Source organism: Streptomyces sp. NPDC107528, assembly GCF_055639295.1.
This window is the reverse complement of record NZ_JBVKAV010000006.1, coordinates 265,618-323,288: the sequence shown is the minus strand read 5'-3', so window position 1 is coordinate 323,288 and position 57,671 is coordinate 265,618. Positions and strand designations below refer to the sequence as shown.

At 70.4% G+C, this 57,671-nt stretch carries 44 protein-coding genes, 1 tRNA gene and 1 pseudogene (1 of these 46 running past the window's edge); 9 read left to right on the top strand and 37 right to left on the bottom strand.

The genetic code is table 11. The features are described 5' to 3' along the window. The 3 genes from ACZ7L5_RS21240 to ACZ7L5_RS21230 all read right to left on the bottom strand — a co-directional run. Window positions 1–726, bottom strand: partial view of a tetratricopeptide repeat protein gene (locus ACZ7L5_RS21240; RefSeq protein ID WP_471518328.1) — the 5' end (the start) only. It extends 1,206 nt beyond the left edge of the window; 726 of the gene's 1,932 nt are visible here — the first part of the coding sequence; it begins with the start codon at window positions 724–726; its stop codon lies off the left edge, out of view. A 238-nt stretch (window positions 727–964) separates the two neighbouring features. Then, window positions 965–1,038, bottom strand: a tRNA-Met gene (locus ACZ7L5_RS21235). Window positions 1,039–1,095: 57 nt separating this feature from the next. Then, window positions 1,096–4,056, bottom strand: coding sequence for a UPF0182 family membrane protein (locus tag ACZ7L5_RS21230; RefSeq protein ID WP_471518476.1), 2,961 nt, complete (start codon window positions 4,054–4,056; stop codon window positions 1,096–1,098). Window positions 4,057–4,220: 164 nt separating this feature from the next. Between ACZ7L5_RS21230 and ACZ7L5_RS21225 the strand changes: the two genes are divergently transcribed. Further along, complete coding sequence (locus ACZ7L5_RS21225) at window positions 4,221–4,763, top strand: PPA1309 family protein (RefSeq protein WP_363035282.1); 543 nt, start codon at window positions 4,221–4,223, stop codon at window positions 4,761–4,763. Between the two features lie 59 nt (window positions 4,764–4,822). Here ACZ7L5_RS21225 and ACZ7L5_RS21220 read toward each other — a convergent pair whose 3' ends face one another. The 16 genes from ACZ7L5_RS21220 to ACZ7L5_RS21145 all read right to left on the bottom strand — a co-directional run bounded on the left by ACZ7L5_RS21220 (window position 4,823) and on the right by ACZ7L5_RS21145 (window position 22,091). Then, a complete protein-coding gene (locus ACZ7L5_RS21220) occupies window positions 4,823–6,097 on the bottom strand; it encodes a valine--pyruvate transaminase (protein ID WP_471518327.1) in 1,275 nt (424 codons plus the stop codon). A gap of 89 nt (window positions 6,098–6,186) precedes the next feature. Then, the gene (locus tag ACZ7L5_RS21215; protein WP_471518326.1) at window positions 6,187–8,355 is read right to left on the bottom strand and encodes a S66 peptidase family protein; all 2,169 of its coding nucleotides are present in this window, start codon (window positions 8,353–8,355) and stop codon (window positions 6,187–6,189) included. Window positions 8,356–8,372: 17 nt separating this feature from the next. Further along, window positions 8,373–9,299, bottom strand: a complete 927-nt coding sequence (locus ACZ7L5_RS21210) for an aminoglycoside phosphotransferase family protein (protein ID WP_471518325.1) — start codon at window positions 9,297–9,299, stop codon at window positions 8,373–8,375. A 3-nt stretch (window positions 9,300–9,302) separates the two neighbouring features. Beyond that, entirely contained in the window at window positions 9,303–10,514 is a 1,212-nt protein-coding gene (locus tag ACZ7L5_RS21205) for a cytochrome P450 (protein ID WP_471518324.1), read from the bottom strand. Next, entirely contained in the window at window positions 10,511–11,359 is an 849-nt protein-coding gene (locus ACZ7L5_RS21200) for a class I SAM-dependent methyltransferase (RefSeq protein ID WP_471518323.1), read from the bottom strand. The genes ACZ7L5_RS21205 and ACZ7L5_RS21200 overlap by 4 nt, the downstream gene beginning before the upstream one ends. An 86-nt stretch (window positions 11,360–11,445) precedes the next feature. Then, window positions 11,446–12,705 (bottom strand): ATP-grasp domain-containing protein, encoded by a 1,260-nt coding sequence (locus ACZ7L5_RS21195; protein ID WP_365060031.1) that lies wholly within the window; start codon window positions 12,703–12,705, stop codon window positions 11,446–11,448. A 49-nt stretch (window positions 12,706–12,754) separates the two neighbouring features. Beyond that, window positions 12,755–14,074, bottom strand: coding sequence for an MFS transporter (locus ACZ7L5_RS21190; RefSeq protein WP_471518322.1), 1,320 nt, complete (start codon window positions 14,072–14,074; stop codon window positions 12,755–12,757). A gap of 18 nt (window positions 14,075–14,092) precedes the next feature. Further along, entirely contained in the window at window positions 14,093–15,706 is a 1,614-nt protein-coding gene (locus ACZ7L5_RS21185) for a B12-binding domain-containing radical SAM protein (RefSeq protein WP_471518321.1), read from the bottom strand. Between the two features lie 29 nt (window positions 15,707–15,735). Further along, the gene (locus ACZ7L5_RS21180; RefSeq protein ID WP_471518320.1) at window positions 15,736–16,773 is read right to left on the bottom strand and encodes an asparagine synthetase A; all 1,038 of its coding nucleotides are present in this window, start codon (window positions 16,771–16,773) and stop codon (window positions 15,736–15,738) included. Between the two features lie 172 nt (window positions 16,774–16,945). Further along, window positions 16,946–17,089 carry a hypothetical protein gene (locus ACZ7L5_RS21175; RefSeq protein ID WP_363035262.1) on the bottom strand — a complete coding sequence of 48 codons (144 nt, stop codon included), beginning with the start codon at window positions 17,087–17,089 and terminating at the stop codon, window positions 16,946–16,948. Window positions 17,090–17,264: 175 nt separating this feature from the next. After that, window positions 17,265–17,585, bottom strand: coding sequence for a hypothetical protein (locus ACZ7L5_RS21170; RefSeq protein ID WP_365060023.1), 321 nt, complete (start codon window positions 17,583–17,585; stop codon window positions 17,265–17,267). A 161-nt stretch (window positions 17,586–17,746) separates the two neighbouring features. Next, entirely contained in the window at window positions 17,747–18,751 is a 1,005-nt protein-coding gene (locus tag ACZ7L5_RS21165; RefSeq protein ID WP_471518319.1) for a helix-turn-helix transcriptional regulator, read from the bottom strand. Between the two features lie 195 nt (window positions 18,752–18,946). Continuing rightward, complete coding sequence (locus ACZ7L5_RS21160) at window positions 18,947–20,044, bottom strand: YlbL family protein (RefSeq protein WP_384192454.1); 1,098 nt, start codon at window positions 20,042–20,044, stop codon at window positions 18,947–18,949. Window positions 20,045–20,106: 62 nt separating this feature from the next. Further along, on the bottom strand, window positions 20,107–20,274 hold the full coding sequence (locus ACZ7L5_RS21155) for a hypothetical protein (protein ID WP_328879431.1): 168 nt from the start codon (window positions 20,272–20,274) through the stop codon (window positions 20,107–20,109). Between the two features lie 141 nt (window positions 20,275–20,415). Continuing rightward, window positions 20,416–20,877: a molybdenum cofactor biosynthesis protein MoaE gene (locus ACZ7L5_RS21150; RefSeq protein ID WP_471518318.1), complete on the bottom strand. Its 462-nt coding sequence runs from the start codon at window positions 20,875–20,877 to the stop codon at window positions 20,416–20,418. A 95-nt stretch (window positions 20,878–20,972) separates the two neighbouring features. After that, entirely contained in the window at window positions 20,973–22,091 is a 1,119-nt protein-coding gene (locus ACZ7L5_RS21145) for an SDR family oxidoreductase (RefSeq protein WP_471518317.1), read from the bottom strand. Window positions 22,092–22,284: 193 nt separating this feature from the next. Between ACZ7L5_RS21145 and ACZ7L5_RS21140 the strand changes: the two genes are divergently transcribed. Beyond that, on the top strand, window positions 22,285–23,763 hold the full coding sequence (locus ACZ7L5_RS21140; protein WP_471518316.1) for a zinc-dependent metalloprotease: 1,479 nt from the start codon (window positions 22,285–22,287) through the stop codon (window positions 23,761–23,763). After that, complete coding sequence (locus ACZ7L5_RS21135; protein WP_471518315.1) at window positions 23,760–24,281, top strand: NUDIX hydrolase; 522 nt, start codon at window positions 23,760–23,762, stop codon at window positions 24,279–24,281. The genes ACZ7L5_RS21140 and ACZ7L5_RS21135 overlap by 4 nt, the downstream gene beginning before the upstream one ends. A 209-nt stretch (window positions 24,282–24,490) precedes the next feature. Here ACZ7L5_RS21135 and ACZ7L5_RS21130 read toward each other — a convergent pair whose 3' ends face one another. The 4 genes from ACZ7L5_RS21130 to ACZ7L5_RS21115 form a co-directional block, all read right to left on the bottom strand. Continuing rightward, complete coding sequence (locus ACZ7L5_RS21130; RefSeq protein ID WP_471518314.1) at window positions 24,491–25,246, bottom strand: AIM24 family protein; 756 nt, start codon at window positions 25,244–25,246, stop codon at window positions 24,491–24,493. A gap of 17 nt (window positions 25,247–25,263) precedes the next feature. After that, window positions 25,264–25,944 (bottom strand): AIM24 family protein, encoded by a 681-nt coding sequence (locus ACZ7L5_RS21125; RefSeq protein WP_362380642.1) that lies wholly within the window; start codon window positions 25,942–25,944, stop codon window positions 25,264–25,266. Window positions 25,945–25,955: 11 nt separating this feature from the next. Beyond that, window positions 25,956–27,752 (bottom strand): TerD family protein, encoded by a 1,797-nt coding sequence (locus ACZ7L5_RS21120; RefSeq protein WP_471518313.1) that lies wholly within the window; start codon window positions 27,750–27,752, stop codon window positions 25,956–25,958. A 149-nt stretch (window positions 27,753–27,901) separates the two neighbouring features. Beyond that, complete coding sequence (locus ACZ7L5_RS21115) at window positions 27,902–28,498, bottom strand: M48 metallopeptidase family protein (RefSeq protein WP_362380644.1); 597 nt, start codon at window positions 28,496–28,498, stop codon at window positions 27,902–27,904. A 329-nt stretch (window positions 28,499–28,827) separates the two neighbouring features. On the opposite strand from ACZ7L5_RS21115, the pseudogene ACZ7L5_RS21110 reads away from it, so the two are divergent. Both ACZ7L5_RS21110 and ACZ7L5_RS21105 read left to right on the top strand, forming a co-directional pair. Beyond that, window positions 28,828–30,048: pseudogene (locus ACZ7L5_RS21110) on the top strand (ThiF family adenylyltransferase). Continuing rightward, window positions 30,041–31,411: an ABC1 kinase family protein gene (locus ACZ7L5_RS21105; RefSeq protein ID WP_471518312.1), complete on the top strand. Its 1,371-nt coding sequence runs from the start codon at window positions 30,041–30,043 to the stop codon at window positions 31,409–31,411. Before ACZ7L5_RS21110 ends, ACZ7L5_RS21105 begins: the two are co-directional and overlap by 8 nt. 6 nt (window positions 31,412–31,417) lie before the next feature. On the opposite strand, the gene ACZ7L5_RS21100 is transcribed toward ACZ7L5_RS21105, so the two are convergent. The 5 genes from ACZ7L5_RS21100 to ACZ7L5_RS21080 all read right to left on the bottom strand — a co-directional run bounded on the left by ACZ7L5_RS21100 (window position 31,418) and on the right by ACZ7L5_RS21080 (window position 35,379). Continuing rightward, window positions 31,418–31,627, bottom strand: a complete 210-nt coding sequence (locus tag ACZ7L5_RS21100) for a hypothetical protein (protein ID WP_471518311.1) — start codon at window positions 31,625–31,627, stop codon at window positions 31,418–31,420. A 144-nt stretch (window positions 31,628–31,771) separates the two neighbouring features. Then, complete coding sequence (locus tag ACZ7L5_RS21095; RefSeq protein ID WP_362380647.1) at window positions 31,772–32,095, bottom strand: hypothetical protein; 324 nt, start codon at window positions 32,093–32,095, stop codon at window positions 31,772–31,774. Next, complete coding sequence (locus tag ACZ7L5_RS21090) at window positions 32,092–32,460, bottom strand: WhiB family transcriptional regulator (RefSeq protein WP_363035238.1); 369 nt, start codon at window positions 32,458–32,460, stop codon at window positions 32,092–32,094. The genes ACZ7L5_RS21095 and ACZ7L5_RS21090 overlap by 4 nt, the downstream gene beginning before the upstream one ends. A gap of 174 nt (window positions 32,461–32,634) precedes the next feature. Next, window positions 32,635–32,961 carry a hypothetical protein gene (locus ACZ7L5_RS21085; protein ID WP_471518310.1) on the bottom strand — a complete coding sequence of 109 codons (327 nt, stop codon included), beginning with the start codon at window positions 32,959–32,961 and terminating at the stop codon, window positions 32,635–32,637. A 165-nt stretch (window positions 32,962–33,126) separates the two neighbouring features. Beyond that, on the bottom strand, window positions 33,127–35,379 hold the full coding sequence (locus ACZ7L5_RS21080; RefSeq protein ID WP_471518309.1) for an ATP-dependent DNA helicase UvrD2: 2,253 nt from the start codon (window positions 35,377–35,379) through the stop codon (window positions 33,127–33,129). Between the two features lie 128 nt (window positions 35,380–35,507). On the opposite strand from ACZ7L5_RS21080, the gene ACZ7L5_RS21075 reads away from it, so the two are divergent. Continuing rightward, complete coding sequence (locus ACZ7L5_RS21075; RefSeq protein ID WP_471518308.1) at window positions 35,508–35,750, top strand: mycoredoxin; 243 nt, start codon at window positions 35,508–35,510, stop codon at window positions 35,748–35,750. Between the two features lie 68 nt (window positions 35,751–35,818). Here ACZ7L5_RS21075 and nudC read toward each other — a convergent pair whose 3' ends face one another. From nudC to ACZ7L5_RS21050, 5 genes are all read right to left on the bottom strand, one after another. Continuing rightward, window positions 35,819–36,760, bottom strand: coding sequence for an NAD(+) diphosphatase (gene nudC, locus ACZ7L5_RS21070; RefSeq protein WP_365060002.1), 942 nt, complete (start codon window positions 36,758–36,760; stop codon window positions 35,819–35,821). A gap of 156 nt (window positions 36,761–36,916) precedes the next feature. Then, complete coding sequence (locus ACZ7L5_RS21065; RefSeq protein ID WP_471518307.1) at window positions 36,917–38,320, bottom strand: dipeptidase; 1,404 nt, start codon at window positions 38,318–38,320, stop codon at window positions 36,917–36,919. Window positions 38,321–38,330: 10 nt separating this feature from the next. After that, the gene (locus ACZ7L5_RS21060; protein ID WP_471518306.1) at window positions 38,331–42,047 is read right to left on the bottom strand and encodes a UvrD-helicase domain-containing protein; all 3,717 of its coding nucleotides are present in this window, start codon (window positions 42,045–42,047) and stop codon (window positions 38,331–38,333) included. Window positions 42,048–42,161: 114 nt separating this feature from the next. Continuing rightward, complete coding sequence (locus ACZ7L5_RS21055; RefSeq protein WP_471518305.1) at window positions 42,162–45,554, bottom strand: ATP-dependent helicase; 3,393 nt, start codon at window positions 45,552–45,554, stop codon at window positions 42,162–42,164. A gap of 257 nt (window positions 45,555–45,811) precedes the next feature. Continuing rightward, window positions 45,812–46,219: an MGMT family protein gene (locus ACZ7L5_RS21050; RefSeq protein ID WP_471020319.1), complete on the bottom strand. Its 408-nt coding sequence runs from the start codon at window positions 46,217–46,219 to the stop codon at window positions 45,812–45,814. A gap of 186 nt (window positions 46,220–46,405) precedes the next feature. On the opposite strand from ACZ7L5_RS21050, the gene ACZ7L5_RS21045 reads away from it, so the two are divergent. The 3 genes from ACZ7L5_RS21045 to ACZ7L5_RS21035 all read left to right on the top strand — a co-directional run bounded on the left by ACZ7L5_RS21045 (window position 46,406) and on the right by ACZ7L5_RS21035 (window position 52,643). Then, on the top strand, window positions 46,406–49,234 hold the full coding sequence (locus ACZ7L5_RS21045) for a lysylphosphatidylglycerol synthase domain-containing protein (protein ID WP_471518304.1): 2,829 nt from the start codon (window positions 46,406–46,408) through the stop codon (window positions 49,232–49,234). Window positions 49,235–49,409: 175 nt separating this feature from the next. Further along, on the top strand, window positions 49,410–50,957 hold the full coding sequence (locus tag ACZ7L5_RS21040; protein WP_471518303.1) for an alpha/beta fold hydrolase: 1,548 nt from the start codon (window positions 49,410–49,412) through the stop codon (window positions 50,955–50,957). Between the two features lie 135 nt (window positions 50,958–51,092). Beyond that, the gene (locus ACZ7L5_RS21035; RefSeq protein WP_471518302.1) at window positions 51,093–52,643 is read left to right on the top strand and encodes an alpha/beta hydrolase; all 1,551 of its coding nucleotides are present in this window, start codon (window positions 51,093–51,095) and stop codon (window positions 52,641–52,643) included. Window positions 52,644–52,726: 83 nt separating this feature from the next. Here the strand turns inward: ACZ7L5_RS21035 and moeZ are convergent, their stop codons facing one another. The 4 genes from moeZ to ACZ7L5_RS21015 form a co-directional block, all read right to left on the bottom strand. Further along, window positions 52,727–53,905 (bottom strand): adenylyltransferase/sulfurtransferase MoeZ, encoded by a 1,179-nt coding sequence (gene moeZ / locus ACZ7L5_RS21030; RefSeq protein ID WP_328879451.1) that lies wholly within the window; start codon window positions 53,903–53,905, stop codon window positions 52,727–52,729. Window positions 53,906–53,968: 63 nt separating this feature from the next. Next, on the bottom strand, window positions 53,969–54,853 hold the full coding sequence (locus tag ACZ7L5_RS21025; RefSeq protein ID WP_471518301.1) for a spherulation-specific family 4 protein: 885 nt from the start codon (window positions 54,851–54,853) through the stop codon (window positions 53,969–53,971). Further along, window positions 54,841–55,890 carry an NAD-dependent epimerase/dehydratase family protein gene (locus tag ACZ7L5_RS21020; RefSeq protein WP_471518300.1) on the bottom strand — a complete coding sequence of 350 codons (1,050 nt, stop codon included), beginning with the start codon at window positions 55,888–55,890 and terminating at the stop codon, window positions 54,841–54,843. The genes ACZ7L5_RS21025 and ACZ7L5_RS21020 overlap by 13 nt, the downstream gene beginning before the upstream one ends. 410 nt (window positions 55,891–56,300) lie before the next feature. Beyond that, window positions 56,301–57,671: hypothetical protein (locus tag ACZ7L5_RS21015; RefSeq protein WP_471518299.1), on the bottom strand; the 1,371-nt coding region annotated here is incomplete at its 5' end.

The window sequence follows — 57,671 nt, the reverse complement described above, 5'->3', positions numbered from 1 at the left end:
CAGCGACTCGTCCGGCGCGACACCGTTGTCGGGTTCGTCCTCCCCCGCCCGCACCGCCTGCCGGTCGAGTGCGCGCGCCAGCCGGTACGCCGCCTCCCGATGCCCGCGTTCCGCCGCGGCCCGCATCCACTGCTCGGCCGCGCCGTCGCTGCGGTGCTCCAGCAGATCGGCGAGCGCGTAGGCGCCCAGCGCGTGTCCCTGTTCGGCGGACTGCCGCAGCCAGTACTCGGCGGCAGGCTCGTCGCCCCGCTCGCGGTGATGGCGTCCCAGCGCGTGCGCGGCCGCGGCAGACCCGGCGACGGCGGCGATCCGCCACCAGCCGGCGGCCTCGTCGGCGTACCCGCGCTGGTGAAGAAGAACTCCCAGGTTGTTGGCTGCGGCCCGGTCCCCGGCTGCGGTGGCGGCACGCAGATGAGCCTCGGCTCCGTCGAGATCCCCGCGGCGCAGCAGCATGGCCCCGAGGACGCTCATCGCCTCGACGTCCCCGCCCTCGGCGGCGAGTCGCTGCCGCGCCTCCTCGGCGGCGTCCCCGGTCTCGTCCTGGTCCGTCGGCCGGTCGAGCGCGAACTCGCCGTCCGACTGCGTGAGGTCGCTCACCTGCCGCGAGAGGCCGCCCATCGGCTGCGAGGCACCGTCCGTGGACCGCACGAAATCGCCCGTCGGCTGCACAAAGTCGGCAGGCTGCACAAACCGCCCTGTCTCCAACAGAGTTGCCTTGTCCCCCATAACGTCCATCGTCGCACCACCTGCAACCTGGGTACACCTGGTATACCGCAGCCAGTGAGGTCACTTCAGCGTTTTGTCGACATGCCCACAGAGAGACAAGTCAAACACAGTTCCCCCAACTCCCCGAGGCGGCGCGGCCGTCCCGCCGTGCGTGCACATGCGTTCGCACACGACGAAGGCCCGGATCCTCTTGAGGATCCGGGCCTTCGCTGTCGTACGAAATATTCGCCGACTTCAGTAGCGGGGACAGGATTTGAACCTGCGACCTCTGGGTTATGAGCCCAGCGAGCTACCGAGCTGCTCCACCCCGCGCCGTTGTTCTGCAACCGTATCACGGCGCGAGGTGGGCTATTCGATCAGCCGTCGTCCCTAACTGCCGCTGGGACTGCTGCTCGGCTTCGGACTGGAACTCGGGCTCGCAGTGCCGCCACCGCCGCCACCGCCGGAACCGCCGGTCTTGTCGGCCTGCGCCTGCGCGTCCTCGGCCCGCTTCAGCGCGTCCTCGAGATCCTTCTGCGCCCTGCCGTAGGCCTCCCAGTCGTTCTTCTTGAGAGCTTCCTGGCCGGCCTCGAAGGCGTCCTGGGCGTCGTTCAACGCCTCTTGGACCGTCGGGTTGGTGGACGTCGGCGGAGGTGTCGTGCCGCCGCCCTCGTCTTCACCCTCGTCCGGTGGCTGAGTGGTCGGGCCCTCCGCTCCGAAGACCTTGTTGAGGGCCTCGCCGAGCGTGTCCTCGAAGGCGGTGGTGCCGCCGTAGGACACCAACACCTTCCGCAGCAGCGGGTACTTGAGTCCGCCACCACGCACATAGACCGGCTCCACATAGAGCAGTCCGCCGTCGAGCGGGACCGCCAGCAGGTTGCCGTACTCGACCTCCGAGTCGCCGCCTCTCAGCAGCCTGATCGTCTCGGCGATGTTCTGCTCGGAGTTGAACTGGCTCTGGACCTGACTGGGCCCGTTCACCGTGGTGTTGGTCGGCAGTTTCAGAATTCTGATCTTGCCGTAGTCACTGGTGCCCGCCTCGGCGTCGACCGCCATGAAGGCACTGAGGTTGTCCCGGCCGTTCGGCGTCAACGTCGTCGTCAGCGAGAACGCCTGTGCCTTCTGGTCGGGCATCTTCATGCTCAGGTAGTACGGCGGCACCGCGCTGCCCGACTTGTTGGTCGGGTCGTCCGGCACCTGCCAGACCTCGCTGCCGCTGAGGAACGTCGTGGCGTCCTTCACGTGGTAGCGGGTGAGCAGCTCGCGCTGGACCTTGAACAGGTCCTGCGGGTAGCGCAGATGGTCCATCAGCGACTTCGAGATCTCGCTCTTCGGCTTCACCGTGTCCGGGAACGCCTTCATCCAGGTCTTCAGGACCGGGTCCTTGGTGTCCCACTGGAAGAGCTTGACCTCGCCGCTGTAGGCGTCGACCGTCGCCTTCACCGAGTTGCGGATGTAGTTGACCTGGTTCTGCTGGGCCACCACCGCCCGCTGGTCGTTGGCGGCGGTCAGCGAGTCGGCCGTCGTATCACCGAGGGTCGTACGGGAGGAGTACGGATAGCCGTTCGTCGTCGTGTAGGCGTCGACGATCCACTGGATACGGCCGTCCACGACCGCCGGATAGGCGTCACCGTCGATGGTCAGCCACGGGGCCACCGCCTCGACGCGCTCCTTGGGCGTGCGGTTGTACAGGATGCGCGAACCGTCGCCGATCGCACCCGAGTACAGGATCTGCGGCTCGCCGAACGCCACCGCGTACGCGGCCCGGTTGACCGGGTTGGAGAGACTGACCCCGCTGTCGGCCTTGTAGCTGTAGGTCTTCTCACCGTTGTCGTCGGAGTAGTCGATCTCCTTCTGGGGACCGCCGACGATCGAGTACATGGTGGTCTTCTCGCCGTAGTAGACCCGCTGCTCGTACGTCCCGAGGTCGCCCTTGGACGGCAGGTCGGACTCGGTGAAGTCCGGTCGGCCCTGAGCGTCGGCGTTGGTGCCCTCGGCGGCGACCACGCCGTAGCCGTGGGTGTAACGGAAGTGGTCGTTGATCCAGTTGCGCTTCGGGATGCCGTTGAGGTTGATCTCGCGCAGACCGATGACCGTGTCCTGGTCCTTGCCGTCCTTGGCGTAACGGTCGACGTCCAGGTTCGTCGGGAACGCGTAGTAGTTCCTGATCTGCTGGAGCTGCTGGAACGTCGGCGACACGATGTTCGGGTCCATGATCCGGATGCTCGCCGTGGCGTCCACGTCGTCGCGCAGCTTGGTCTTGTCCTCGGTCTTGCTCGTGCCGGGGTACTCGGTGACCTTGGTGCCGTCGATGCCGTACGCGTCGCGCGTCGCCTTGAGGTTCTTCTCGACGTACGGCGCTTCCTTGGCCTGCTCGTTGGGCTGGACCTGGAACTTCTGCACGATCGCCGGGTACAGGCCGCCGATGAGGATCGCCGAGAGCACCATCAGGCCGAAGCCGATGACGGGCAGCTGCCAGGTGCGCCGCCACAGCGTGGCGAAGAACAGCAGCGCGCAGATGACGGCGATGCAGAACAGGATCGTCTTGGCCGGCAGATACGCGTTGGCGTCGACGTACCTCAGGCCGGTCCAGTTGTCGGTCGCCTTGAAGTCACTGGACTTCACCGCGAGCCCGTACCGGTCGAGCCAGTACGCGACGGCCTTCAGGGCGACGAAGATGCCGATGAGGACCGACAGATGACCGGTCGCCGCAGCCGTGGCCCGCGCGCCCGGGCTGGTGATGCGCAGCCCGCCGTACAGGTAGTGGGTGAGCGCGGCGGCGATCACGGAGAGGATCGCGGCGGCGAAGCCGAAGCCGAGCAGGAACCGGTACCAGGGCAGGTCGAAGGCGTAGAAGCCGACGTCGAGGTGGAACTGCGGGTCCTTCTCGCCGAAGGGCACGCCGTTGACCCACATCAGCCAGGTCCGCCACTGGCTGGAGGCAGAGGCACCGGCGATCAGGCCGACCAGCGCGGTGATCGCCAGCAGCAGCCACTTCTTGTAGGGCGCGATGCCCATGCGGTAGCGGTCGAGGCTCTGCTGCTCCATCGACATGGCGCTCAGCGGCGGGCGCAGCCTGTGCGCCAGCCAGATGTTGAACCCGACCGAGAGGGCCATCAACAGACCGAAGACGAAGAAAAGTCCGATCTTCGTCCACAGCGTGGTCGTGAACACCGAGGAGTAGTTCACCGACCGGTACCAGAGCCAGTCCGTCCAGAAGCCCGCGAACATGGTGAAGGCCATGCCGAGGACGGCGAGGACGCCCAGTGTCATGAGCAGCGTCCGGACACGCCGGGACGGGCGGCCCACTCTGATCCGTGGCCCGGTCGGGCCTCCGCCGCGGTCCGGCATCTGGAAAGCCAAGGTTCGCACCCCGAGGTTCGCTGTTGATCCGTCAGACCCGCGTCTTCGTGGGCCCTCCGTGGCCCCCCGTGATCGCGGGCCCACACCTATGCAACTTACTCACGCTTTACTCAGTTCCCGATTCCGGCCGGGAACGAGGCAGGATTGTGACCATGTCCAACACTCCCATGGCGGCGAGCCCGCTGACCCGGGCCGTTCTCGAGATCGACGAGTACGCCTCCGGCCTCGGCTGGGACCAGCCCGCCCGCCTCTTCGCCCTCGTAGACACCGCACGGCTGCGGGCCCAGGAACCCGGCCTCGCCGCCCAGCTCGGCCTGGGGGACGAGCAGGAGTCCTCCGGCCTGACCCCGATCGAGCAGGACGAAATTGAAACGGGCAAGGCGCTCGATGAGTTCCTCGCCACGATCGCCTGGCCCGACGCGGTGGCCGGCTGCGCGCTCACGGTCGAGCGTCTCATGTTGCCCCCGTCCGCCGAGACCCAGGTCCCGCAGGGCCTGAGCGACGCCAAGCTCGCGAAGTGGGTGGCGGACCACCCCGAGCGCCAGGAGGTCCGCATGACGGTCGCGGTCCTGCGCGACGGCGCCCGCGAAGCGGCCCTGCGCCTGCGCGAGAAGGACACCCCGACGGAGGTCCTCACCGGCCCGGACCTGGTCCCGGGACTCGCGGAGGCCCTGGCGGCGACGTTCGCGGACTGAGGTTCTTCGCCACGACGACGAGGGCCCCTCTGCTTCGGGGGCCTCGTCGTCGCGCGGTGTCATGGGCGGAGGGCCTCGTCCCGCATCTCCCGCAGGGTGTCGGCCACGCGCTCGACACCTGCGATGATCACCTTCTCCGGGGCACTCAGGCTCATGCGGAAGCAGCGGGTGGCATGGCTGTCCGGAAGGGGGCCGGAGGACGCGTCGACGAAGAAGTGGCGACCGGGGACGACGAAGACCCGCTTCTCCTTCAGGCGCCGGTACAGCTCCATGTCGACGAACCACGGATGATCGACCCACACCCAGGAGAACATCCCCCCGGCTCCCGCGTGGCTTCGCCAGCTCACATCGGACGGCATCCGGTCCGCGAGCAGCTCCTCCATGAACTCCTTCTTGCGCCGGTAGTAGGGCGAGATCGCGTCCCGTGTGACCTCGTCCAGCCGTCCGCTGCGCAGCGCCAGGGCGACGGCCGCCTGTGACAGCTGTGGCGCATGCAGCACCGAGTTGGACATGACGGCGGCGAGGGCGCCGATGTACTGCGGGGCGCCGATCGCGAATCCGATCCGTTCGCCGGGGAGCCCGGCCTTGGAGACGGAGAAGCAGTTGACGACGTTCTTGTGCAGCACCGGCTCGGCTCCCACCTCGGCGATCCTCGGGAAGGGAGCTCCATAGGCGTGGTCGATGAAGAGCGGTACGTCGCGCTCCTCGGCGAGGGCGACGAGGCCGTCCAGGTCGGCCCGGTCGATCGAGCGGCCGGTGGGATTGCCCGGACTGGAGATGAGCAGCATCCCGATGTCCTGCTGGCGCGCGAGCCCGTCGAGGTCCAGGGCGTAGCGGAACCGGTGGGCTCCCTCCGTCTCGATGCGTGGGGCGACGCCCGCGATGGCGTCCTCGTGCATGCACATGCCCTGATAGCCGGTGTAGTCCGGCACCAGCGGCAGGACCACCTTGCGCATCCCCGCGGGGCCCGGTCCCGAGAACAATGCGGCCGCAGCGAAACACACCATCTGGCTGCCCGGGCCGACGACGATGTCGTCCGTCCCCAGGTCCCAGCCGTAGGCCCGGTGGAAGTAGTCGGCTATCGCCTCGACGAGGGCCGCGCTGCCGCGGGAAGGCCCATACCTGCAACTGGCTCGGTCGAACTCCTGGGCGAGTGCCGTCGACAGCACTTCGTGCCACATGTCTCTGGCCTCGCGGATCGGCGCCGGATTTCCCACGCTCAGGTTCAGCCACTCGTCCTGTGCCGTGCCCGCGGTGCAGGAGGCGACGTCCTCCATGATGCTCCGCAGCCCGGAAAGGCCGGCCAGCCGGGCTCCGATCGGCGACAACTCCATGAGCGCTCCTTCACCTCGATCGATCGCGGACGCGGCCCCGTGCCACCGTCCCTTTGCTCGCGTCCGATGCGGACGCGTGCGTCCCGGCGTCAGCGGACGGCCGGCTCCAGCAGCCGCAGGTCCTCCCCGTCGAGCTCGACGGGGACGCCGACCGGCAGGGTGAGGACCGGGTCGCTGTGTCCGAACTCGAACTCGGTCACGATCGGGAAGGTCAGCCCGTGACAGACATCGAGCAGCACACGGTCCAGCTCGGCCCGCTGATCGGCGGTCCACCGCCGGGGCCGGCCCATGACGAGGCCGGCCGCCCGGTCGAGGAGACCGGCATGGCGCAGCTGCCACAGGTCGCGGGCGGCGTGTGCGGTGCCGTATCCGTCGTCGTCGGTGAGCTCCAGTGCCAGCACGTGCCCGGAGTAGTCGGGAAGCCAGGGCGTGCCCAGCAGCTGCAGGGCGCTGGGGACACAGCCGGCCAGCAGCGGGCCCTGTGCGGTGCCCGGCCGGAGCACGGTACGCGCGCGTGCCGGTTCGGGGAGTCGGGCACGGTCATCGCCCGCCCAGTCCACGAACTCGTCCAGCATGTCCGCGAAGCGCGGGAAGGTGCCGGTCCACGCCCGCATCGTGAGGTCCCGGAAGGATCGCCGGGTGTATTCGGGCGTGCCGCCGGTCTCGGCGAACTCCGAGAGCACCGCGGGTCCGTAGAAGGTGGTCGCCCCGGTTCGGGCGTAGAGGGCGTGGTGCAGCACAGTGGCGTCGGAGTAGCCGCACAGGACCTTGGGGTGCTCCGCGAATGCGTCGTAGTCGATCAGGTCCAGCAGCTCCGCCGCGGTGAGGCCGCCGATCATCCACAGGACGCCCTTGACGTCCCGGTCCCTGAGCGCCGCGTTGAACTCCTCCGCCCTGGCCTGCCGCGACCCCGGTGCGTGGCCGGATTCGGGGCGCGCCGCCTGGGCGACCCTCAGGCCCGACCAGTCGGACAGGTCCTTCAGGCCGCGTGCCGCCCGCTCGGGGAAGACCGCCGCTCCCTGCCACGACGGCGACACGACGGCGACCGCGTCGCCCCGCTCCAGTCGCGGGGGACGCAGTCGTGCCTGCCGCAGCGAGTGCACCTGCGCCTTGGACAGCCCGTAGGTGGAGTGCAGGTCGGCGTCGGACGTCTCCGGGCGCCTGTCGAGGACCGCGGCGGCCGTCTTGAGGTTCCGCGCTCCGGCCCGCGCCCGGCGTTCGCGTTCGTCGCCCAGGACGGAGCGCAGCTCCGGGGCGGCGCCGAGCCGTTCGAGGAGGACATCGGCCCGGTCGGCGGGCAGCGGCGCGAACAGTTCCAGCAGGCGCAGGCAGAACTTCCGTAGGACTGATCCGGGTCCCTTGCCCGTGGGCTTGGCGCCGTCTTCGACGAGCAGCGCGAGCGCCCGGAAGAGGTTGACGGCGTCGGCGGCCTGGGCAGGGCTGAGTCCCGCCTGTTCGGCGGCCTCGACGCGGTCGGCGAGCTCGGGGAGCGCGTAGGCATTCGGGCCGAACGGGATGGCGGCGGTGATCTCCACTCCGAAACCGACCTCGGCGTAGCGGCGCTCACCGGCCTGGACAACTATCAGGTTGGACAGCGGCTGCCAGCGGGCACACCGGCAATCCGGCCGGCACTCCGTGGCGCAGCCGACGTCCGGCCGCCGGTAGTAGTAGGTGATGCCGCGGCCGTGCAGGGCATAGCCCTCGCCGTATTCCCAACGGGTGGACACCTCGGGCGCGTCGAGGACGTGCAGCTTCCCGCCGTGCCGCTGTGCGGCTTCCGCCACCGGGCCGACGAGGTCGCTGTCCCGCGCGTCCAGGAGGATGTGCAGCCTGTCGGCCCGGTGGTCGGGGAGCGCGGCAAGGGTGGCGACGTGGCTGTCCTCGGCGACGCGCCGCAGGTCGTCGTCGCTGTCGATGTCCGCGAGGAGACCGGTCATTCCGAAGGCGAACAGCCAGGGGTGTTCGCCGTGGGCGCGGAAGCACGGCTGGTAGTGGCAGATACGGCCGATGGGGCGGTTCTCCGCGAGCGTGGCCTTGAACGGGGTGACGGTGGCGTTGACGAAGGCGACGGTCGCGTCGGCCTCGGTCAGGGGGACGGCCGGTGTCAGCCGGTATCCGCGCTCGATGAGCGACTGGAGGAAGCGGACGACGACTCCCCTGGTGGCGGGGCTGCCCGCGAGGGAACTCATCGTGCTGAACATCCGCTCCTGGAAGGCCGGATCAAGGGTGGGCGCCTGCCCCGTAGTGGTCTGCTTCATCGTCCTTACCTCTGTCCTCACATCAGCCGTACGCGAACCCACTCGAGGGCCGAATCGGCCATCGCCTTCTGGAACGCCCGCAGGGTCGGAAGTCCGGCAGGGGGCGGCATGCGCGACATCCAGGTGAACCAGCCGCCGAACACGGCGAGCAGGGCGGTGGCGTCGTCGCCGGAGCAGTCGTATTCCTTGAGCACGCCCGCCAGTTCGTCCTCCGGAGGTGCCCCCCGCCCACGCGCCACCTCCAGCAGCAGGTAGAGCGGGTCGAACGCCGCCGTGCCCCGGCAGGCATAGGCCCAGTCGATGACGAGCGGGGCGCCACCGGTCCACAGGATGTTGTCGGCGCGCAGGTCCGCGTGGAGAAGGTCGTGACCGGCAAAGGCCCGGGCGGCCCGCTCCGACAGTGCGGCCCACTCGCCCTTCGCAAGCAGAGGGTTCCCTGATGCGTCCGTCGGCCATGCGTCGAAGGCGGGATCCGCGGCGAGGACGCCCCAGGCGGCGAAGGCGTCCGCGAAGTATGCCTCCAGCGGGGGAAGGCCGGCCGGCGCCGTGGTCCGGCAGGCCCTCAGCTCCCGCAGCACCTCGTGCAACTGCTCGTGCGGCCACGTCGGCGAGCAGATGCCCGCATCGACGGCCCGGAAGGCGAGCACCGTCCAGTCGTCCCGGTCGAAGGCCCACTCGAACCCTGTTGCGACGGAGGCCTCCGCCAGCTGCCGGCAGGCACGCCACTCCTGTTGGTAGAGCCGCCGCCCGTGGCTGTTCACCGTTTCGGAGGTGGCCTTGACGAACAGGGCCGGTCCCGCCGTCCGGACGACACCCGCGAAGCCCGCCGAGAAGCCGCCGACGACGGCGTCCACGCGGACCACCCCCGCGCCCAGCCGCTCCTCGATGCTGCGCCGCAGGTCCGTGGGCAGTTCCCGCCATTCCATTCGAGGGGTCCAGCGCATCGGTCAGTACCCCAGCCCGATCCGCAGCCACCTGGTATGCCCGAACGCCGGGGCACGCTCCCCGCCGATCTCCCCGGCGGGGCGATCTCCGACCCAGTCGGCCACCGCGCGGAACGCCTCGGCGAGGGTCAGGCGGGCCAGTCCGGCTCCCAGGCAGAAGTGGTGTCCGGCGCCGAAGGCCAGCTGCGGGGGCTGCGTCTGCTTCTCGGAGAGGAGGCGGAAGCGGTCCGGCTCGGGGAACGCCTCCGGGTCCCGGTTGGCCGCGGCGACGACCAGCGCCACGCGCTGCCCGGGCTCGATCACCTGTCCGTGCAGGTCAATGGGGTGGAGAGCGGTGCGCGGCACGAAGTGGAACGGGGCCTCCAGCCTGAGAGCCTCCTCCACCAGCTGCTCGACGTCCAGTTCGCCGCGGCGCACCTGGTCGAGCAGCGGCCGGGATGGACCGAGCAGATGGAGCAGGGCCGAGCCCAGACATGCCACCACCGGTTCGATCCCGCCGGTGAGGATCTGGGCGAACAGTGCCACCGCCTGGTCCCGGTCGAGGTCAAGGAACGCCTTCATCTGGGCGGAGCCGCGTCCGGCCCGGGCGTCGGGCAGGATCACGGACTCGAGGTGCTCGCGCAGCCGGGCGATGGCGAGGCGGGCCCCAAAAGCCCGGCCCGGGTCCAGCCGGGGCACCCCGATGAACCCGATGATCTCCGTCGACCAGGACAGCAGGTCGTCCCGGTGCTTCTCCGCGATGCCCAGCAGTCCGCAGGTCACCGACACGGCGAGCGGCTGAGCGAAGTCCGTCAGCAGATCGGCCGACTCGGGGGCGAGTCCGGACAGCAGCCCGTCCGCGCGCTCCGCGATCCCAGCACGCAGCGGCCGTACTGCTCCCGGGCGGTAGGGAGGCGCGGCGGCGGACCGGACCCGCGTGTGCTGGGGCGGGTCCGTGAACATCGGCCAAGCCTCGAAGAATTCCATGATGTCGGCGACATCGTCGAGGGTGCTCCGGTCGAGGTCACCGAGGAACCCGGCCCCGATCCGCGCAGTGAGTCTGCCGTCCCTCAGCATGGCATTGACGTCCTGGTACGCGGTGACGTACCAGCACTCCGTGGCAGGGTCCCACCACAGGGGTGCGGTGCTGCGCAGGGCGGCGTACTGCGGGTGGGGATCGCGGGCGAAGGACTCGGACAGCAGGTCCACGGAGTCGGTCCGGGCGGCCATGGTCATCGGGCCGGGCGACGGGCGACGGAGAAGAGGTTGTTCCCGCGGCCGGCGATCCCGGGCGCCGAGCGGACCTGGTTCTCCATGGCGAAGATCCGTTCGAAGTTCTCACCCGCGAGGATGTCCACGAGCTGCTCCGTGGAGCCGTGCAGCTGGGTCTCCTGGTAGCCGGGGTAGATCAGGTTGGGGAAACCGGTGAGGAGTTGGAGTTCCAGTCCCGCGGCGGCGTGCATGGCCTCGACGCGCTCCACGTCGTACAGGTGCATGTCCGGCATGGTGTCGGTGAAGCGTCCGCGGCGTGCCAGAGCCTTCCCCGCCTCGTCCAGCCGGCCGATCCCGATGTTGAAGTACGCCGCGTGCCAGACACTCGGCAGGAACGACACCAGCAGGCCACCGGGCTTCAGCAGTCCCGCCGCGTCCTTGATCGTCTGCTCGGGATCGGCGACGAAGCCCAGGACGTTGTGGAAGTTGAACGCGAGGTCGAAGGCGCGCCCCTGAAGGACCTGTCCGACGTCGGCCAGGTCCCCCTGCACGAACTCGACCCGGTCCGCGAATCCGAGGCGCTCGGCCTTGGCCTCGGCGACCTGGATCATTTCGTGGGTGAGGTCGAACAGCACACCCGTGCTCTTGGGGGCTTCCTGCGCGATGAACGAGGTCCAGCGCCCCGTGCCGCCCCCGGCGTCGAGGAAAGTGAAGTCCTCCGGCAGCCCGGAGAGCACGTCCTCACGCAGGGCTGTGGCGAGCAACCGGTCGGAAAGCATCCAGTACGGCTGAAGGTCGACGTCGTCGTAGGCCTCCGCCTTCTCGGCAAAGTAGCCACGGACTTCCTGGTCGTACTGAACTTCGGTCATGACTTTTCCTGTCTCTCAGGTGCGACTTGATGTGCGGACGGGGAGTGCACGGCGCTCGGGTACGGCGGCGTCGCCGTGCGTGCCCCTCAGCCGGCTTCCGGCTCGGTGCGGAACCTGTCGTTGAGTGCCTTCTCCAGCTCCCGGCCGCGCTCCTCGAACTGCTCCAGCGAGTCGGCGCCGTAGATGAGGAAGAGGCACCACGCGGAGGGGTGCGGCTCGCCGTACTCGTCACCCACCCCGTGCTGGCGCACCGTCTCCAGGACATAGTCGAAGGCGTCGATGTCGTCCTGGGAGGGTTCGGCGACGATCCGTCCTTCCCGGTCCGGCGCCAGATTGATCCAGCCCACGTAGCGGCTGGGCTCGCCGTCCGCGTAGGGCGCGGGGCGGTCCGGGGCAACGACCGACTTGATCCACGCGATACGAAGGTCCTCGCCAAGCGGGCGGTACGTCTGTGTGATGCCGCCGCCGGCGAACCGGCTGGCGATCTCCGAGAAGACGATGCGGCGCTCGCCGGGCTCTTTGAAGAACTCGAGGTGGGTGATGCCCTCCCGGATGCCGAGCGCCTCGTTCGCCCGCCGGTGCATGTCCTCCACGTCGGCGTAGAGTTCGGCCCACTCCGCGCGCGGCAGCAGCACGGATCCGTTCGCCACCCCGGCCGTCTCGATCGCGAGCCGGGGACGCAGGTAACGCATGATGCCCAGGGCCTTGCAGACGCCGTCGACCCAGATGGCATCCACGTGGAACTCGTCGCCGGACACCGGCCGTTCGGCCAGCATGAAATGCTCGACGCCGTCCTTGCCGAGGTCCGTCAGCAGCGAGCTCAGCTCCTCCTCGGAGTGCACCCAGCTCGTGCCCAGCGTGCCGAGCCCCGCTGCCGGCTTGACGACGACGGGGAAGCCCAGCTCGGCGGCGGTCTCCCGCACGCCCTTGGCCACTTCCGAGGTGCGCAGGGAGACGAAGTCCGTGCAGGCGACACCCGCCGAGCGCACGGCCAGCTTCATCGCGCGCTTGTCGCGGGTCCGCAGTGCCATTTCCAGGGTGGGCTGGGGGCAGCCGAGCAGCTGTGCGAGGTAACCAGCGCCGTACTGGCTGAACTCCGACAGGCTCACGACGCGGTCCGGGATCCAGCCGTCCGCCTGCAACTGGGTGGCGACCTGGCCGAGTTCGTCCATGTCGTCGAAGCTGTTGATGCGGAAGACGTAGGGAAGGGTCTTCAGCACTTCCTCGTCGACATGGAAGTGGGCGGCCTCGAACGTGTCGAAGAGCAGCGCCACTTCCGCGCCCTCCGCGCGCAGGGCGGCGAGGATGTACGGATCCCACCGGCAGACGAGAATCCTGGTGCTCATGAAAGGGTCTCCTTGACGCTTGGAACAGTGGGTGAGGTTCGAGGGAGGGTCAGGACTCAGCCGTCTCGGCGGCTGCGGACGCACTGTCCGTTTCCGCTTCCAGACCGGCCAGAGGCGTCGACGGCAGCAGCCGTGCCCGATACAGGACGAGCGCAAGCAGGGCCAGCGCCCCGCAGAACGCCACGGCCATCGCCTGCGCGTGGCCGTCCTCCGTCAGTCGGCCGGAGAGCAGCGGGCCGGCGGTGAAGCCGAGCGAGCACACAAAGCCGTAGGAGGCGTTGAAGCGGCCCCGGTTGGAGTCGTCCGCCCAGGTGTTGACCAGCGTCGGCCCTGTTGCGGCCAGCAGGGACTCCCCCACCGCGAAGACGGCCATCGCCATCGCGCCCGTGAGCAGGGCGTACACACCGCCGCCCAGCCCTGTGACCGCCAGGATCAGCAGCCAGAAGACGGCCCAGCTCCCGGCGAGCAGAGCGAGCGCTTTGCGCGGACTGAATTCCTTGACCTTGTCCAGGAGCGCGATCTGGACGAGCACGGCCGCACCGGTGTTGACGGCGAACATCACGCCCAGCGCGGTTGGCCCCAGGGTGCTGCCGGCCAGCAGCACAGCCGGCATCCCGGAGTTGAGCTGTGAGTATCCGAGGGTGAACAGGACGAACACCACGAGCAGCAGGCCGATCAGCCACCGGTTGCGCAAGACGTCGCCGTAGGATCCCTTGGTTGTCGGTTTTGGATCTTCCTCCCCCGCGGGGGCGCCCCCGGCAGGCTCGCCGGCCTTCGGTGCGGCCGCGCTGCGCCTCAGCGCCACGGACACCAGGTATCCGGTCGCCAGGAACGACAGCGCGTCGAGCGCGTAGAGCACCTGGAAGACCAGAAGGGAATCGGTCAGACCGGCGACCAGACCGCCGACCAGACCGCCCACGCCCATGACCGCGTTGACCACGGCGAAGTCGGTCGCGAAGAGGACGGACCAGTGCTCCCGCGGCACGAGGTCGGCCATCAGCGCGTTCCAGGTGATGGCACCCCCGATGCCGAGTCCTTGGACGAAGCCTGCCGCCAGGGCCGTTGCGGGGGTGTCGCACACGACGAACCCGAGGGCACCCGCCGCCGCCGCGGCGAGCGCCGCCCACACCGCGTGCATCCGGCCGAACCGGTCCGAGACCCAGCCCGCGAGGGGGCCGCCGACCAGGGCGCCCAGCGAGGTCGCGGCGACCGCGCCGGTGGCCGTGGCGAGCGAGAAACCTCGCATCTCGTGGAGGTAGACCACCAGCAGCGGGACCACGAGGCCGGTACCCGCGGCGTTGATCGCGTTGATCGCGATCAGCCGCCGTGCCGAGGCGGGCAGAAGTCGCAGCGTTTTCAGACTGCTCATGGGGAGCTCGAAACCTCGTCAGAAGTGGAAGAGCGGACGGTCGGTGAAGGCGCTCGCGTCCGAGTGGACCGTGACCTCGTATCGAGCCAGCGCGTCGAGTTGCCGCCTGATGTACGGGACCGCTTCGGCGGCGTCGGGGAAGTCCCGGGGGGCCATGCCGATGCGCTCCACGGCCTTCTCGACCGCGATGTTCTCCCAGCGCCCCAGCTGCGGCATGAGCAGATGCTGGTAGTCGGCCTGCCACAGGCGCAGCACGGCCCGGTCGTTGACGCGCCGGACCAGGTCGAGGGTCGTGTGGTTGAGCCCACGCGCCGTGTGCACGTCCATACCGATGTGGGACCAGGAGTAGTCGGGGTCGTCGGGGTCGTGGACCTCGATCTGCAGGGCTTCCTTGTCCTCCCACAGCGGCATCGTCTCGTCGGAGATGCTGAACACGCTGAGCATGAAGTGCCCCGCGTACTCCTCGGCGAGGAAGTCACGCGTCTCGGAGAAGTCCTCGGGCGTCTCGCCCGGGTAGCCGGCCATGAAGGAGCACCGGTAGCCCAGGCCTCCCTCGTTCAGCAGCCGGAAGGCGCGCAGATTGTCCTTCCTGGTCACCTTCTTGTTCATGTGGCGCAGCGTGCTCTCGCTCATCGACTCGAAGCCGATCGACAGGAACTGGCAGTGGGTCGCCGCGATCGCGTCGATGAGCTCCGGCGTCTTGAGCACGTTCGCCCTGCTGTAGGCCTCCCAGCCGATCCCGACGTCGGGGAGCAGCCGAAGCAGCTCCCGCAGTCGTGTGGGCGGCACCGTGAAGGTGCTGTCCATGGCGGAGATGTACGAGGCGCCGCTCTCCTCCGCATAGCGGCGCCAGTCTCCGGCGATTTTCTCGGCCGACTTGTAACGCCACTTGGGACTGGCCGCCGGGAAGGAACAGAACTTGCAGCTGAACGGGCAGCCCCGCATGGACTCGTAGGGGATGACGCGCCACTTGCCCTTCGGCATCGGGGACGGATACGCGTCGAGGTCCAGGTAGTGGAAGGGGCTCAGCCGGTAGCCCAGCAACTCTCGGCGGTGCCGGTACACGAGGTTGGGCACCGCCTCGGGAGTCCCGCCGTTCTCCAGCATGTCGAGCAGGGCCGGCAGCGCCTCCTCGCCGTCGCCGCGCACGATGTAGTCGATCTCGGGGATCATCCGCATCAGCGAGGCGTACTTGAGGTTGCTGTACTGGCCTCCCAGGATGATCGGGATGCCCGGGTACGTCTCGGTGATCCAGCGCACCGCGTGCCGCAGATCGCGCTCGGTCCAGATGAAGCTGGTGGACAGCAGTGCCGCCCGGTAGTCGCCCTGGGGTGGGGGGTCCTGGGCGGACTCCGCCCACAGATTGGTCGTGTCGTACGTGTCGGTGGTGTGCCCGGACCGTTCCAGGATCTCCTGGACGGCGAACGTGGTCAGGTGCGGGACGTTGTAGTACCGGGGGCGCAGCAGCGGGTAGTCCGCGCCGTTGTGACGGAAGCCGAGCCGGTCGAGCCTGAAGCTCTCCAGCGGTGTACCCCTCAGGTACTTAGTGGTGTTGGCCGCCCCGTACTGGCGGTCGAGCATGGTGTTGGCCAGGTAGTCGGAGTTCTTCAGCGACGGTCCGAGACCTGACACGAGTACGACGTCGATGGCGGACTCTCCTGTCAGGGGTTGATCTGGCGGCCGTTGACGCGCTGCAGCATCTGCATGTCGCGGATTTCGTCGTGCTTGAGCAGCCACAGGAAGAAGCGCTCCACCCCGAGGCCGAAACCCGAGGTCTGCATCGGGCGCAGTTCCCGCATCCGCAGGTACCAGGCGTAGTCCTCCTCCGGAACGAGGTGGCTCGCCAGCGCCTGGCGGACCTCATCGGCCGTGGCATGGCGTTCGCCGCAGCCGACCGTCTCGCCCACCCCGAAGAGAAGGTCGCCGTTGCGGGCGCGGGTCGGGTCGCCCGGCTCGAAGGCCTGATAGAAGGGGACGGACAAGTGGTCGAAGTGGGTCACCCACACGAATTCGCCGTACTTGTCCATGAGGGCATGCTCGGCCTTGCGGGTCAGCGCGCGGGCCCCCTCGGCCACCTCGGTCACATAGTCCGGGGTGTCACCGAGCAGCTCCACGGCGTCGGAGAACGAGACCCTCGGGAAGGAGTCCAGGGACAGCATCCGCTCGATGTGGGCAGTGCCGCCGGCCACTTCCGCGATCGTCTGGTGCATCTCGTCGAGGTAGGCGCGGGCCAGGTGCCGAACGTACGCCTCGACGGTGTCCATCACCGAGTCCAGGTCACCCGGCAGTTCGGCCTCCGAGTGGTAGAACTGGCACAGGTGCGTCGAATCCGGAGCCTCCCCGCGGAACGAGGGCATGACGTAGTAGCAGCCCTGCTCCCACATGCGGCAGCTGTACTCCAGCAGGAACTGCATCGAGTCGGCGAGGTAGGTGGGCACACCCTCCAGCTCGATACGCACCGGCGAGGAGTCGCTGCCCAGTCCCATGGGGCTGGAGATCGACCCGGTGGTCACCGGCAGATACGCGGCACGCACCCCGCGCCCCGCCCAGAACTCCACGGTGGCCCGCTGCATGACGTCGGTCAGCTGGAGCAGCATCCGGTACCAGGGGTGCGACAGCGCGACCTCGAAGTGGGCGTCCGGGGCGCGCCAGGTGCCGGGGGCGGAGAGGGCGAGAACCTCCGTCGCATGCGTGCTCACATGTCCTCCTTGAATGTTCTGTGCCGGGGAACCTCAGGCGTGCTGCCTGGGCAGGTGTCGCCGAGGGCCGGAGTGAGTGGTGAGGTGTGCGGGGCGGCTCGGCGCTCGGTGCGCGTCATGGCCGCCGGCCGCGGGGCGGGGGTTCCCCGCCGTGGACGTTCCTTCCGCGCGCTCAGTCCCAGGCCCAGGTGAGAGGCGCGATCGCGTCGTCGGCCCGCACCTGGGCCGACTCCGTCGAGCCCTGGGTTCCCGCCGCGGACACTGCGAGGATGATCATGGCGCAGGTGGCTAGCAGCATCGAGAAACTGCGATTCATTTCTTCTCCCCCATGAATGCATTGACCTCAGGCCGAAAATCGTTGAACTCGCAACCGAGCCCCTCATCGAGGTCTTCCTGTCGGCGGCAAATACATACTCGCCAATCGGAAAACTGCGCTTCAAGCAAAAGCGTTGGCACGAAGGTGCAGCGGCACCAAAGGGCCAGTCTGAGAATTAGATGCGGGCGGGCACGGAAACGACTCCGTGGCACATCAGCGCCGCGCCCGGCGACGGAGGCCGCAGCGCGATACGCACCCTGTCCCGTGGCTCCGCGATGAGACTCCGCGCGGCCGAGACGACTCCCTGGCCGGCCTCGCCCGCCGAGGCCGCCGACACGAAGAGGACGCCTACACATCCCCGGTGCGGCTGCGCAGGCTCATAGAAGTGCTCCAGAGCGCAGCCTGATACCCGGGACACCTCGACGGCCAGCTCCGCGATTTCGATCAGCGGAATTTCCCATTCTGCGGGCACGACCTCGATATGAATGGCGTACACGGGGAGAGAATCCCAGACATCCGCCGCACATGACTCGCGTTCAATTGGCAGCTTGCGGCCGTGGCAGCAAAAGGACGACCGTCATCCGGTGATCTTCCGAGGGCTCGCCCTTCGGTGATCGAGAATTTCCGGCTTTAGCTCCCTGGTGGGACGAGCCGTCCTCAGATCCATCCCGACCGGGACGCGAGCAGGCCGGCCTCGAACCGGCTGCGGGCACCGAGCCGGGCGCTCACCGAGGCCATCATCCGCCGTACGGTCCGCAGGGAGAGACCGAGCTTGCGTGCCGCTACCTCGTCCGTGTGGCCCTGCGCCAGGAGGTCGAGCAGAGCCATCTCCTGGGGGGTCGGTGTCTCCGCGTTCGGGGGCTGCCTGGATTCGGCCAGCGGGACCGCACGCTCCCACACCATGTCGAACAGCGCCACCAGAGCGGCGACGACGCCGGCCGAGTGGATCACGGCGGCGCCGACCTGCGAGTTCTCGGGGTCGATGGGCAGCACCGCGCTGGTGCGGTCGACCACCAGCATGCGCAGCGGCAGGGAAGGAGCCGTCCTGACCTCCCCGCCCAGCTCGGACAGCCAGCGCGCGTACTCCGTCGTGGGCCGGTCGTTGCGCACGCTTTCGAGGTAGACCGTCCTGAGCCGCACGCCCGCGGCCAGGCTCTGCTCGTCCAGCGGCCGGCTGGCGTGCAGGGCCGCCTGGCTCAGGGCACCGCCCGGCATGAACGCCAGCAGTTCCTTCTTGGCACGTCGGCTCATCTCGGTGAGACGCGCACGGACTTCGTGAACGCCCTGCAAGCGCTCCAGGCCACTGCTCCGACTGGCCTGGTGTGCCGCGTAGGTGGCGGCCAGTTCAGCAGTGGCCGCCCGCACCGCCGCCAGTTCGAGTTGTTGCATGCGGATCTCCGCCTCGCGGCGGTGTATGTAGGCAGAGAAGCCCACTTCAGGATGGACCGGCAGAGGGCTGACGCCATCTCCGGGCACATGGAGCATCGACAGCTCCGCCAGCAGGTCGAGGCTCTCCCGTACCCGCACCTCCGTGACCCCGAGTTCCTCGGAAATCCGAGCCACCGACCACTGCGGTTCCGAGATGACCATGCGGTAGACGACCACGCACAGCTCGTCCTGGCCGATGAGTGAGGCCAGTGACGTGTCGGTACCTGCGGTCATGCCATGGCTACTGGCACCTTCCCCCATGTTTTCCCCCGTTTTGAACCGCCGCAATGTCGTTGCTGCGGCCAAAGATACAAGCGGCCTCCCGACGTGGGGATACCTGCGACGAGGATCGATGAACCGCCCGTCGGCGGCCGGGAGCTTCGTGGCCAACCGGGCTCACCTGAGCCTCCGGTCCTCACGTCCGTCCCGTCAGTCCTTGGTCGTGCACTTCGGCAGGTCGGCCGTGTCGCCGGAGCGGATGTCCTTCATGGCGCCGAGGGCGTCGTCGATGGTGCCGACCTTGACCAGGGTGAGGCCGCTGGGGACGTCACGGGCGGCCGTCGCGCAGTTGTCGGCCGGAGTGAGGAAGTACTGGGCGCCCTTTTCACGCGCGCCGACGGTCTTCATCTCGATGCCGCCGATGGGGCCGACCTTGCCGGCATCGTCGATGGTGCCGGTGCCGGCGACGAACTTGCCGCCGGTGAGGCTGCCCGGGGTGAGCTTGTCGTAGAGCCCGAGCGCGAACATCAGGCCCGCGCTGGGGCCGCCGACGTCGGCGAGCTTGATGTCGATGGTGAACGGGAAGGTGTGGTCGGTCCCGGCGGAGATCCCGACGACGGCGCGCTTCTCGCCGCTGTCGTCGGACTCGGCGGTCCTGATCGTGACCTTCTCGGTCTTCGTCGGCGTCCGGCGCTCCTTCTCGGCGGCGGCCTGTTCCTTGGCCGGCACGATCGTGAAGACGACGTCCTGGCCCGGCTTGTGCTTGGTCACGAGCTTGGCGACGTCGGCGGGTTCCTTCACCGTCGTACCGTCGACGGACTTGATGACATCACCGGCGTGCAGCTTGCCCTCGGCAGGCGTCCCCTTGACCACGGTCGAGACGATCACCCAGCTCTGCACCGGGATGTCCAGTGCCTTCAGGGCGGCGACCTTGGCGCTCTCCTGGGACTGGCTGAACTCCTCGGCGTTCTCCTGGGTGGACTGCTCCTCGGTCTTGCCGTCCGGGTAGAGGGTGTCGTGCGGCACGACCTTGTTGTCATGCGCCAGCCACCCGTAGACGGCCTCCACGAGGTTCATCCTGTAGTCGGCGCTGGTGACCCGGACGGTGGTCATGTTGAGATGCCCGGTCGTCGGGTAGGTCTTGCGACCGTCGACCTGCAGCACCGGCTCGCCGTCATGATCGCCAAGGGTGTTCACCGTCGGCCCGGGCGACATCTCCGCGTACGGCACGGGGATGAAGACTCCCGCGCACAGGAGCGCGATCAGCATCAGGGTGGAGGCGAGCATCGTCGCGGTGCGGCGTGGCATGCCACGACAGTACGTGACACGCCTGTCAGTGCCCCGTCAGGGCCGCATACCCGCCCCCACGATCACGTATGGGAGGAGGATCTCTTCTCCATGGCCTCGCGGAACCGGGCATACCCGTCGAGCTCCGGCCCGTCGCCCCGTGCCTTGCGGGTCCGGTTGGCCCAACTGCCCCACAGGCCGGCGCCGATCGCAGCCGCGAGCGGAATCAGCAACCAGGCGAGTGCCGCCATGCCGTCCTCCCATCCCCAATGAGCGACCGCAACTGACTGATCAGCAGATTAACCACTGGCACTGACAACGCTCACGTCAGGGGTGCGGTTACGCAACCGGAGTGGCGTGGACGGGTTCCGTCGGACCGCTTCCGGGAGGGTTCAGCAGGCGCCGACCCATTCCTCGGTGCCGTCGGAGAACTTCTGGTGCTTCCAGATCGGCACCTCGTGCTTGAGGTCGTCGATCAGCTTCCGGCACGCCTCGAAGGCCTCCCCGCGATGCGGACAGGAGACGGCGACGACGACGGCGAGGTCCCCGACCCTGAGGTCTCCGACCCGGTGCACGGCCGCGAGCGCCCGCACCGGATACTCGGCGACGACCTTCTCGGCGACGCGCCGCATCTCGGCCTCGGCGCTCGGGTGGCAGGAGTACCCGAGCTCATCCACGTCGGCACCCCCGTCGTGGTTGCGCACGGTCCCGGCGAAGAGCGCGATGCCGCCGGCGGCGGCGTCCCCGACGAGCCGGAAGACCTCGTCCACGGAGAGCGGCGCATCGCGGATCGCGAGCAGCTTGATGGGGTCCTGCGCGGCCTGCTCACCGGGGTGATCGTGGGTGGGTGCCATGCCCCCATCGTGCACCAGGTCACCGGCACCGGGGAATTGCCGATTCGCCCGGCACACGTGTGTGGAGGTTTGGAGGGTCGTACGGACCTCGGACCTCAGATCCGCCGTCGGGCCTTCCGCGCCCTGCGCACCACCGCCGCCGCGCCCAGCAGGGCCACCGTCGCTCCCGCGGCACCGGCCGCCGTGGCGTCCTTGCGCCCGAGCCGCCGCCCGGCGACCGTGTGCCTGCCGGAGACCTCCTCCAGCAGCTCCGCGAGCACTTCCTCGTTGGTCCACTGCGGCCGCCACCCGGCGTCATGGAGCCGGCTCCCGCTCACGACCCAGGGATACATCGTGTACGCCAGGTCACCGGCCGGGGAGGGGGTCAGTCCGATCCGGTGCAGCCGGGCCGCCGCGCCCAGCGCGACCGCCGAGGGAAGCTCCATACGGCGGATCCCACTGAGCTCCTCGACCTCCTCCTGCTCCAGCCAGCCGTCGCAGCCGACGGCGAGTTCCCCGTCGACCTTCTCCAGGACGGCGTACTCCAGCGCGCTGCACAGATCCTCGACATGACAGAACTGCCAGGCGGGCCGGGAACCCGCGACCACGAGCAGCCGCGGTGACTCGAAATACCTGGTCAGCGCGGTGTCCGTACCGCCCACGAGTACCGCGGGTCGGACAACGGTCACATTGAGTCCGGGGTGGGCCCGGGGCGCCCTTCGGGCGAGGCGCTCGATCTCCAGCAGATCCCCGACTCCGGTGGCCTCCGCAGTCGCCCGCAGCTCCGCGTCCTCGGACAGCGGCAGCTCGTTCTCCGGCAGCGCCCCGTAGACCATCGCGGACGTGCACAGCACGACCCGGTGGATCCCGGCGGCCGCCGCGGCGGTCAGAACGGTCTGCGTCCCCCGAACGTTGTATGCCGTCCGGGCGGCGGAATCCGTCTCCAGATCCAGGTCGAGCGCCAGGTGTACGACCACGTCGGCGCCCCGCAGCTTGTCCGCGATGGCAGGGTCCCGCACGTCCAGGATGTGCCACTGCGCCGCCGCGCACTCGCCGCGCCGCTCGTCGATGGCGATGACCTGCTTGACCTCGTGCGACGCGACCAGCCGCTCCGTGAGCAGGGCTCCGATGCCGGACGCGGCACCGGTCACCGCGACGACGGGGCCGCGCACGCCGCGCGCGGGAGGGGTTGACTGGTTTCGCGCTGCGCGAACCTGCGGATCAGGGGAACTCACCGGGCGTCTCCAGCGGTTGTCTTCAGTACGGACGCGAGTGACGCGTACGAACCAGGTGGCATCCATCCTGCCGCAGGCCAAGAGTCGGCGAAGCACCGAGGCCCGAACGGCTCGCGGTGTCTACGCTGGGTGGTGTTATCGGGCAGTCGCGCCGCCGGTGCCAAACCGGTGGCCTTACCAGCCGAGGAATCCCGTGAGTGACACCCCATTCGGATTCGGCCTTCCGCCGGAGGAGCCGGACGACGGCGACGAGGGCAAGAAGAAGGACCAGCAGAGCGGTGGTGGTCAGGGCCCGGCCAACCCGTTCGGTTTCGGCGGGCTGCCCGGAGCCGGTGGCTTCGGTGGCACCGGTGCCGACAATCCGTTCGCTGCCATGTTCGGTTCCCTGAACCCCACCGACCTGGGCGCCGCGTTCCAGCAGCTGGGCCAGATGCTCTCCTACGAGGGCGGCCCGGTGAACTGGGACATGGCCAAGCAGATCGCCCGCCAGACGGTCTCCCAGGGCACCGCGGACGGCACGAAGGACGCGAGCGTCGGCCCCGCCGAGCGCAACGCGGTCCAGGAAGCCGTCCGCCTGGCCGACCTGTGGCTCGACGACGCGACGGCGCTGCCGTCCGGCGCGGCCTCCGCGGTGGCGTGGTCCCGCGCGGAGTGGGTCGAGGCGACCCTGCCCGCGTGGCAGGAGCTCGTCGACCCGGTGGCCGAGCGCGTCGGCACCGCCATGGGCGACGTCCTGCCGGAGGAGATGCAGGCCATGGCCGGCCCGCTGATCGGCATGATGCGCTCGATGGGCGGCGCCATGTTCGGCACGCAGATCGGGCAGGCCGTCGGCGTGCTCGCGGGCGAGGTCGTCGGCTCCACCGACATCGGTCTGCCGCTCGGCCCCGTGGGCAAGGCCGCGCTGCTGCCGATCAACATCGAGACGTTCGGCAAGGACCTGGGCGTGCCGAAGGAGGAGGTGCGGCTGTACCTCGCCCTGCGTGAGGCGGCCCACCAGCGCCTGTTCGCGCACGTGCCGTGGCTGCGCTCGCACCTGTTCGGCGCGGTCGACGGCTACGCGCGCGGGATCAAGGTCGACACGGCCAAGCTGGAGGACGTGGTCGGCCAGTTCGACCCGCAGAACCCGGAGCAGCTGCAGGACGCGCTCCAGCAGGGCATGTTCCAGCCGGAGGACACGCCGGAGCAGAAGGCGGCTCTGGCCCGTCTGGAGACGGCTCTGGCGCTCGTCGAGGGCTGGGTCGACGCGGTGGTCCATGCGGCCGCGAAACCCCGTCTGTCGTCCGCTGACGCCCTGCGTGAGACGCTGCGGCGCCGGCGCGCCTCGGGCGGCCCGGCGGAGCAGACGTTCGCCACGCTGATCGGCCTGGAACTGCGCCCGCGCCGTCTTCGCGACGCCTCCCGTCTGTGGGCCTCGCTCACGGACGCGCGCGGTGTCGACGGCCGTGACGCCGTGTGGGCTCACCCGGACATGCTGCCGACGGCCTCCGACCTGGACGACCCGGACGGCTTCGTGCACCGCGAGCAGATCGACTTCTCCGAGCTGGACAAGATGCTCGGCGAGGCGGCGCACGGCTCGACCGGGAAGCCGGACCTGAAGAAGGGCGACGACGCCAAGGACGACGACACCAAGGGCGACGCCCAGGGCGACTCCAAGGGCGACGACACCGAGTGAGCCTGTACGACGACGCGGTCCTCGTGCTGAAGGGCTACGAGGACCAGCCGGAGCTGCGCCAGACCTACCTGGAGCATCTGGAGGCACACCCGGACGGCATGTGGAAGGCCTGCGGCGACGGGCACATCACCGCGAGCGCGCTGGTGATCGACCCGTCGCGCGGGCGCGTGCTGCTGACCCTGCACAAGAAGCTGCGCATGTGGCTGCAGATGGGCGGCCACTGCGAGTCGGCCGACGGCACGCTGGCCGCGGCCGCCCTGCGCGAGGCGACCGAGGAGTCGGGCGTCGCGGGGCTGACCCTGCTGCCCGGCGGCCCCGTCCGCCTGGACCGGCACCTCACCCCGTGCGCGTGGCACCTCGACGTCCAGTACGCGGCACTGGCTCCGGCCGGAGCCGTGGAGGCCATCAGTGACGAGTCCCTCGACCTGCGCTGGTTCGCCTACGACGAGGTGGCGGGGGTGGCCGACGACTCGGTCGTACGCCTGCTGGAGGCGACACGGGCGAGGCTCGCGGCCTGAGACGTGCGTGAGGGGCGACCGCGCCGGCGGCCGCCCCTCACGTCTGCTTCCGGGCGGTGGGCCGCGCCCCGGCAGGGCGCGGGGAACTGAGCGACCAGCCGCATACGGCCCACGGCCACACACACTGCCCACGGCCGGACACGGCCTGCGGCCCGTGGCCAGAAATGGCCCACGGCCCTCGAGCCTCCTCGGCCCCATCGGCGGAGCGATCAGCTCCAGACGTTGCCCTGGTTCTGGCCTCGCGCTCCCTGCTGGCCCATGCCGTACTGCGCGGCGAGGCCCGATCCGACCTGGGCGTTCTGCGGTGGCAGCAGCTCGCTGGGCTGGACGATCGCGTAACCGCTGCCCATGAAGCTGAGCTCCCAGCCCTCACCGGTGTTGCCGCGGCGCCGCCACACCCCGGAGGAGTGCGTCTGGGACTGCATCTGGACGCGCAGGCCTGTCGACCACGCGACGATCGCATCGGCGTCGCAGTTGACGTACTTGTCGGGCGTCACCTGCATCATCAGCGGCATGCCCGAGGTCATCAGAGCGACCTTGCCGCGGCCGGTGATGTTGAGCTGGTACTTCCCGGAGCCGGAGATGCCGTAGAGGCTGTCGACGGCGATGACCTCGTGGTGCAGCGAGGAGTCCATCGCCAGCACGTAGCTGCTGTCGACGGTCAGGCCGTCCTGCTCCACGTCCACCAAGTGCACGTGCTGCTTGAGGTTGGCGAGGTAGACCGTGCCCTGCCCGTGGCAGCGCATCAGGTCGAGGCCCTCGCCGGTGTGCGCACGCGCGCGTCCCTGCTGGTTGCTCTGGAACTCGGCGTCGAACTCGACCAGGCCCTGATAGGCGACCATGGTCCCCTTGCGGGCGAGGATGTCGTCGTGGCCCTCCAGGGCGACGCGGAGCATGTGCTTGTTCTGCAGGCTCCAGCGCTCCTGGGTCTGCTGGTCGTTGTAGGCGAAAAGCGGACTCTGCATGGCGTTCTGGCTCCCCCTCAGCCCCGGACCCGGAGACGGTCGGTGCTGTCCTCGCTGGGCTGGACGACGACGATGCCCTGGCCGGAGAAGGCCATCTGGTAGGCCTCACCGCTGCCCCGGCCGATGAGCGACTGCGCCTTGAAGCTGCGCTTGCCCTTCACCTTGAGGTTCGGGGACCAGGCGACGAGCGCGTCCGGGTCGACGTACGTCTCGTCCTCGCCGCCGCCGCAGTCGACGACGATCGGCTTGCCCCGGGAGGTCAGCGCGACCCAGCCCTGCCCGGAGATCTTGGTGTTCCACAGGCCCTGTCCGGCGAACTTCGCCAGGCCCTTCACCCGCTCGACGCCCCACGTCAGATGGGCGTCGAAGGCGAGCAGGTTGGTGGCGTTGACGGAGATGCCGTCGCCGTTGAGGTTGATGATGACGACGTTGGCGCCGTAGTCGGCGAGGTAGAGCAGTCCGTCGCCGGAGCACTTCATCAGGGGTGCGCCCTCGCCGGTCATCCAGTCCTTGGCGATCTGGCGCACGGCCGGCGGGTTGGGCTCGTACTGGACGAAGCCTTCGTAGGCGACCATCGACCCCACGCGTGCGAAGAGGTCGTTCCCGGTCTGCATGGCGATCTTCGCCATGTGGTTGCCGTGGTTCTCCATGCGAGCGGAGACGGGTGCGGGGGCGAAGCCCGCGAGTGGCTGGTTCATGACGGGCTCCCTCAGATCTCGTACGGCTGGACGACGATGAAGTTGCCGGGGGCGGCCCGGAACTGGAGGTTCACGCTCTCTCCGGTGTCGCCGGGGTACGCGTTGCGGCGCATCCGTACCTGGCTGGAGACGATCACCTGGGCCGCGGACGACCAGGCGACCACGGCGTTGGCGTCGGCGAACGTCGTGGGCGTGACCGGCAGCACCACGGGCGTGCCGTGCGTCTTGACGACGATGGTGCCTGTGCCGGTGAACTGCATCGTGAACAGCGCGCCGCCGGGGATACCGTGGCCCTCGATACGGCGGACCTCGTACTGAAGGCTCTCGTCGAAGGCGAGGACGTTCTCGGCGGAAACGCAGATGCCGTCGCCCTGGAGCTCGATGGGGTGCAGCATCGTGGAGTTCTCGGCGAGGAACACCTGGCCCTGGCCGGTACAGCGCATCAGCTGCATCTCCTGGCCGGTCGCGTTGCCCACGATCCGGCCGGAGAACCCGGCGCCCTTGTAGCTGAAGTCGACCTTGCCCTGGTAGAGCACCATGCTGCCCTGCCGGGCCAGTACGGGCTGCCCGCCGATGCCGAGGTCGACCCGGACCATCTTCTTGTTCTGTTGCGTCCAGCGCTGACCGGTGGGCGTCTCCTTGAACTGCTGGAGCGCCGCGGCCACACCGGGGCCCTGGGGTGCACCCTGAGGTGCACCCTGCGGGGCTCCATAAGGCGCCTGCTGGCCCGGGACCTGCCCGTAGGGGGGCTGCTGGCCATAGCCCGGAGGCGGGGTCGGCTGACCGTAGCCGGGCGGCGGGGTCGGCTGGCCGTAACCGGGGGGCGGGGCCGGCGTCTGCGGTGCCTGGGGCTGGGCGTAACCGGGGGGCGGGGCCGGCGTCTGCGGTGCCTGGGGCTGGGCGTAACCGGGGGGCGGCGGGGCGCTCGGGGCGGGCGCCTGGCCGTACGGCGGCTGCTGTCCGGGCTGGCCGTACGGCTGCTGCTGACCCGGCTGGCCGTAGGGCGCGGGAGCCGGGGCGGGGGGCGGCGGGGCGCCACCCGGCGGCGTGATCGGCGCGACGATCGTGGGCTGGGCATGCACCGAGGGCGCCGGGGCCGGAGGCGGCGGCGTGGACCCCTGCGGGGGCGCGAAGCCCTGCGCGGCGGGCTGCGGTGCGGGCGCGGGAGCCGGGGCCGGTGCAGGCGCGGGGGCCGGGGCGCCGAAGGCGGGCGGTGCGAAGCCAGGGGCCGCACCGGCCTGCGGCTGCTGGGCCTGCTGCGGGACTTCCGGCGTCTCCTCCTCGGCGACCTCGCCGCCGAAGTTCCTCAGGAGCGCATCGAGCCCACCGTCGAAGCCCTGTCCGACGGCGGCGAACCGCCAGACGTCCTTGAGGTAGAAGTCGCCCAGCATCACGGCGCGTTCGGTGGTGAACTCCGAGCCGCTGAAGGCGTACCGGGCCACCTCCTCGCCGCCGGCGACGATGCGAATGTACCCGGGGCTGACCTGCGACATCTGTCCGGCGCCATCGATCGTCGCCGTGAAGGACAGCTTCTGGATCTGCGGGGGGATCTTGTCGAGCGTGACGCGGAAGGACTCCGTGTCGCCCGCCTGGGCGCCGAGGAGCTGGATGGACTCCTCAGGTGACTTCGGCTGATTGAAGAAGACGAAGTAGCGGTCGTCCGAGAGCTGTTCGTCGGCGTCGAGACCGAAGCAGCTGATGTCGAACGACAGCCCCGGAGCGGCGATCTGTACCCCTACGTACAGATCGGTGCCCGAGGTGAGGTCACTGATCCTGGCCTTGTGGCCGCGTTGGAATTCCCTGGCCATGCGTAACGACCGTCCCCCATCCCGAATGTGATTGCGTCGCGCCAGGCTAACGGCAAACTCTGACATCGAGCCAAGCCGGTACAGACCCGGTACACAACCCTCGCCCGACCGAACCGGAAGCACCGCCTCCGGGGGTCCTCGGGGAGCGGTCATTCGCCGCGGGCGCCGGGCAGATGAGGCAACCGTTCGGCGGCGACCACGCCTTCCAGGTAGCCCTTCGCCCGCTCGGTGCGGGGATAGCCCTCCAGCAGCCGCCAGAAGCGGGGCCCGTGCCCGGGCACCAGGAGATGCGCGAGTTCGTGAAGGAGGACGTAGTCGACGACGTACTCGGGCATGCCCTGCAGGCGGTGCGAGAGCCGGATGCTGCCCTCGGCCGGGGTGCACGAGCCCCAGCGTGTGTTCTGGTTGGTGACCCAGCGGACCGAGTTGGGCCGCGCGCGGCCGTCGAAGTACTGCGCCGACAGCCGCTCCGCCCGCTCGGCCAGTTCGGTGTCACCGAGGACCCGCTTGCTCTCCTGGGCGGCAAGCTTGTCGAGCATGACGCTCACCCAGCGCTGCTCCTCGGCCTCGGACATCCGGGCGGGGATGAGCACGACGGTGCGATCGCCCTCGCGGTACGCCGAGACCGTCCGGCGGCGCCGGGCGCTTCTGCGGACCTCGATCGCGCTCGCCCCCGAGCCGCTCGACGGCGGGCTCGTCGTACTGCGCTGTGGCGTTCCGGCGCGGTGCAGTGGGTCGGCGGACACGCCCCGACGTTACCCGCTGCGCATGGGGGAAGTCCCGACTCCGGGACGGTTCCGTGCCGATCCCCCACCGTGCGTTTGATTTGTACGACGAATATCCACCGCCTGTGGACAACTTTCGGCGCCGGGTTCCCTGTCGGGGCATGCTGGCTGTCACCGGCGGCGCTGCGACCGAGCTCCACCGGCACACGGGGACGTTCCACGACGGCTACGGGGGCCTGTTCATGCAAGCGACGGTTTCGGCTGTTTCAGGAGATTCGACGGTTCGGTCGACTACATCGTCCACGCCGACTTCAACGGCTCCGCCGGCTCCAAAGGCTCCAATGGCTCCGCTGACTCCCTTACTGAAGCCCGCGCTCAGGCGTGGCTGGCGGGATCTCAACACGGTGCAGTTCGGGATGACTCCGGCGCACGCCCTGACGCTGGGTCCGATGGACACGGCGACGGGCAGTTTCCTCGATCAGCTCGACGGCACTCGCGGGCTGGAGCTGCTGCGCGCAGAGGGCCGCCGGATGGACCTGCCGGACGGTCATGTCGACGGGCTGGTGCGACGGCTGGCAGGGGCGGGACTCGTCGACGACGCGAAGGGAGGCGGGCCGGCCGGCGATGCCCTTCGGCGCAGGAAGGATGTCCTGGACCGGCTGCGCCCCGACCTGGCCTCGCTGTCCCTGACCACGTCCGAACCGGGCGAGGCGATGGGCCGCCTGGCCGCCCGCCGTTCACTGCGCGTACAAGTGAGGGGCGCCGGCCGGGTGGGCGCGATGGTGGCCTCGCTGCTGTCGGGCGCGGGGGTGGGGGAGGTCGACGTGCGCGACGTCGGCCGGGTCGAGCCGTGGGACGTGGCACCCGGCGGGCTGCCCGCGGACGCGGTCGGCGACCGCAGGGACGAGGCCGCCCGTCGGGCCGCACGCCGCTGCGCACCGGACCGGCCACCACGCCGGAGCGCCCAGTCACCTCCTGGGCAGGACGGCGCCGGCCACTCCCTGGTGATCATCGCGCCCCGGGACGACGTCGCGGTGCACGCGCCGTCCCCGTCCGCCGCCGAACCCCTGATCGCTTCGGGTACGCCGCATCTGTACGCCGGCGTCGTGGAGGGCACCGGCGTGGTCGGCCCGCTGGTCCTGCCCGGTGAGACACCCTGTGCGGGGTGTCTCCACGAGGGACGCACCGACCTGGACCCGGCCTGGCCCCGTCTGGTCGCGCAGTGGCGCTCCGGCACCGGACGAACACGCGACGTACGCCCCTGTGATCTCGCACTGGCCACCACGGTCGCCGGTCTGACGGCCGCGCACGCCCTAGCCTTTCTGGATGGACGAGTTCCGTCGAGCGCCGGTGCACGCTGGGAGGTATCGCTACCCGGTCTGAGCTGGTACGCGCGGCCGGTGTGGGCGCACCACGCATGCGCGTGCGGCGCCACGGAGAAAGGTGAGGGAGAACACCCCTCCGAGGACGAGCAGTAGCGCGAGACAATGGCGGAGCAACGGCCGCCGAAGGAGTCACGCCGTGCGGCAGACTCGGAGCGGTCCGCTGGTACCTGGAGGGCGCATGTCTGATCTTCCCCGCAAGGCGGTCACCCGTACCGCCAAGCTCGCCGCGCTCCCGCTCGGCTTCGCCGGACGGGCGACCTGGGGACTGGGCAAGCGGATCGTCGGCGAGTCCGCGGAGATCGTCGGCCGCGAGCTGCAGCAACGCACCGCCGAGCAGATGTTCAAGGTGCTCGGCGAGCTCAAGGGCGGTGCGATGAAGTTCGGACAGGCCCTGTCCGTCTTCGAGTCGGCCCTGCCCGAGGAGATCGCCGGCCCCTACCGCGCGGCGCTCACCAAACTGCAGGAGGCCGCCCCCCCGATGCCGACGCGCACCGTGCACTCGGTGCTGGCGGAGCGGCTCGGCGAGGACTGGCAGGAGCTGTTCCTGGAGTTCGAGGACAAGCCCGCCGCTGCCGCCTCGATCGGCCAGGTGCACCGGGGGGTGTGGCATGACGGCCGTGAGGTGGCCGTCAAGGTGCAGTACCCGGGAGCCGGCGAGGCCCTACTGTCCGATTTGAACCAACTGAGCCGCTTTGCCCGGCTCTTGGGTCCGCTGATTCCGGGCATGGACATCAAGCCGCTGATCGCGGAGCTGAAGGACCGGGTCTCCGAGGAACTGGACTACGGCCTGGAAGCGCAGGCCCAGCAGGCCCACGCGGAGGAGTTCGCCGACGATCCGGACGTCGTCGTCCCTGCGGTGGTCCACCAGTGCGATCAGGTCCTGGTCACGGAGTGGATCGACGGCGTCCCGCTCTCGGAGGTGATCTCCGACGGCACCGAGGAGCAGCGCAACCGCGCCGGCCAGCTCCTGGCCCGCTTCCTCTTCTCCGGCCCGGCCCGCACCGGACTGCTGCACGCAGACCCCCACCCGGGGAACTTCCGTCTCCTGCCGGGCGGCCCGGAGGGTGCGGACGACTGGCGGCTGGGTGTCCTGGACTTCGGCACGGTCGACCGGCTCCCGGGTGGTCTGCCGACCCCCATCGGCGACTCCCTGCGCATGACTCTGGACGGCGAGGCGGAGGCGGTCTACGAACTGCTCTGCACCGAGGGCTTCGTCAAGGAGTCGATCGACCTGGACCCGAACGCCGTCCTCGACTATCTGCTGCCGATCATCGAACCGGCTCAGGTGGAGGAGTTCACCTTCACCCGCGGCTGGATGCGCAGTCAGGCCGGGCGTGTGGCCGACCCCCGCTCGCCCGCCTACCAGCTGGCCAAGCAGCTCAACCTGCCCCCGGCTTATCTCCTCATCCACCGGGTGACGTTGAGCACCATCGGTGTGCTGTGCCAGCTGGGCGCGACGGTGCGACTGCGCGAGGAGTTGGAGGACTGGCTGCCCGGCTTCGTGCCGGAGGAGCTGACGGAAGAGGAGGAGTCGGCGGCGGAGGCGTGAGCGGCCCTACCACCAGGCCGAGTCCAGGCGTCCCTCGATCGCTCTGAGGTTCTCCCTGGAGCAGGTGTCGCAGACGTAGTGGCGAGTGCCGTTCTCCACGGAGCAGGTCCAGGTGGGCTGCGGGGCCTTGGCCCTGGTGCCGCAGCGAGCGCACACGAGGGACTGGGGCTCCGTGGCGGAACCGCCGTTGTCACTGCCTCCGGAAAGACTCGTCACTCAGCGACGATAACTCCGCCGCTGCCCGATCGGCGGTCACAACGCACTGCGGGGGCCGGTCCCGTTCGTACGGAACCGGCCCCCGCGGGGAGCTACCGCCTCCCGGGTCGGGAGGCCACCGCCGCGGTCCGGCGGCGAGGTCGATTACTGCATGACCGCCATGGCGAGCGCGCGGCGGGCGCGCAGCGAGGCCCGCTCGGCCCGACGCTGCATGCGGCGAGCGGTCGCCAGGCGCACGGCCCGGCGTTCCTGCTCGGCCACGTACCGGCGCTCGTGCATATGCGCACGTGCCAGGGCTTCTTGGATGAGTTGCATCTCTCGGTTCCTGTTCTGACGCGAGTCGTTCGCGCCACTGGTGGTGAAGTCTTCAGGCGCGGAGCCTGCGAGCTCGTGGGTGGACGGCTTCATCGGGGCCTGCTTCTGGGGGTCGTGCGTGAAGGGACGGTCGATCGTTCCGGTGGTGTTCATGCCGTGACCGGGTTCTTGCGCGGGCGACCACGCGGCCGCTTCCGGGCGACGACGACACCCTGGACGAACAGCTCGCCACCCCAGACGCCCCAGGGCTCACGCCGCTCCTTGGCGCCGGCGAGGCAGGCCTCCATCAGCGGGCAGGTGCGGCAGAGGGACTTGGCGTACTCGACGTCCGCCGGCGACTCGGCGAAGAAGACCTCCGGGTCGTAGGAACGGCAGGGGACGGGCACGCCGAGGTTCTCGATGGCGTCGTCGAGCGCGGTGAGCGCAGTCAGCGGGGTCAAGGTGGAGTCCTCCGTGGGGCCGGGCTTGGGGATCACGTCTGAAGGCGGTACGGACGGGGCGTGCGCTTCGAGTTGCACGGTTCGTCTTCCTCGTCTGGTCGTTCCGGCCCTGTTGGGCCGGGTGGCGGCTGGTACCGGGTCGTTCTTGTCCCGAGGCCCCTTCGCTCCGTCATCCCTGTTTTGGGACAAACAGAAGGGCCGCGGATCCCGGATGGGGTTCCGCGGCCCTGAAGGCGCCGGCCTGATCGACGATCAGGCTGGATCACTCCAGGGTTCTGGCCCACGGAAGGCCCACATCAGGTGGTGCTGCTTCGTCTGCTTCCGGAATCCGGCACCGGTCGCCGTAAAGGCATAGGCCTTGGCCCGTGCCACTACTGCCGCTTCCAGTGCCTTCGTCGGTCGCTCATTGCCCTCGCGGACAGGAAGACCCGCGAGAGACAGGGCGGACGCCGGACGCGCGGCACGGATGCCGGACAGACCGGTGCCCTGGTTCGAGGCGCCGAGCATGCACAGGGAGGCGACGACCGAGGGATCGGTCATTTTCACGCTGCTGATGGAACTGGTGTTGATGCTGATCACTGGACTCGCCTCCTCTCGGCGTCTAAGGGGACTGGGGTGAACCAGTCCGTCGGGTATGCAAGTAGAACACGGAATTAGGGCCTCCGAGAAGGCCTCCGTTCCCGTGGCTAAGAACCTATGGGGATTGCTGGGGCATGCGCAAACTATTTTTTCGACGAGTTCGTGTCATTCCCCGTCGGAGCCCTCCCCAACCTCCTGGCCTGCACAGATGGCCAGCACATCTGATCCGTAGCGCTCCAGCTTCCGCTTGAGGACGCCGGAGATGCGGGACAGCTCAACCGGACTGGTCGGCTCCGCCTCTGCGATGGCCATCAGGGTCCGGTCCGTGAAGACGCAGAAGTCCGGCTGCCCGCTGAGCCGGGCCTGGACCGCACGCCACTCGCGGAGCCGTTCGTAGAGGCCCTCGTCCATGTCGGAGGGGCAACCCTCGCAGCGCATCAGCTTCATCTCGCCGGCGTCGGTGAGGGTGCGCCCACAGACACGGCAGCGGGCCGGGGAGCGCTGGGTGCGTCTCGGGGCGGCGTCCGGCCTGCTCGTGAAGCCGCGCTCGACACCGCCGGAACCGACAGCGGCGGCGCGTCCTGCGGTGGCGGCCGAGCCGGGGCGCAGTCCGTCGAGGAAGCGGCTCGGGCGGCGATTCGGGCGGCCGCCGGGTGCGCGGGTGAGCGCCCAGGAGACATGGAGGTGCAGCCTGGCGCGGGTGACACCTACGTAGAGGAGCCGGCGTTCCTCCTCGATCTGCTCGTCCGTCTTTGCGTAGGTGATCGGCATCATGCCCTCGGCGACGCCGACCAGGAAGACGACGTCCCACTCCAGGCCCTTGGCCGAATGGAGAGAGGCAAGGGTGACGCCTTGGACGGTCGGGGCGTGCTGGGCGTTCGCCCGCTCGTCGAGCTCAGCGACGAGGTCGGCGAGGGAGGCGCCCGGTTTGGCGGCGGCGAAGTCCTGGGCGAGGTTCACCAGGGCGGCCAGCGACTCCCAGCGTTCTCTGACGGCCCCGGAGCCGGCCGGGGGCTCGGTCGTCCAGCCCTCGCCCGACAGCACGGCCCGGACCTGCGAGGGCAGGTCGACGGCGTCGTCGAGGAGTGAGTCGTTGCCCCCGAAGCGGGCCGCGCCGCGCAGGGCGATGCCCGCCTTGCGCACCTCGGGCCGGTCGAAGAACCGCTCGGCACCCCGCAGCTGGTAGGGGACGCCCGCGTCGGCGAGGGCCTGTTCGTAGGTCTCGGACTGGGAGTTCGTACGGAACAGGATGGCGATCTCGCCGGCCGCAATCCCGGAGTCCATGAGGTCCCGGATCCGGCGAGCGGCCCCCTCGGCCTCGGCGGGCTCGTCCGTGTACTCCGTGTACACCGGCTCGGGACCCGGGTCGCGCTGGGAGACCAGTTCCAGGCGGTGGTCGGCGGCGCGGCCCCGGGCCTGGGCGAGCACGCCGTTGGCGAGGCGGACGACCTGAGGGGTGGAGCGGTAGTCGCGGACCAGCTTGACGACGGTCGCGCCTGGGTGACGGGTGCGGAAGTCGAGCAGATGGTCTGGAGTTGCTCCCGTGAACGAGTAGATCGTCTGGCTGGCATCGCCGACCACGCACAGGTCGTCCCGGTCGCCGAGCCACAGCTCCAGCAGGCGCTGCTGGAGCGGGCTGACGTCCTGGTACTCGTCGACCACGAAGTGCTGGTACTGGGAACGGACCTGGTCGGCGATGTCGTGCCGGTCCTGGAGGATGCCGACGGTGAGCAGCAGGACGTCCTCGAAGTCGATGACCGCGCGGTCCCGCTTGAGGTCCTCGTAGACGTTGTAGATCTGGGCGATCTCGGCCGGGTCGCGGGGGGCGTCGCGGCCCGCCTTGGTGACGGCGGGCGGATAGTCGGCGGGGACGGTCCGGGTGACCTTGGACCACTCGATCTCGGCGGTGACGTCCCGCAGCTCGTTCCGGTCAAGGCGGATGCGGCAGGCGGCGGCCGCGTCGGCGACGAGCTGGATCTTGCGGTCGACGAGCCGGGGCATGGAGCCACCGACCGCTTTCGGCCAGAAGTACTGGAGCTGGCGCAGAGCGGCCGAATGGAACGTACGTGCCTGGACCCCGGCGGCACCGAGCTGGCGGAGCCGGCCGCGCATCTCCCCGGCGGCCCGGTTGGTGAAGGTGACGGCGAGCACGCTGGAGGGCTGGAGGATGCCGGCGCGCACCCCGTAGGCGATGCGGTGGGTGATCGCCCGGGTCTTGCCCGTACCGGCGCCCGCGAGCACGCACACCGGGCCGTGCAGGGCGGTGGCCACCTCGCGCTGCTCGGGGTCGAGCCCTTCGAGCACCGCGTCGGCAGAGTCCGGTACCTGCGGGAAGAGGGTGGAGTGCGTTGCTGCTGTCACACGGCCATGCTGCCAGGTCGCCCGAGACGGCTGTGCCGGTTGTCCACAGGCGGACATTGTTAGTCGCACTAATGCGGCAGGCGTCACGTACCCGGGCATACCCCGGGTGGGAATGGCTCCGCGGTCGCGTACGTTCCCTCATCGGACGACCTGTTTCCCCGAGCCATCAGAGGAGCGCGCGAGACATGCAGGGCACTGTGACGATGTACAGCACCACGTGGTGCGGCTACTGCCAGCGGCTGAAGAAGCAGCTGGAACGCGAGGGCATCGCGTACACCGAGATCAACATCGAGCAGGACCCCGAGTCCGCGGCGTTCGTCGAGAAGGCGAATGGCGGGAATCAGACGGTACCCACGGTGCGGTTCGGGGATGGTTCGACGCTGACGAACCCGTCGCTGGCTCAGGTGAAGCAGAAGATCGGCGTGTGACCGAAGCGCATCCAAGCGCAAAGAGAGGGTGGCCGCCCCGAGCCGGGGCGGCCACCCTCTCTTTGCGCTCAGACGCTGCGGGTCGGTAGCGGCTTGCCGTACCAGAGCTCGATCAGACGGGCCGCGATAGAGATGCCGTACGGGGGCATGACCTCGCCTGAGTCGAAGGCGGCGCGCAGTTCCTCGCGGGAGAACCAGCGGGCCTCGTGGATCTCGTCGCCGTCGACGTTGACCTCGGTGGATGTGGCGCGGGCCATGAAGCCCAGCATGAGGCTGGACGGGAAGGGCCACGGCTGGCTGGCGACGTACTCGACCTGGCCGACGCTGACCCCGGCCTCCTCGTAGACCTCCCGGCGCACCGCCTGCTCGATGGACTCGCCGGGCTCGACGAAACCGGCGAGCGTCGAGAAGCGGCCCTCGGGCCAGTGGACCTGGCGGCCGAGCAGGATGCGGTCGTCCTCGTCGGTGACGGCCATGATCACGGCGGGGTCGGTGCGCGGGTAGTGCTCGGCGCCGCAGGCCGGGCAGCGGCGGATGTGGCCGGCCGCGGCGATCACGGTGCGTTCGCCGCAGCGGGAGCAGAAGCGGTGGGTGCGCTGCCAGTTCTCCAGGCCCACGGCGTGCACCATCAGGCCGGCGTCGCGCGGCGACAGCAGCAGGCCGGCCTCACGCAGGCCGGCCGGACGCGCGGACTGGTCGATGCGGCCGGGCAGCGCGTCCTTCTGGAGGGCGAAGTAGCTGACGCCGTCCTCGTCGATGCCGAGGAAGTAGCGGTGCGCCTCGGTGAGAGGGGCCTCGAAGGAGGGGGTCATGACGAGTTCGGTGCGCCCGTCCGCCGTCTCGTCGACGAGGACCTGAGCGCCGGAGACCACGAAGCAGCGGGTCGTGGGGTGGCTCCACGCCGCCGCGAGCCAGGCCTCGTCGAGCCGGTGGTGGGCGGCGCGGTCGATGCCGCTCGGTGCGGTGAGCGAGATGGGGCGGTCGGCGGTGTGGTCGGTCGAAGTGGTCACGGGTGCTTCCAACTCCCCCAGTGGAACGGTGTGCTTCGGCGGGTGGATCGGCGGGACGTGCGACGGGAGGCGACCGGGGCCATCGGGGCTCGGTGGTGCGGGACGGGCGGTTCAGTGTGCCCCGCGCGCGCTGCCCGTCCGGACGGCCCAGGTGGGTCAGGGCGCATGACGCCAGTTCGCGGCCAGGTCGCCCCACAGGTAGGCGGTGGTCTCGACGCCTTTGAGCAGCAGGTCGAGCTCGACCTTCTCGTTCGGGGCGTGCCAGCCGTCGGAGGGCACGGAGATGCCCAGGAAGAGCACGGGTGCGCCGAGGACGTCCTGGAGGTCGGCGGCAGGGCCCGAGCCGCCTTCGCGGGTGAAGCGGACCGGGCCCTCGAAGGCGCGGCCCATGGCGCGTACGACGGACTGCAGGGCGGGGTGGTCCAGCGGCGTCAGGCACGGGCGCGTGGCCCCGCTGAACGTGATCTCGCAGCGGATCCCGGCCGGCACCTGAGCGTCGGCCCACGCGCGGACGGCCTTCTCGATGTGAGCGGGCTCCTGTCCCGCGACCAGCCGGAAGGAGAGCTTCACCATGGCGGAGGACGGGATGATCGTCTTGCTGCCGGGGCCCTGGTAGCCGCCGCCGATGCCGTTGACCTCGGCGGTGGGGCGGGCCCAGACACGCTCCAGGGTGGTGTGCCCGGCCTCGCCCTGGGCGGCGTACGACTTGGCGGTGCGCAGCCACTGCTGCTCGTCGAAGGGCAATTCGGCGAAGAGCTCGCGCTCGCTGTCGGTCAGTTCGACGATGCCGTCGTAGAAGCCGGGGATCGCCACGCGCGCGTGCTCGTCGTGCAGGGCGGCGACCAGGCGGGCGGCCGCGGTCGCCGGGTTGGGGACGGCGCCGCCGAAGGAGCCGGAGTGGATGTCCTGGTCGGGGCCGTACAGGCGGATCTCGCACTCGGCCAGGCCGCGCATCCCGGTGCACACGGTGGGGGTGTTCTCGGACCACATGCCGGTGTCGGACACGATCACGGCGTCGGCGTGGAGTCGCTCGGCGTGCTCCTGGACGAGAGCGCGGAAGTGCGGGGAGCCGGACTCCTCCTCGCCCTCGATCAGCAGCTTCAAGTGCACGGCCGGCGTGCTGCGGCCGGTGGTCGCGAGGTGGGCGCGGACGCCGAGTGTGTGGAAGAACACCTGGCCCTTGTCGTCGGCCGCCCCGCGCGCGTAGAGACGCCCTTCGCGGACGACGGGCTCGAAGGGCTCGCTGTCCCAACCGTCCTCACGGGCGGCGGGCTGCACGTCATGGTGGCCGTAGACAAGGACCGTGGGCGCCTTCGGGTCGTCGGAGGGCCACTCGGCGAAGACGGCGGGCGCGCCCGCGGTCGGCCAGACCTCGGCGGTCGGGAAGCCGGTCTCCTTGAGCTTGGCGGCGAGCCAGTCGGCGCTGCGGCGTACGTCGGGCGCGTGGTCGGGCTGGGCCGACACGGACGGGATGCGCAGCCACTCGGCGAGGTCGTCGAGGAAGGCGGCGCGGTGCTGTTCGATGTACGTGCGGACAGCGCTGTCCGGGGTCTGGCTCATGGTCACGAGCCTATCGGCCCGCACCGACATCCTCGGTGGGCGGTTCCTCACACTCCGCCTCCGTGACCGGGTCCTCGGTCAGCAACCGCTCCAGTGCCGTCCGGTCCGGCAGGTCGTCCGGTCGTACGACCTCACCGCTGCGGACGTAAAGGAACGAGGCGTTGACCGACCCCAGCGGCACGCCCTCCTGCTCGGCCCAGGCGAGCCGGTACAGGGCGAGCTGGAGCGGGTCGGCGGTGCGGCTCCGGTTGGTCTTCCAGTCGACGATCTCGTACCTCGCCCCGTCGCCGTCGCCCTCCTTGTAGACAGCGTCGATCCGGCCCCTCACGACGCGGCCGGCGATCGCGAGCTGGAAGGGGGCCTCGACCCGGTAAGGCGTGCGGTGCGCGTACTCGGTGCGCTCGAAGGCTTCCTTGAGGGCCTCCAGGTCGCGCTCGTCGGCGATCTCGGCCTCGCTGCCGGGCAGGTCGTCAGGCTCCAGCATGGGCAGCGTGAGCTCTTCGAAGCGGGCCTCGACCCAGGCGTGGAATCGGGTGCCGCGGCGCGCGGCAGGTTGTGGAGGGCGCGGCATGGGGCGCGCGAGTTCCTGCGCGAACCCGTCCGGGTCGGCCGCCAGCCGCATCAGCTGGGACGCGGTCAGCGACGAGGGCAGGGGCACGTCGGTGACGCTCGCGCGGGCGCGCAGAAGCTCTCCGGTGAGGGCGTCGAGGTCGCGGTCCCAGGAGGCGAGGGTGCGAGCCTCCTCGGGGGTGAGGCGTTCCGGTTCCGTGGGATGAGGGTGTGCGCGTGGTCCGCTGGGGGGCTCCGGGGCCGTCGCCTGGTGCGGGATGGTCGGGCGGCCGGTGGGCCGGGGATCCCAGTCGCCGGGGTCCGCCTCGGACGACCGGTCGCCGGCGAAGGAATCGTCGGGGTCGGACACGAAGGAGCTGTCCCGAGGGGAGCGGTCCGCGAAGGGGCCGTCTCGGCGGGAGCCGGCCCCGAAGGACTCCTCGACGATCCCTTCGTCGGCAAAGGAATCGTCGGCAAAGGGATCCCCGGCGAAGGAATCGTCGGCAAAAGGATTGCCGGCGAAGGATTCGTCGGCGAAGGGATCATCCTCGTCGGGCAGATCGTCGTCGGGGAGATCATCCGTGAACGCGTCGTCGTCGTCCGGCGGCGGAGGCCAGTCCGGATCGTCGTACGTGTCCGGGTCGTGTGCGGCGGCAGGGTGGCGGTCCTCCTGGGAGGTGAGGGTCTCCAGGTGGGCCAGGACCGTCTCGGCGGCAGCCCGGCGTCGGGCCAGGGCCGCCCCATCGAGGGGCAGGGGCCACAGCTGGTCGGCGTTCTCCCGGTGTAGGGCCGGGTTCTCCTCGTCCTCGGCCGGCTCGTCGGCCCACGCCTCGATCTCGCCGTACCCGGCCGCGCAGTGCTCGTACAGGGCCTGCAGGAAGTCGGAGGGGCCGCGGGGTTTCTTCTGGGTGGGACCCCACCAGTGGCCGGAGCCGAGGAGCAGGGAGCGGGGGCGGGTGAAGGTGACGTAGCCGAGGCGGAGTTCCTCGGTGTGCTGGTGATCCTTCATGGCCTCGTGGAAGGCCTTCAGGCCGCGGGAGTCCCAGGCGGCGACGTCCGGGAGCGTGTCGGTGTCGCCGCGCAGCTCGTGCGGGAGGACCTTGCCCTGCGCGGTCCACTTCTCGCGGCCCTGGGTGCTGGGGAAGGTGCCCGTGACCAGGCCGGGGACGACGACGACGTCCCACTCCAGGCCCTTGGACTTGTGCGCGGTGAGCACCTTGACGGTGTTCTCGCCGCCCGGGAGGGCGTTGTCGAGCCCCTTCTCGTACTGGGCGGCGGTGCGCAGGAAGCCCAGGAAGGCGAGCAGGGACGCCTCGTTGTCGCCGGCCGCGAAGGACGCGGCGACGTCGAGGAAGTTGGACAGGGTCTCGCGGCGGCGGGCGGCCAGCGCGTGCGGGGACGCCGACAGCTCCACTTCCAGGCCGGTGACGGCGAGGACGCGGTGGAGGACGTCCATCAGCGGGTCGGACAGGGAGCGGCGCAGGTCGCGCAGTTCGGTGGCCAGGCGCGCGAACCGCACGCGCGCGTCCGGCGAGAAGGGCAGCCCGTCGTCGTCCCCGTCGCCGTCCATCGGCGTCTCGAGGAACGTGTCGAGGGCGTCCGCGAGCGAGATGACCTCGGCGGGGTCGACCCCTTCGACGGCCTCGGCGAGGCGGCGGTCCGGGTCGTCGGCACCGTCCACGCGCGCGTAGGACACCAGTCGCCGTGCGCGGCGCCCCAGGAGGGCGAGGTCGCGCGGGCCGATGCGCCAGCGCGGGCCGGTGAGGAGGCGGACCAGGGCGGCGTTGGCCCCGGGGTCCTGGAGGACCTCGCAGACGGCGACCAGGTCGGCGATCTCGGGCAGATGGAGCAGCCCGGACAGGCCGACCACCTCGACGGGGATGTCCTGGGCGACGAGCGCGGCCTGGATCTCGGCGAAGTCGGTCGCCGTGCGGCACAGGACGGCGATCTCGCCGGGTTCCTTGCCGGTGCGGACGAGGTGCGCCACGGAGTCGGCGATCCAGTCGATCTCCTCGCCATGGGTGGGCAGGAGGGCACAGCGGACCGTGCCGTCGCGCTCGGCGCCCGGGGCCGGGCGGAGGGCCTCCACGCCCGCGTGCATGGCGCGCAGGGGCTCAGCGAGGCCGTTGGCGAGGTCGAGGAGGCGGCCCCCGCTGCGGCGGTTCTCGCTGAGCGCCTGGCGGGCGGCGGGGCGCCCGTCGGCGTGCGCGAAGTGCTCGGGGAAGTCGTCGAGGTTGGCGACGGAGGCGCCGCGCCAGCCGTAGATCGCCTGGCAGGGGTCTCCGACAGCGGTCACCGGGTGGCCGGTACCGCCACCGAACAGGCCTGCCAGGAGGACGCGTTGGGCGACGGACGTGTCCTGGTACTCGTCCAGGAGGACCACACGGAACTCGTCGCGCAGGATGGGGCCCACCTCGGGGACCCCGGCGAGCTGTGCCGACAGGGCGATCTGGTCGCCGAAGTCGAGCAGGTCCCGCTCCCGCTTGGCCGCGCGGTAGCGGCGCACGAGGTCGGCGAGTTCCCGGCGGGCCGCGGCCGCCTCGGGGACCTTGCGCAGATCGGCGTTGGTGAGCTTGGCGCCTTGCAGGGTGAGCAGCAGTCCGGCGTCGTATGCGCGCAGGGCCTCGGGCCGTACGAGGTGCTCGGCGAGTTCGGCGTCGAGGGTGAGGAGGTCGCTGACCAGGTCGGCGAAGGAGCGGGTCAGTGCGGGGTAGGGGCCCGGGGCTTCGCGCAGCACGCGCGCGGCGAGCTGGTAGCGGGTGGCGTCGGCGAGCAGGCGCGACGTCGGTTCGAGGCCGATGCGCAGGCCGTGGTCGGTCAGCAGGCGGCCGGCGAAGGCGTGGTACGTCGAGATCACCGGCTCGCCCGGCGGGTTGTCCGGGTCGATGACGTCGGGGTCGGTGACGCCGGCCTTGATGAGCGCCTTGCGGACGCGTTCGGCGAGTTCACCGGCGGCCTTGTTGGTGAAGGTCAGGCCGAGGACCTGTTCGGGGGCGACCTGGCCGGTGCCGACCAGCCACACCACGCGTGCCGCCATCACCGTCGTCTTGCCCGATCCGGCTCCGGCCACGATGACCTGCGGGGCGGGCGGCGCGGTGATGCAGGCCGTCTGCTCCGGCGTGAACGGGATGCCGAGGAGCTCCTTGAGCTGCTCGGGATCGGAGATACGGGCGGACACCTCAGAGAGGCTAGCGGCGGGCACTGACAGTCGATGCCGGATCACCCTTCGATCCGGAAGAGCCGCAGGTCAGCACAGGTGGTGCGATCGGTCACTCCGGTTACTGACGATGCGTTACTCGATCACGTGCCGTCCTTCGGGCCGCGCGCTGCACGACGCCCGGAACGCGCAGTGGGTGCAGTGCTGGCCCGCTGTGGGCGCGAACCGCTCGTCCAGGACCTTGCCGGCCGCCGTGGCCAGCAGGTCGCCGACCCACTCGCCCTCGGCGCCCTCCAGGGGCTCCTGGCCCTGCACCTTGGGAAGCGTCTCGCCGCCGTCGCGCTTGGCGGCGCCCTGGCGCAACTGGACGAGTTCGGCGCCGCCCGGCTCGGGGCGCACGCCGTCGAAGGCCTCGTCGACGGCGCCCTCGTTGACGGCGAGCTGATAGACGGCGAGCTGCGGGTGGCGGGCCACCTCGGCCGCGCTGGGTGTCTGCTTGCCGGTCTTGAAGTCGACGACGTAGGCACGCCCGTCGCCGTCGGCCTCGACGCGGTCCATCTGGCCACGGATGCGCACCTCGAACTCGCCCGCGCCGAGGGTGACGTCGAAGTCGTGCTCGCTCGCCACCGGAGTTCGCCCCGCGCGGTCCATCACGTGCCACTTGAGGAAGCGTTCGAGCGCCACGCGCGCGTTGTCCTTCTCCTGCGCCGACTTCCACGGCGCGTCGAAGGCCAGCGCGTTCCACACGGAGTCGAGGCGCTCCATGAGGACGGCGAGGTCTGCCGGGGTGTGTCCGGAAGCAACCTCGTCGGCGAGGACATGCACGACGTTGCCGAAGCCCTGGGCGACCGTCGCGGGCGCGTCGGCCTTCACCTCGCGGCCCAGGAACCACTGCAGGGCGCAGGTGTTGGCGAGTTGGTCGAGGGCGCTCCCGGAGAGCACCACGGGCTGGTCGCGGTTGCGCAGCGGCACCTTGGACTCGGTCGGCTCGAACATGCCCCACCAGCGGTAGGGGTGCGCGGCCGGGACCAGCGGGCGGCCGTCCTCGTCGGCCAGCGCGGCGAGCCGGGCCAGGCGGCGGGCGGCGGCCTCCCTGAGGGTGTCCGACGCGCGCGGGTCGACCGTCGTCGCCCGGAGTTCGGCCACGAGCGCGGCGACGGACAGCGGGCGGCGCGGGCGGCCCGTCACGTCCCTGGGTTCCACGCCGAGTTCGGTCAGGAAACGGGAGGGCTGATCGCCGTCGTCCGCCGGGGCCTTCACCGCGGTGACGACGAGGCGTTCACGCGCGCGGGTGGCGGCGACGTAGAACAGGCGGCGCTCCTCCGCCAGCAGCGCGCCCGGGGTGAGCGGTTCGGCGAGTCCGTCGCGCCCGATGCGGTCGGCCTCCAGGAGGGAGCCGCGACGGCGCAGGTCCGGCCACAGGCCCTCCTGGACGCCCGCGACGACGACCAGGCGCCACTCGAGGCCCTTGGAGCGGTGCGCGGTCATCAGGCGCACGGCGTCGGGGCGTACGGCACGCCGCGTGAGGGTGTCGGCGGCGATGTCCTCGGCCTCGATCTCCTCCAGGAAGTTCAGGGCGCCCCGGCCGCCGGTGCGCTCCTCCGCGCGGGTCGCTGTCGCGAACAGCGCGCATACGGCGTCGAGGTCACGGTCGGCGTTGCGGCCGGCCGCGCCGCCGCGGCGGGCGGTCCGCTCCAGGCGGGTGGGCCACGGCGTGCCCTCCCACAGGTCCCACAGCGCCTCCTCGGCCGTACCGCCGCCCGCGAGGCGCTCACGGGCCTTGCGCAGCAGCGCGCCGAGGCGCTGGGCGCCACGCGCGTACGTGGGGTCGTGCACGGCCAGACGCTCCGGTTCGGCGAGCGCCCGCGCGAGCAGGTCGTCCGAGGGCGGCGGCAGGGGGTTTCCCGCGGCCCGCTCCTCGTCGCGCAGGGCCCGCCCGAGGCGGCGCAGGTCGGCGGCGTCCATGCCGGCGAGGGGCGAAGCGAGCAGGGTCAGGGCGGTCTCGGTGTCGAGCCAGGAGGCGGCGGGCTCGTCCGTGGAGCCGTCGCCGACGGGATCGCCGTCCTGCGGCCGTACGTCGTGATCCTCGGGTTCACGCGGTACGCCCCCGTCGGTCGGCTCGGTCGACGGGGCCGCCTCGGCCGTGGCCACCGCCCGCAGTGCCGTCAGCAGTGGCGCCACCGCCGGCTCATTCCTCAGCGGCAGGTCGTCACCGTCGATGTCCAGGGGCACTCCGGCCGCCGTGAGCGCTCGGCGCACGGTCGGGATCGTGCGTGATCCGGCACGCACCAGTACGGCCATCTCGCCCCACGGAACGCCGTCCTCCAGATGCGCCCTGCGCAGGATGTCGGCGACGTTGTCCAGCTCGGTGCCGGACGTCGGGTACGTGAAGACCTCCACGCGGCCGCCGTCGCGGACCGGCGTCGGCTCGCGGTGGGCGCGTACCTTCTCCGCCGGAAGGCGGGTCAGCGGCATGCGCTGGGTCAGGAGCCGAGTCGCGGCCAGCAGGCCGGCACCGGAACGGCGGGAGGTGCGCAGGACCTCCACGCGCGCGGGGCGGCCGTCCGCGCGCGGGAAGGCGTGCGGGAACTCCAGGATGCCGTTCACGTCGGCGCCCCTGAAGGCGTAGATCGACTGATCGGGATCGCCGAAGGCCACGAGGCTCCGCCCGCCGCCGGCGAGGGCGTGCAGCAGCCGCACCTGGGCCGGATCGGTGTCCTGGTACTCGTCGACGAAGACGGCGTCGTACTGCGCGGCGAGCCGCTCGGCGGCCTCGGGGCGGTGGGCGAGGAGCACCGCTCGGTGGACGAGTTCGGCGTAGTCGAGCACGCCCTGCATGTCGAGCACGTCGAGGTACTCGGCGAGGAAGGACGCAGCGGCGCGCCAGTCGGGACGGCCGATGCGGTGGGCGAAGGCGTCCAGGGCGTCCGGGCCGAGGCCCAGTTCGCGGCTGCGGGCGAGGACCGCGCGGACCTCGTCGGCGAAGCCACGGGTGGTCAGGCAGGCGCGCAGCTCGTCCGGCCAGCGCACATGTGCGAGGCCGAGCCGCTCCAGGTCCGGCTGGCCCGCCAGCAGCTCCCGCACGGCCACGTCCTGCTCCGGGCCGGACAGCAGCCGCAGCGGCTCCACGAACAGATCGCTGTCCTGGTGGGCGCGGACCAGTGCGTAGCAGAACGAGTGGAACGTGGTCGCCTGGGGCGCACGCGCCGCCCCTATGCGCAGCGCCATGCGGTCGCGCAGCTCCACGGCGGCCTTGCGGCTGAAGGTCAGCACCAGGATGCGCTCGGGGTCCGAGCCGCGGGCGATGCGCTCCGCCACCGACTCGACGAGCGTGGTGGTCTTACCGGTGCCCGGACCTGCGAGAACGAGAAGGGGACCGGCGGCATGGTCAACCACGGCGCGCTGTGCGGCGTCAAGACGAGGGGGAGCCACTCGGACCGGAGGGGTACGCACCAGCCGGTAAGCGCCACTGGCCCCCTGTCGCACCTGGGGGTGCGACAGGCGCCTGGTGGAGAAAGAGGAGCTCACGTGGTTCGCCGGTCCTGGTGGGTGTGCTGGTGGGTCGCCCCTCGCGCGTGGAGGGCGGTGGCTGCGAGGTGAGGGCGACACGTGCAGCCGACGCTACGCCGAGGGGTAGTGCGGAAGCAGGGCTTCCGATTCATCCCTCTGGGCACTCGTGGCACGTGCGTCCCTCGACTCACGAACGTACGTCATGCCACGGACGCGCCCTCTTTCCCCCGTACGGATCACAGGTCACACAGCGGGCCGTCCGATGGCGGAAGCTGTCAGGTGTGACCCTGTGCGCGTCCGCCGCCGTCCCAGCGCGCCCGTCTCATGTCGAGGCGCGGCAGGTGGCCTTCGGCGGCCCTGCTCGCCTCCTTCAGCGGTGTGCCTTCCGCGCGGTAGTGCTCCAGCGCCCGCAGCTCGTGGCCCGGCAGCAGGACCCCGTCCGCGCGGACCACCCGCCACCACGGAACGGCGCCCCCATAGAGGGCCATCGCACGGCCGACCTGCCGGGGACCGCCCTCCTCCAGCCACTCCGCGACGTCCCCGTACGTCATGACGCGCCCCGGCGGAATCACGTCGGCGACCTCCAGGACGCGCTCGGCGTACTCCGGCAGCGCGTCCGCGTGCTCCGGGTGGGCCCGGTCGTACTCCGGGCGGGTGTCGTCCGGAAGGCTCTCCTCGCTCATCCGGCCCATCCTGCCGCACCCCACCGACAATGTGACGCGCTCGCCACTGTGCGTATGCCTCGCCCCGAGGCGCGGCTTCGGGCAGACTGTGCGCCCCCGCATTTGCACCCTGATGCCCCCGTGTGTCGGTGGGGCATGCCACCATCGTGCGGGCGGTGACTGGTGATACGAGATCAAGAAGAGACGATGAAGCAGCAGGGTGTGCACCCGGAGGGCGCGGAAAGCACCTCTGACGCTTCGTCGCGCCCGGACGCCTCGAACGCCTCGAACGCCGACAAGAAGGACAGCGGCGACAAGAAGGACGAGACGGGCAAGGGTGGCGGCACGAGCGACGCCGGCCGCAAGGCCGTCGAGGGCAAGGCCGCGTACGACCTCGAAGAGGTGCACGCCGACGAGGTCGAGGGCGACGAACCGCTGCTCCCCGCGCGCGTGCACCGCCCGTCCGACCTCATGCGGCTCCTCGTGGGCGTGCTGGGCATCGCCCTGCTACTCGCGATCGCCGCGTTCGCGCACGGCACCACCTCGGGTCTTGAGCAGGACATCAACAAGGGCACCGGGCAGGCGCCCGACTTGTTCAGCAAGATCGCCGGGCTAGTGTCCAGCATCGCGATCCTCCTGGTGCCCGTCGCCTTCGCGATCGAGCGCCTGATCAAGCGGGACGGGCTGCGGATCGCCGACGGCGTCCTCGCCGCGGTCCTCGCGCACGGCGTGACGCTCGCCACAGACCTGTGGGTCGCGCGGGCCGCCCCGGACTCCATCCGGGACGCGCTCACCCAACCCTCCCCCGGCGACATCGGCTCCCTCACCGACCCGGTGCACGGCTACCTCGCCCCGGTCATCGCGTACATGACGGCCGTGGGCATGTCCCGCAGACCCCGCTGGCGTGCGGTCCTGTGGGCGGTCCTGGTCCTCTACGCCTTCTCGATGCTGGTCACCGGCTACACCACGCCGTTCTCGATCCTCCTGACGCTCCTGATCGGCTGGACCGTCGCCTACGGCACGCTGTACGCGGTCGGCTCGCCCAACGTCCGGCCCACAGGGCGGACCCTGATGGCGGGCCTCAGGCACGTCGGCTTCCGCCCGGTGAGCGCGGCCCGCGAGGAGGTGTCGGAGGAGTCCGGCGACCGTGGCCGGCGCTACTTCGTCACCCTCGAGGAGGGTCCCCCGCTCGACGTCACGGTGGTCGACCGGGAGCAGCAGGCCCAGGGCTTCTTCTACCGCGCGTGGCGCAATCTGACGCTGCGCGGCTTTGCCACCCGCAGCAGCCTCCAGTCGCTGCGCCAGGCCCTGGAGCAGGAGGCGCTGCTCGCCTACGCGGCGATCGCGGCCGGCGCCAACGCGCCCAAGCTGATCGCCACCTCGGAGCTCGGCCCGGACGCCGTGATGCTGGTCTACGAGCACACCGGCGGGCACACCCTGGACTCGCTGCCTGACGAGGAGATCACCGACGACCTGCTGCGCGACACCTGGCTCCAGGTGAAGGCGCTGCAGTCCCGCCGCATCGCCCACCGCAGACTCGTGGGTGACGCGATTCTGGTGGATCGTTCCGGCAAGGTGATCATCACCGATCTGCGGATCGGCGAGATCGCGGCGAACAATCTGCTGCTGCGCATGGACATCTCCCAGCTGCTGGTGACGCTGGGCCTGCGCGTCGGCGCCGAGCGGGCGGTGGCCTCGGCGGTGGGCGTACTCGGCCCCGACGCCGTGGCCGACTGTCTGCCGATGCTCCAGCCCATCGCCCTGAGCCGCTCCACGCGCGCGACGCTTCGCCGACTCGCCCGCGAGCGGGCCCAGCGCGAGCGTGAGGCGGTGCTGGAGGCCTCCCGGCACGCCAAGCACGCGCGCAGCGAGGAGGCCGCGGAGGACGCCGGGCCGGTACTCGACAAGCCCGACCAGGAGCTCGACAAGACGCTCGACAAGCCGGAGAAGCAGGACAAGAAGACCGTACGGGCGCAGGCGCGGGCCGAGAAGCGGGCCATCGACGAGGCCGTGGACGAGGCTCGCGAGGAGGATCTGCTCACTCAGATCCGCCACGAGGTGCTGCTCATCAGGCCGCAGGCACCCGTCGAACCCGCCCGGCTGGAGCGCGTCCGGCCGCGCACGCTGATCAGCCTCATCGCCGGCGCCATCGGCGCGTACTTCCTGCTGACGCAGCTCACGCACATCGAGTTCGGCCCGCTCATCGCCAACGCCCAGTGGGGCTGGGTGGCCGCGGCCGTGCTGTTCTCGGCGGCCAGTTACTTCGCGGCGGCGATGGCGCTGCTGGGGTTCGTGCCCGAGCGGGTGCCGTTCCGGCGGACCGTGTCGGCGCAGGTCGCCGGGTCCTTCGTGAAGATCGTCGCACCGGCCGCGGTCGGCGGCGTCGCCCTCAACACGCGGTTCCTGCAGCGCGCGGGAGTGCGGCCGGGACTCGCGGTGGCGAGCGTCGGCGCCTCGCAGTTGTTCGGGCTCGGCTGCCACATCCTGATGCTGCTGGCCTTCGGCTATCTGACCGGCACCGAGAAGACGCCGTCGCTGTCGCCGTCCCGGACCGTCATCGCAGGTCTGCTGACGGTGGCCGTACTGGTGCTCGTGGTGACGTCGGTGCCGTTCCTGCGGAAATTCGTCGTCACGCGCGTGAGGTCGTTGTTCGCGGGTGTCGTGCCGCGCATGCTCGACGTGCTTCAGCGGCCCCAGAAGCTGGTCACCGGCATCGGCGGCATGCTGCTGCTGACCGCCTGCTTCGTGATGTGCCTGGACGCGTCGATCAGGGCGTTCGGCAGCGAGGGGACCTCGATCAGCCTCGCCAGCGTGGCCGTCGTCTTCCTCGCGGGCAACGCCCTCGGCTCCGCGGCCCCGACCCCGGGGGGCGTCGGCGCCGTGGAGGCGACCCTGACCGTCGGTCTGATCGCCGTGGGCCTGCCCAGCGAGGTCGCCGCGCCGTCGGTGCTGCTGTTCCGGCTGCTGACACTGTGGCTGCCGGTGCTGCCGGGCTGGCTGGCCTTCAACCACCTGACCCGCAAGGGCGCCCTCTGACGCGCGCGGACTTGTCCTGCGAGGACCGCGGACTTGGCCTACGAGGACCAGGGACTTGTCCTACGAGGACCAGGGCGTCGTACGTTGTAAGGGCACCTAAGCGGGTGAGGCGTAGCCGTACCTCGTACGGACCGCGCCCCGAGCGCCCCACCACGTACGACCGCAGGATGGGACCATGCCGAACCCTCCCCGGAAGCGCGCCGCTGCCCTGACCGCCGCCGCCCTGCTGCTGTCCTCCTTGCTGGCCGGCTGCAGCGACGGCGACTCCGGGGACGAGGACCTCACGGCCCAGAACCTGAGCTGGAAGGACTGCCCGACCCCCTCCCAGGCGCAGGGCGGCGCGGGCAGCCCGTCACCGCTGCCGGACGGCGACTCATGGCAGTGCGCCACCATGAAGGCGCCTCGTGACTGGGACGACCCCAAGGGCGACACGATCGACATCGAGCTGATCCGGGCGCAGTCCAGCGGCGACCCGAATCGGCGCATCGGCTCGTTGATCTTCAACTTCGGCGGGCCCGGCGCGTCGGGCGTCACCACGCTGCCCGCCTTCGGCGACGGGTACGAGAAGCTGCGCACCCGCTACGACCTGGTGAGCTTCGACCCGCGCGGGGTCGGCCGCAGCGCGCCCGTACTGTGCGAGGACGACCAGCAGCTCGACGCCTACTTCCAGCAGGACACGACGCCGGACGACGCCACAGAGCGGACCGAACTGGTGGACAGCACCACGGAGTTCAACGACGCCTGCGAGGAGAACTCCGACGGGATGCTGCCGCATGTGCGCACCACCGACGCGGCCCGCGACATGGACCTGATGCGCCAGGTGCTCGGCGACGACAAACTGCACTACTTCGGCATCTCGTACGGCACCGAACTCGGCGGTGTCTACGCCCACTTGTTCCCCAAGAACGTAGGCCGCGCGGTCTTCGACGCGGTAGTCGACCCGACGCAGAACTCCGAGGAGGGCTCACTCGGGCAGGTCAAGGGCTTTCAGCTCGCGCTCGACAACTTCGCGGAGGACTGCACCTCGAAGACCGAGGACTGCCCGATCGGCGACACCGCACAGGACGTCAAGAACCGCATGGCGAAACTGCTGAAGGACCTCGACAGCAAGCCGATCCAGGGCGTGTTCCCGCGCGAGCTGACCCAGAGCGCTGCGACCAACGGCATCGCGCAGGCGCTGTACTCGCAGGACCTCTGGCAGTACCTCACCGAGGGGCTGGAGCAGGCGTACGACGGTGACGGCCGGATTCTGATGCTGCTGTCCGACTCGCTGAACGGGCGCAGCGAGAACGGCGAGTACAGCAACATCACCGCCGCCAACATCTCGATCAACTGCGCCGACGACAAGCCGCGGTACACCCCGGCAGACGTGGAGCGGAAACTGCCCGAATTCCGGGCCGCCTCGCCTCTGTTCGGCGACGCCTTCGCCTGGTCCATGCTCAGCTGCACCGACTGGGCCGTGGCGGGCGCCGCCGACCATCCCGACGTGAGCGCGCCCGGCTCCGCTCCGATCCTGGTCGTGGGCAACACGGGCGACCCGGCCACGCCGTATGAAGGCGCGCGGCGGATGGTGGAGGCGCTGGGCGACGGGGTGGGCGTCGAGCTGACGTACAAGGGGCAGGGGCATGGGGCATACAACAGCAAGAGCAAGTGCGTGCAGGACTCGGTGAACGGATATCTGCTGGACGGGAAGGTGCCGGCGGCCGGGACCGTCTGCTCCTGAGACCGCACCGAGAATCCAGAAAACAGCAGGTCAAAGAGTTATCCACAGGCCCGGACGGCATTTTCGTGATCCGCCTACTATGGCCTGACCGCCATCCGCGGCACGGTGCGGACGGCCTGCGAGGGGGGAATGGGCATGGCGCGTTTCGTACGGTGGACGGCTCTGACGGCCGCCGCCGCGCTGTTGGTGACGGGCTGCAGCGGCGGCTCGACCTCGGACGGCGCGGAGGCCGGTGAGGAGACGAGTGGCGCGAGTCCATCAGGCGCTTCCACGAGCTCGGCGACCGCACTGCCGGCCTCGCTCACCTCGCAGAAACTCGACTGGGGGCGATGCAAGGCCGCCGGGGACTCCCCCGCGCCGGGCGACGAGTGGCAGTGCGCGACCCTCAAGGCACCGTTGGACTGGACGAAACCGGACGGCAGGACGATCGGCCTCGCCCTGATCCGCGCCAAGGCGAGTGGCGACGATCGCATCGGTTCGCTCCTGTTCAACTTCGGCGGCCCCGGCAGCTCAGGGGTTTCCACACTGCCGTGGTACGCCTCCAACGCGTCCGAACTGGGCGAGCGGTACGACCTGGTGAGCTGGGATCCTCGCGGGGTGGGCGCCAGCGAGGGCGTCCGGTGCCGCAGCGACAAGGAGATCCAGGCCGCGGAGTCGGTGGACATCACTCCGGACACCCCGGCCGAGGAGACGGCGTACTTCCGGGATGCCGCCGCCTTCGGCAAGGGCTGCCAGAAGTCCACGGGGAAGCTGATGGCACATGTGTCGACCACGGACACTGCCCGAGACATGGACCTGATGCGCCAGGTGCTCGGCGATCCGAAGACGCACTACTTCGGCATCTCGTACGGCACCGAACTCGGCGGTGTCTACGCCCACTTGTTCCCGAAAAACGTGGGGCGGCTGATCCTGGACGCGGTCGCCGACCCGAGTGCCGACGCGGCGGGGCATGTCGAGAACCAGGCCAGGGGCTTTCAGCGCGCGTTGAACAACTACCTCAAGTCCACCGGCCAGGACGCCGAGACGGGCTCGCAGAAGATCGTGGACCTGCTGAAGCGAATCGATGAGAGCCCGCTCCCGACCGGATCCGAGCGAAGGCTCACGGAGGCACTCGCGCTCACCGGTCTCCTCAGGCCGCTGTACAGCGAGGCGAGTTGGCCGACCCTCACCAGCGCGCTCGATGCGGCCGAGCAGGGAGACGGCTCGGATCTCCTGGCGCTCGCCGACGAGTACAACGATCGGGACCCGTCGGGGCACTACGTCACGGGAGCCCACTCACAACGGGTCATATCGTGCCTGGACGACAAGCAGCGCCCCACCGCCGAGGAGGCGAGGAAGCTGCTGCCGCGGTTCGAGAAGGTCTCACCCGTGTTCGGACCCATGCTGGGCTGGGACACGGCCGGCTGGTGTCACGACTGGCCGGTGGCCGGGCAGTACGACACCCCCGAGGTGAGCGCGCCGGGTGCGGCGCCGATCCTGCTGGTCGGCAACACCGGCGATCCGGCGACGCCCTACGAGGGCACCCGGAAGATGGCCGACGAGCTCGGCAAGGGCGTCGGTGTGACGCTGACGTGGAAGGGCGAAGGCCACGCCGCGTACGGGAAGGGCAGCGACTGCGTCGACTCGGCGATCAACGCGTACCTGCTTCAGGGGACGGTGCCCAAGGACGGCAAGGTCTGCTCATGACGATGGCGGGGGCTTCGACCACGCATGGTGCTCGAAACCCCCGCCACCGGAGCCGGTCCCGCTCTGAGGGCGGAGCCGTTTGCTCAGTAGACCGGCTTGTCCGGTTCGATCTGGTTGACCCAGCCGATCACGCCGCCGCCGACGTGTACGGCGTCGGAGAAGCCCGCGGACTTCAGGACCGCGAGGACTTCCGCACTGCGGACACCCGTCTTGCAGTGCAAGACGATCTTCTTGTCCTGCGGGAGGCTCTCCAGGGCGGTGCCCATGAGGAACTCGTTCTTCGGGATCAGACGGGCGCCGGGGATCGAGACGATCTCGTACTCGTTGATCTCGCGGACATCGATGATGTCGATGTTCTCGCCGTCGTCGATCCACTCCTTGAGCTGCTTCGGAGTGATCGTCGAGCCGGCGGCGGCCTCCTGGGCCTCCTCGGAGACGACGCCGCAGAAGGCCTCGTAGTCGATGAGCTCGGTGACGGTCGGGTTCTCGCCGCAGACCGCGCAGTTCGGGTCCTTGCGGACCTTGACCTGGCGGTACTGCATCTCCAGGGCGTCGTAGATCATCAGGCGGCCGACCAGCGGCTCACCGATGCCCGCGAGCAGCTTGATGGCCTCGTTGACCTGGATGGAGCCGATGGACGCGCACAGCACGCCGAGCACGCCGCCCTCGGCGCAGGAGGGGACCATGCCGGGGGGCGGGGGCTCCGGGTAGAGGCAGCGGTAGCAGGGTCCGTGCTCGGACCAGAAGACGGAGGCCTGGCCGTCGAAGCGGTAGATCGAGCCCCAGACGTACGGCTTGTTCAGCAGCACGCAGGCGTCGTTGACCAGGTAGCGGGTCGCGAAGTTGTCCGTGCCGTCGACGATCAGGTCGTACTGGCTGAAGATGTCCATCACGTTGTCGGCCTCGAGCCGCTCCTCGTGAAGGATCACGTTCACGTACGGGTTGATGCCGAGGACGGAGTCGCGCGCGGACTCGGCCTTGGAGCGGCCGATGTCGGCCTGGCTGTGGATGATCTGGCGCTGCAGGTTCGACTCGTCGACCTCGTCGAACTCCACGATGCCGAGCGTGCCGACGCCCGCGGCGGCCAGGTACATCAGCGCCGGCGAGCCCAGGCCGCCGGCGCCCACACACAGCACCTTGGCGTTCTTCAGCCGCTTCTGCCCGTCCATCCCGACATCGGGGATGATCAGGTGGCGGGAGTACCTGCGAACCTCGTCTACGGTGAGCTCGGGGGCCGGCTCGACCAGGGGTGGCAGCGACACGGGGACTCCGTTGGTCGGTCTATCACTACGGTTGTTCTCCCCGTAACAGTGCCATGGCCTTTTTCATTCCGAGACACCTGTTCCGATCCGCGAGACGATTTCGTCCCAGTAGCCGGGCATGGTCTCCCAGGGGTCGGTGCGCCCGCCGCGGTCCGTGTGGTCGGTGAACCAGATCGTGGCGGCTCCCTGCCAGCGGGCGATACGCAGTGCCTCGTCGAGGTGCCCGAGGGGCACTCCGTGGACGAAGTGGCAGAAGCGGTCGGGCGGATAGTCGGCCGTCCACTCGGCGACCTGCGACCAGCGGTAGTCGCTCCACGAGCCGCGGAAGGTGACCATTTGGTCGGCGCACTCGGCGTAACCCGGGTGCGGGTGGGTGCCGTGGCCGAGGACGATGTGGGCCTCGTCACGCAGCGCGCGGAGCGTGCTGACCGTGCGGCGGACCTCGGGCAGGGCAGCGCGTTCGGTCGGGCAGCGGTCGAGGAAGAAGCCGTCGACGAGGTACCAGTCGAGGTAGCGCTGGGCCTCGGAGATCACCTCGTCGAAGGGGCGGGCACCGTGGAGCGTGCCGCCGTGGGACGTGCCGCAATGGGACCCGGCGAGGTGGGTCGTGCCGCGGTGGGCCCTGTCGTGGCGGGCCGTGCCGAGATGCGCCCGGTTGAGGCGGGTCGTGCCGGCGTGGGCTGGGTCGAGGCGGTCCACGTCGAGGTGGCCGAGGACGCGGACTCCGGCGTTGCGGAGTCTGCCGGCGGCCTCCAGGCAGTGGGGGTCGGGGCGGGCGCCGGGGCCGTCGGCGACGTTGAGGACGACCCAGTCCAGGGGGGTGCCGGGGCGGGTGAGTTCGCCCCACTCGGTCGGGGCGAGCAGAGGATGCGCATAGCCAGGGATGCCGAGGCCGGTACGGAGATCGGTGCTCGCTGTGGGCGGCGTGGCGCCGGTCAGATACGGCATGCCGCCTCCATCCAGATATCGCCCAGGGACTCTTCGAGGTTGATACGGGGGCGCCAGCCGAGCCGGTCGCGGGCGGTGCGTACGTCGGCCTGCTGCCAGCTGCCGCAGCCGTCCGGGTACGGGTAGGCGGCCGGGGAGACCTGGCCCGCCTGGGCGGCGTGGGCCGCGTGCGCCACGTGGGTCGCATGAGCGGTGTGGACGGCGTGGCCGGCGTGCGCGGCGTGGGACAAGTGGTCCGAATCGGGGCGCGGGTGGCCGATGGATGCCCTCAACGGGCCGGGTGGGCCGTCGAGTTCGTGGAGGGCGCCGCCATACCCCGCCACGCGGGCGAGCACGGCTGCGGCGTCGCGGAGGCGGACTGCGCGGCCCGAGCCGATGTTGATGACGCCCTGCGCGGCGGACAGCGAGGCGGCGTGGACTGCGCGGGCCACGTCGCGGACGTCGATGAAGTCGCGTTGGGCGCCGAGGCCGGTGAGTTTGAGCTCGCCGTCGCCCGACTGCATGGCGCGGCGCATGGCCTCGGCGAGGCGGCCGAGGGGGGAGCCGGCAGGGGTGCCGGGGCCTGCGGGCGAGAAGACCCGGAGGACCACGGCGTCCAGGCCGGAGCCCAGGACCAGTTCGGTGGCGGCGAGTTTGCTGACGCCGTACGGGCCGCCGGGGCGGGGGACGGCGTCCTCGGCCGTGGAGGAGCCTGGCTGGCTCGGGCCGTACTCGGCGCCGCAGCCGATCTGGACGAGGCGGGCGCCGCAGCCGCTGCGGCGCAGGGCCTCGCAGACGGTGGCGACGGCGACGGTGTTGTGGCGGGTGAGTTCGCGGGCGCCGCCTCTGGTGGCGCCGGCGCAGTTGATGACTACGCCGGGGTGGACCGCGTCGAGGAAGCGGGTGAGGGCGCCGGGGCTGCCTGATGCGAGGTCGAAGCGGACGTCGGCGTCGTCGCCGCGGCCCAGCGCGGTGAGTTGGACGGCGGGGTCGGCGAGGAGGCGGTCGGCTACGAAGCGACCGAGGTAGCCGTTGGCTCCGATCAGCAGGACTCTCATCGGGCGGCTCCCGGGGCCGAGGTGTGGTCGGGTCGGGAGGTGATCATTTGGGGTTCTCCTTCGGGGGCTTCAGGTGGAGGGGCTCTCGGGCGGGAAGGGGGTTCCGGGTAGGAGCCGGGTCCCGGGCGAGAGGGGGGTCTCGGGCGGGAGGCGGGTCTCGGGTAGGGGGTGTTCGGCGGGGCTGTGGGGGCGTATGCCTGCGGCGGCCCGTGCCGCTGGGTGGGGGTTCGCGTCGCCCCTGCGAGTGCGTTGTGGGTCGGGGCCGCGCCGGGGGGTGTCCGTCCTCGGTCGGGCGGTTGCCGTCGGGCAAGAAAGGCTGTCTCTTGACGCCGGCCGTTGCGGGCGGACACCCCCCGGCACGTCCCCTTGCCGCCCTACGCGGGCGCGGGCACGACGTGGTTGCTGATCCGTCAGCATGTGTCGTCCGCCCTCGCGTGTGCCGAAGCCCTCGTCACGGTGCGCAATGCGTGCAGAAGGAGGGTCAGGGCGCCTGCGCCGCAGGCGATGGTGGGGATGGCGGCCGGGCCCCATGTGTCGATGAGGGTCTGCACGGGGGTTGCCAGCAAGGCGCAGCCGGGCAGGCGCGCGGCGAAGAGGGTGGCCAGGGCCGTTGCCTCGGCTGAGGCTGCGGCGGTGAGGACGAGTGCGGGGGCGTGGGTGAAGCCGTGGGTGGTGAGGAGGCGGGCGAGGAGCAGGAGGGCGCCCAGGGTGAGGGTCTGGGGGTAGGCAGGGGGCTCGTCCAGGGTGGTCGTCGTGAGGGTCAGTAAAGCCGTCAGGGCGCAGAGGTAGAGGGCGACCGTGCCCAGGAGCAACGGCTTTGCCGAGGTGGCGAACTCCTCCAGGGCTCGGCTGGCCGAGAGTCTGCGGCGGGCCCGTACGGCGAAGAGGTGGGCGCACCAGGCTGCCGCGGCGCAGGAGAGGGTGAGAGCCAGTACGGGGGCCGTGGCGAGGGGCCAAGGGCCTTCGGCGGTGCCGGTGGGGAGGGCGTCCGGGCCCCCGGTGGCGGCTGCCTGGAGGAGGCCGTCGCCGAGGAGGGCGTAGGCGAGGAGCCAGGTGATCCGCGTGATGGTGGCGTGTGTGCGGTCCTTGCCGGCGAGGGGGCCCCTGGCCAGGGCGGCGCGTACGGCGAGGGCCACGGCGAGGGTTCCCACGGCGGCCGCGATGAGGCGGGACCGGCCGTGGGTGAGGTGCAGGGCGGTCACAGCTGCCGCGCAGAGGGCTCCGGGGAGGAGGGCGAGGAGAATCCAGTCCGCTCGGGCGCGGGGGGTGGTGAGGGCCGGGGCACCTGGGCGTGACTCGGCGTCGCGGGGTACGCGGGCGTACATCTCCTCCGCGAGCGAGAAGACGTCCCGGTGCAGGAAGCGGGACGCGGTTCGGTCGGTGATGCCGTGGGCTTCCAGGCCGGCCGCGATGTCCAAGGGGTCCACCGCGCGTTCGCACAGGTCCCGGTGACGGTGCATCAGGGCCTTCACGGGGTCGGCGCCCATGCGGCCGGCGGAGGTGGGGCGGGTGGACGCTGAGGTGGGGCTGGGGCTCGTTGAGGTTGATCGGGTGCCGGTGGTGCGCGTGGAGGTGCCGGTGAGGGTGGCGGATCGTGCGTCGGCGGTGGTGGGGGGCGGTCCGTCGGCTGTGCCTTCGCTTGCGTCCGTCCTAGCGGCCGCGCCTTCGCTTGCGTCCGTCCCAGCGGCCGCGCCTTCGCTTGCGTCCGTCCCAGCAGCCGCGCCTTCGCTTGCGTCCGTCCCAGCAGCCGCGCCTCCCCTTGCGTCCGTCCCAGCAGCCGC

Bases quoted from the DNA above. Each gene is read 5' to 3' on its own strand.
- ACZ7L5_RS21050 (WP_471020319.1), bottom strand. From the start codon at position 46,219: ATGAGCGAGGAGAGCCTTCCGGACGACACCCGCCCGGAGTACGACCGG.
- ACZ7L5_RS21130 (WP_471518314.1), bottom strand. From the start codon at position 25,246: ATGCAGAGTCCGCTTTTCGCCTACAACGACCAGCAGACCCAGGAGCGC.
- ACZ7L5_RS21190 (WP_471518322.1), bottom strand. From the start codon at position 14,074: ATGAGCAGTCTGAAAACGCTGCGACTTCTGCCCGCCTCGGCACGGCGG.
- ACZ7L5_RS21065 (WP_471518307.1), bottom strand. From the start codon at position 38,320: ATGAGCCAGACCCCGGACAGCGCTGTCCGCACGTACATCGAACAGCAC.
- ACZ7L5_RS21175 (WP_363035262.1), bottom strand. From the start codon at position 17,089: ATGAATCGCAGTTTCTCGATGCTGCTAGCCACCTGCGCCATGATCATC.
- ACZ7L5_RS21045 (WP_471518304.1), top strand. From the start codon at position 46,406: ATGAAGCAGCAGGGTGTGCACCCGGAGGGCGCGGAAAGCACCTCTGAC.
- ACZ7L5_RS21025 (WP_471518301.1), bottom strand. From the start codon at position 54,853: ATGCCGTATCTGACCGGCGCCACGCCGCCCACAGCGAGCACCGATCTC.
- ACZ7L5_RS21210 (WP_471518325.1), bottom strand. From the start codon at position 9,299: ATGCGCTGGACCCCTCGAATGGAATGGCGGGAACTGCCCACGGACCTG.
- ACZ7L5_RS21200 (WP_471518323.1), bottom strand. From the start codon at position 11,359: ATGACCGAAGTTCAGTACGACCAGGAAGTCCGTGGCTACTTTGCCGAG.
- ACZ7L5_RS21225 (WP_363035282.1), top strand. From the start codon at position 4,221: ATGTCCAACACTCCCATGGCGGCGAGCCCGCTGACCCGGGCCGTTCTC.
- ACZ7L5_RS21020 (WP_471518300.1), bottom strand. From the start codon at position 55,890: ATGAGAGTCCTGCTGATCGGAGCCAACGGCTACCTCGGTCGCTTCGTA.
- ACZ7L5_RS21150 (WP_471518318.1), bottom strand. From the start codon at position 20,877: ATGGCACCCACCCACGATCACCCCGGTGAGCAGGCCGCGCAGGACCCC.
- ACZ7L5_RS21095 (WP_362380647.1), bottom strand. From the start codon at position 32,095: ATGAACACCACCGGAACGATCGACCGTCCCTTCACGCACGACCCCCAG.
- ACZ7L5_RS21075 (WP_471518308.1), top strand. From the start codon at position 35,508: ATGCAGGGCACTGTGACGATGTACAGCACCACGTGGTGCGGCTACTGC.
- ACZ7L5_RS21105 (WP_471518312.1), top strand. From the start codon at position 30,041: ATGTCTGATCTTCCCCGCAAGGCGGTCACCCGTACCGCCAAGCTCGCC.
- ACZ7L5_RS21220 (WP_471518327.1), bottom strand. From the start codon at position 6,097: ATGGAGTTGTCGCCGATCGGAGCCCGGCTGGCCGGCCTTTCCGGGCTG.
- ACZ7L5_RS21165 (WP_471518319.1), bottom strand. From the start codon at position 18,751: ATGACCGCAGGTACCGACACGTCACTGGCCTCACTCATCGGCCAGGAC.
- ACZ7L5_RS21035 (WP_471518302.1), top strand. From the start codon at position 51,093: ATGGCGCGTTTCGTACGGTGGACGGCTCTGACGGCCGCCGCCGCGCTG.
- ACZ7L5_RS21230 (WP_471518476.1), bottom strand. From the start codon at position 4,056: ATGCCGGACCGCGGCGGAGGCCCGACCGGGCCACGGATCAGAGTGGGC.
- ACZ7L5_RS21215 (WP_471518326.1), bottom strand. From the start codon at position 8,355: ATGAAGCAGACCACTACGGGGCAGGCGCCCACCCTTGATCCGGCCTTC.
- ACZ7L5_RS21195 (WP_365060031.1), bottom strand. From the start codon at position 12,705: ATGAGCACCAGGATTCTCGTCTGCCGGTGGGATCCGTACATCCTCGCC.
- ACZ7L5_RS21160 (WP_384192454.1), bottom strand. From the start codon at position 20,044: ATGCCACGCCGCACCGCGACGATGCTCGCCTCCACCCTGATGCTGATC.
- ACZ7L5_RS21125 (WP_362380642.1), bottom strand. From the start codon at position 25,944: ATGAACCAGCCACTCGCGGGCTTCGCCCCCGCACCCGTCTCCGCTCGC.
- ACZ7L5_RS21120 (WP_471518313.1), bottom strand. From the start codon at position 27,752: ATGGCCAGGGAATTCCAACGCGGCCACAAGGCCAGGATCAGTGACCTC.
- ACZ7L5_RS21155 (WP_328879431.1), bottom strand. From the start codon at position 20,274: ATGGCGGCACTCGCCTGGTTGCTGATTCCGCTCGCGGCTGCGATCGGC.
- ACZ7L5_RS21040 (WP_471518303.1), top strand. From the start codon at position 49,410: ATGCCGAACCCTCCCCGGAAGCGCGCCGCTGCCCTGACCGCCGCCGCC.
- ACZ7L5_RS21205 (WP_471518324.1), bottom strand. From the start codon at position 10,514: ATGACCATGGCCGCCCGGACCGACTCCGTGGACCTGCTGTCCGAGTCC.
- ACZ7L5_RS21080 (WP_471518309.1), bottom strand. From the start codon at position 35,379: ATGTCCGCCTGTGGACAACCGGCACAGCCGTCTCGGGCGACCTGGCAG.